Annotated in this window: 49 protein-coding genes and 6 tRNA genes (1 of these 55 running past the window's edge); 12 read left to right on the top strand and 43 right to left on the bottom strand. The window is 52.4% G+C overall.

Annotated features, from left to right (window positions below):
* A protein-coding gene (locus WMO23_RS01210) for a fructose-bisphosphatase class III (protein WP_020310063.1) crosses the window boundary here: on the bottom strand, positions 1-1,290 show its 5' portion. 624 nt of this gene lie to the left of the window's left edge; the window shows 1,290 of its 1,914 coding nt (coding positions 1-1,290); the start codon lies at positions 1,288-1,290; the stop codon falls past the left edge of the window.
* A 453-nt stretch (positions 1,291-1,743) separates the two neighbouring features.
* Between WMO23_RS01210 and gdhA the strand changes: the two genes are divergently transcribed.
* Positions 1,744-3,093 carry an NADP-specific glutamate dehydrogenase gene (gene gdhA / locus WMO23_RS01205; protein WP_020310064.1) on the top strand — a complete coding sequence of 450 codons (1,350 nt, stop codon included), beginning with the start codon at positions 1,744-1,746 and terminating at the stop codon, positions 3,091-3,093.
* Between the two features lie 245 nt (positions 3,094-3,338).
* Here the strand turns inward: gdhA and WMO23_RS01200 are convergent, their stop codons facing one another.
* Genes WMO23_RS01200 through WMO23_RS01190 form a run of 3 tightly spaced genes read right to left on the bottom strand, consistent with a single transcriptional unit; the run spans position 3,339 to position 6,270 of the window.
* A complete protein-coding gene (locus WMO23_RS01200; protein ID WP_020310065.1) occupies positions 3,339-4,508 on the bottom strand; it encodes a M20 family metallopeptidase in 1,170 nt (389 codons plus the stop codon).
* Positions 4,509-4,526: 18 nt separating this feature from the next.
* Complete coding sequence (locus WMO23_RS01195; protein WP_020310066.1) at positions 4,527-5,474, bottom strand: AEC family transporter; 948 nt, start codon at positions 5,472-5,474, stop codon at positions 4,527-4,529.
* A 1-nt stretch (position 5,475) separates the two neighbouring features.
* Complete coding sequence (locus tag WMO23_RS01190) at positions 5,476-6,270, bottom strand: carbon-nitrogen family hydrolase (RefSeq protein WP_020310067.1); 795 nt, start codon at positions 6,268-6,270, stop codon at positions 5,476-5,478.
* Between the two features lie 158 nt (positions 6,271-6,428).
* Between WMO23_RS01190 and WMO23_RS01185 the strand changes: the two genes are divergently transcribed.
* Positions 6,429-7,091: a uracil-DNA glycosylase gene (locus WMO23_RS01185; protein ID WP_349173057.1), complete on the top strand. Its 663-nt coding sequence runs from the start codon at positions 6,429-6,431 to the stop codon at positions 7,089-7,091.
* A 146-nt stretch (positions 7,092-7,237) separates the two neighbouring features.
* On the opposite strand, the gene WMO23_RS01180 is transcribed toward WMO23_RS01185, so the two are convergent.
* Together WMO23_RS01180 and WMO23_RS11540 are read right to left on the bottom strand one after the other, a co-directional pair.
* A complete protein-coding gene (locus tag WMO23_RS01180) occupies positions 7,238-8,467 on the bottom strand; it encodes a [Fe-Fe] hydrogenase large subunit C-terminal domain-containing protein (protein WP_020311845.1) in 1,230 nt (409 codons plus the stop codon).
* 245 nt (positions 8,468-8,712) lie between these two features.
* Entirely contained in the window at positions 8,713-8,898 is a 186-nt protein-coding gene (locus tag WMO23_RS11540) for a hypothetical protein (protein ID WP_020311846.1), read from the bottom strand.
* A gap of 247 nt (positions 8,899-9,145) precedes the next feature.
* Here WMO23_RS11540 and WMO23_RS01170 point away from each other — a divergent pair, with 247 nt between their 5' ends.
* Positions 9,146-10,930 (top strand): APC family permease, encoded by a 1,785-nt coding sequence (locus tag WMO23_RS01170; protein WP_292106799.1) that lies wholly within the window; start codon positions 9,146-9,148, stop codon positions 10,928-10,930.
* Between the two features lie 841 nt (positions 10,931-11,771).
* Positions 11,772-11,845, top strand: a tRNA-Gly gene (locus WMO23_RS01165).
* A 213-nt stretch (positions 11,846-12,058) separates the two neighbouring features.
* On the opposite strand, the gene WMO23_RS01160 is transcribed toward WMO23_RS01165, so the two are convergent.
* From WMO23_RS01160 to WMO23_RS01135, 6 genes are all read right to left on the bottom strand, one after another.
* Positions 12,059-13,390, bottom strand: coding sequence for an anaerobic nitric oxide reductase flavorubredoxin (locus tag WMO23_RS01160; RefSeq protein ID WP_020311847.1), 1,332 nt, complete (start codon positions 13,388-13,390; stop codon positions 12,059-12,061).
* Between the two features lie 39 nt (positions 13,391-13,429).
* A complete protein-coding gene (locus tag WMO23_RS01155) occupies positions 13,430-14,077 on the bottom strand; it encodes a cupin domain-containing protein (RefSeq protein ID WP_074502902.1) in 648 nt (215 codons plus the stop codon).
* Between the two features lie 323 nt (positions 14,078-14,400).
* Positions 14,401-14,829, bottom strand: coding sequence for an Hsp20/alpha crystallin family protein (locus WMO23_RS01150; RefSeq protein ID WP_020311849.1), 429 nt, complete (start codon positions 14,827-14,829; stop codon positions 14,401-14,403).
* Between the two features lie 95 nt (positions 14,830-14,924).
* Entirely contained in the window at positions 14,925-15,365 is a 441-nt protein-coding gene (locus WMO23_RS01145) for an Hsp20/alpha crystallin family protein (protein WP_020311850.1), read from the bottom strand.
* Positions 15,366-15,716: 351 nt separating this feature from the next.
* Positions 15,717-17,039 carry an MFS transporter gene (locus tag WMO23_RS01140; protein ID WP_020311851.1) on the bottom strand — a complete coding sequence of 441 codons (1,323 nt, stop codon included), beginning with the start codon at positions 17,037-17,039 and terminating at the stop codon, positions 15,717-15,719.
* Between the two features lie 494 nt (positions 17,040-17,533).
* Positions 17,534-19,492, bottom strand: coding sequence for a heavy metal translocating P-type ATPase (locus WMO23_RS01135; protein ID WP_020311852.1), 1,959 nt, complete (start codon positions 19,490-19,492; stop codon positions 17,534-17,536).
* A 182-nt stretch (positions 19,493-19,674) separates the two neighbouring features.
* Here WMO23_RS01135 and WMO23_RS01130 point away from each other — a divergent pair, with 182 nt between their 5' ends.
* A complete protein-coding gene (locus WMO23_RS01130) occupies positions 19,675-20,568 on the top strand; it encodes a ketopantoate reductase family protein (RefSeq protein WP_292107251.1) in 894 nt (297 codons plus the stop codon).
* Between the two features lie 297 nt (positions 20,569-20,865).
* On the opposite strand, the gene WMO23_RS01125 is transcribed toward WMO23_RS01130, so the two are convergent.
* The 24 genes from WMO23_RS01125 to WMO23_RS01010 form a co-directional block, all read right to left on the bottom strand.
* Entirely contained in the window at positions 20,866-22,014 is a 1,149-nt protein-coding gene (locus WMO23_RS01125; protein ID WP_020311647.1) for an acyl-CoA dehydrogenase, read from the bottom strand.
* 198 nt (positions 22,015-22,212) lie between these two features.
* A complete protein-coding gene (locus tag WMO23_RS01120) occupies positions 22,213-23,331 on the bottom strand; it encodes a 2-hydroxyacyl-CoA dehydratase subunit D (protein ID WP_014015709.1) in 1,119 nt (372 codons plus the stop codon).
* Positions 23,331-24,617: a 2-hydroxyacyl-CoA dehydratase subunit D gene (locus tag WMO23_RS01115; protein ID WP_020311648.1), complete on the bottom strand. Its 1,287-nt coding sequence runs from the start codon at positions 24,615-24,617 to the stop codon at positions 23,331-23,333. Before WMO23_RS01115 ends, WMO23_RS01120 begins: the two co-directional genes overlap by 1 nt.
* A 21-nt stretch (positions 24,618-24,638) precedes the next feature.
* Positions 24,639-25,415 carry an acyl-CoA dehydratase activase gene (locus tag WMO23_RS01110; protein WP_014015707.1) on the bottom strand — a complete coding sequence of 259 codons (777 nt, stop codon included), beginning with the start codon at positions 25,413-25,415 and terminating at the stop codon, positions 24,639-24,641.
* 25 nt (positions 25,416-25,440) lie between these two features.
* Positions 25,441-26,355, bottom strand: a complete 915-nt coding sequence (locus WMO23_RS01105) for a VOC family protein (protein WP_349173052.1) — start codon at positions 26,353-26,355, stop codon at positions 25,441-25,443.
* The gene (pct, locus tag WMO23_RS01100) at positions 26,352-27,905 is read right to left on the bottom strand and encodes a propanoyl-CoA transferase Pct (RefSeq protein ID WP_020311649.1); all 1,554 of its coding nucleotides are present in this window, start codon (positions 27,903-27,905) and stop codon (positions 26,352-26,354) included. The genes WMO23_RS01105 and pct overlap by 4 nt, the downstream gene beginning before the upstream one ends.
* 815 nt (positions 27,906-28,720) lie before the next feature.
* Positions 28,721-30,241 (bottom strand): L-lactate permease, encoded by a 1,521-nt coding sequence (locus tag WMO23_RS01095; RefSeq protein WP_292298405.1) that lies wholly within the window; start codon positions 30,239-30,241, stop codon positions 28,721-28,723.
* A gap of 313 nt (positions 30,242-30,554) precedes the next feature.
* Positions 30,555-31,451, bottom strand: a complete 897-nt coding sequence (locus tag WMO23_RS01090) for a mechanosensitive ion channel family protein (RefSeq protein ID WP_020311651.1) — start codon at positions 31,449-31,451, stop codon at positions 30,555-30,557.
* Positions 31,452-32,041: 590 nt separating this feature from the next.
* Entirely contained in the window at positions 32,042-33,229 is a 1,188-nt protein-coding gene (gene tuf, locus WMO23_RS01085; RefSeq protein WP_020311652.1) for an elongation factor Tu, read from the bottom strand.
* A 147-nt stretch (positions 33,230-33,376) separates the two neighbouring features.
* Positions 33,377-33,453: transfer RNA gene (locus WMO23_RS01080), tRNA-Met, on the bottom strand.
* A gap of 5 nt (positions 33,454-33,458) precedes the next feature.
* Positions 33,459-33,534 (bottom strand) — tRNA-Thr (locus tag WMO23_RS01075).
* 56 nt (positions 33,535-33,590) lie between these two features.
* Positions 33,591-33,666, bottom strand: a tRNA-Met gene (locus WMO23_RS01070).
* Between the two features lie 5 nt (positions 33,667-33,671).
* Positions 33,672-33,757: transfer RNA gene (locus WMO23_RS01065), tRNA-Tyr, on the bottom strand.
* Positions 33,758-33,763: 6 nt separating this feature from the next.
* Positions 33,764-33,839 (bottom strand) — tRNA-Thr (locus WMO23_RS01060).
* 199 nt (positions 33,840-34,038) lie between these two features.
* Positions 34,039-35,367, bottom strand: coding sequence for a replicative DNA helicase (gene dnaB / locus WMO23_RS01055; protein ID WP_349173049.1), 1,329 nt, complete (start codon positions 35,365-35,367; stop codon positions 34,039-34,041).
* A gap of 1 nt (position 35,368) precedes the next feature.
* Positions 35,369-37,288 (bottom strand): Lon family ATP-dependent protease, encoded by a 1,920-nt coding sequence (gene lonC / locus WMO23_RS01050; protein ID WP_292281683.1) that lies wholly within the window; start codon positions 37,286-37,288, stop codon positions 35,369-35,371.
* Between the two features lie 22 nt (positions 37,289-37,310).
* Positions 37,311-37,757, bottom strand: a complete 447-nt coding sequence (rplI, locus tag WMO23_RS01045; RefSeq protein ID WP_020311654.1) for a 50S ribosomal protein L9 — start codon at positions 37,755-37,757, stop codon at positions 37,311-37,313.
* Complete coding sequence (locus WMO23_RS01040; protein WP_020311655.1) at positions 37,754-39,769, bottom strand: DHH family phosphoesterase; 2,016 nt, start codon at positions 39,767-39,769, stop codon at positions 37,754-37,756. Before WMO23_RS01040 ends, rplI begins: the two co-directional genes overlap by 4 nt.
* An 18-nt stretch (positions 39,770-39,787) precedes the next feature.
* A complete protein-coding gene (locus WMO23_RS01035; protein WP_020311656.1) occupies positions 39,788-40,744 on the bottom strand; it encodes a YybS family protein in 957 nt (318 codons plus the stop codon).
* Between the two features lie 78 nt (positions 40,745-40,822).
* Positions 40,823-42,484, bottom strand: coding sequence for a ribonuclease J (locus tag WMO23_RS01030; RefSeq protein ID WP_020311657.1), 1,662 nt, complete (start codon positions 42,482-42,484; stop codon positions 40,823-40,825).
* A gap of 205 nt (positions 42,485-42,689) precedes the next feature.
* On the bottom strand, positions 42,690-43,535 hold the full coding sequence (locus tag WMO23_RS01025) for a hypothetical protein (RefSeq protein ID WP_020311658.1): 846 nt from the start codon (positions 43,533-43,535) through the stop codon (positions 42,690-42,692).
* The gene (thiD, locus tag WMO23_RS01020; protein WP_020311659.1) at positions 43,532-44,338 is read right to left on the bottom strand and encodes a bifunctional hydroxymethylpyrimidine kinase/phosphomethylpyrimidine kinase; all 807 of its coding nucleotides are present in this window, start codon (positions 44,336-44,338) and stop codon (positions 43,532-43,534) included. Before thiD ends, WMO23_RS01025 begins: the two co-directional genes overlap by 4 nt.
* 16 nt (positions 44,339-44,354) lie before the next feature.
* Positions 44,355-44,837 (bottom strand): SixA phosphatase family protein, encoded by a 483-nt coding sequence (locus WMO23_RS01015; RefSeq protein WP_020311660.1) that lies wholly within the window; start codon positions 44,835-44,837, stop codon positions 44,355-44,357.
* Positions 44,838-44,879: 42 nt separating this feature from the next.
* On the bottom strand, positions 44,880-45,182 hold the full coding sequence (locus tag WMO23_RS01010; RefSeq protein ID WP_020723714.1) for an ArsR/SmtB family transcription factor: 303 nt from the start codon (positions 45,180-45,182) through the stop codon (positions 44,880-44,882).
* 254 nt (positions 45,183-45,436) lie between these two features.
* Between WMO23_RS01010 and WMO23_RS01005 the strand changes: the two genes are divergently transcribed.
* Complete coding sequence (locus WMO23_RS01005) at positions 45,437-45,961, top strand: nitroreductase family protein (protein ID WP_020311662.1); 525 nt, start codon at positions 45,437-45,439, stop codon at positions 45,959-45,961.
* Between the two features lie 297 nt (positions 45,962-46,258).
* Here WMO23_RS01005 and WMO23_RS01000 read toward each other — a convergent pair whose 3' ends face one another.
* Genes WMO23_RS01000 through WMO23_RS00990 form a run of 3 tightly spaced genes read right to left on the bottom strand, consistent with a single transcriptional unit; the run spans position 46,259 to position 48,167 of the window.
* Positions 46,259-46,684, bottom strand: coding sequence for a Fur family transcriptional regulator (locus tag WMO23_RS01000; protein WP_292262527.1), 426 nt, complete (start codon positions 46,682-46,684; stop codon positions 46,259-46,261).
* On the bottom strand, positions 46,681-47,499 hold the full coding sequence (locus WMO23_RS00995; RefSeq protein ID WP_292298400.1) for a metal ABC transporter permease: 819 nt from the start codon (positions 47,497-47,499) through the stop codon (positions 46,681-46,683). The genes WMO23_RS01000 and WMO23_RS00995 overlap by 4 nt, the downstream gene beginning before the upstream one ends.
* Entirely contained in the window at positions 47,499-48,167 is a 669-nt protein-coding gene (locus WMO23_RS00990; protein ID WP_292262524.1) for a metal ABC transporter ATP-binding protein, read from the bottom strand. Before WMO23_RS00990 ends, WMO23_RS00995 begins: the two co-directional genes overlap by 1 nt.
* Before the next feature lie 129 nt (positions 48,168-48,296).
* Here WMO23_RS00990 and WMO23_RS00985 point away from each other — a divergent pair, with 129 nt between their 5' ends.
* Together WMO23_RS00985 and WMO23_RS00980 are read left to right on the top strand one after the other, a co-directional pair.
* Complete coding sequence (locus tag WMO23_RS00985; protein ID WP_020311666.1) at positions 48,297-49,223, top strand: metal ABC transporter substrate-binding protein; 927 nt, start codon at positions 48,297-48,299, stop codon at positions 49,221-49,223.
* 34 nt (positions 49,224-49,257) lie between these two features.
* The gene (locus WMO23_RS00980) at positions 49,258-49,980 is read left to right on the top strand and encodes an HAD family hydrolase (protein WP_036200583.1); all 723 of its coding nucleotides are present in this window, start codon (positions 49,258-49,260) and stop codon (positions 49,978-49,980) included.
* A gap of 11 nt (positions 49,981-49,991) precedes the next feature.
* Here WMO23_RS00980 and WMO23_RS00975 read toward each other — a convergent pair whose 3' ends face one another.
* From WMO23_RS00975 to WMO23_RS00960, 4 genes are read right to left on the bottom strand one after another with little or no spacing between them, the layout of a single operon-like run.
* Positions 49,992-50,831 (bottom strand): MetQ/NlpA family ABC transporter substrate-binding protein, encoded by an 840-nt coding sequence (locus WMO23_RS00975; RefSeq protein ID WP_292281678.1) that lies wholly within the window; start codon positions 50,829-50,831, stop codon positions 49,992-49,994.
* A gap of 48 nt (positions 50,832-50,879) precedes the next feature.
* A complete protein-coding gene (locus WMO23_RS00970; RefSeq protein ID WP_020311669.1) occupies positions 50,880-51,539 on the bottom strand; it encodes a methionine ABC transporter permease in 660 nt (219 codons plus the stop codon).
* The gene (locus WMO23_RS00965) at positions 51,539-52,561 is read right to left on the bottom strand and encodes a methionine ABC transporter ATP-binding protein (protein WP_020311670.1); all 1,023 of its coding nucleotides are present in this window, start codon (positions 52,559-52,561) and stop codon (positions 51,539-51,541) included. The genes WMO23_RS00970 and WMO23_RS00965 overlap by 1 nt, the downstream gene beginning before the upstream one ends.
* Entirely contained in the window at positions 52,558-53,712 is a 1,155-nt protein-coding gene (locus tag WMO23_RS00960) for an amidohydrolase (protein WP_071601857.1), read from the bottom strand. The genes WMO23_RS00965 and WMO23_RS00960 overlap by 4 nt, the downstream gene beginning before the upstream one ends.
* Positions 53,713-54,155: 443 nt before the next feature.
* Here WMO23_RS00960 and WMO23_RS00955 point away from each other — a divergent pair, with 443 nt between their 5' ends.
* From WMO23_RS00955 to WMO23_RS00940, 4 genes are all read left to right on the top strand, one after another.
* Entirely contained in the window at positions 54,156-54,365 is a 210-nt protein-coding gene (locus WMO23_RS00955; RefSeq protein WP_020311672.1) for a hypothetical protein, read from the top strand.
* Positions 54,366-54,400: 35 nt separating this feature from the next.
* A complete protein-coding gene (locus WMO23_RS00950) occupies positions 54,401-55,747 on the top strand; it encodes an MFS transporter (protein ID WP_292108259.1) in 1,347 nt (448 codons plus the stop codon).
* A gap of 16 nt (positions 55,748-55,763) precedes the next feature.
* Positions 55,764-56,192, top strand: coding sequence for a hypothetical protein (locus WMO23_RS00945; protein ID WP_020311674.1), 429 nt, complete (start codon positions 55,764-55,766; stop codon positions 56,190-56,192).
* 66 nt (positions 56,193-56,258) lie between these two features.
* Positions 56,259-57,659 carry an FAD-binding oxidoreductase gene (locus tag WMO23_RS00940; protein ID WP_302512125.1) on the top strand — a complete coding sequence of 467 codons (1,401 nt, stop codon included), beginning with the start codon at positions 56,259-56,261 and terminating at the stop codon, positions 57,657-57,659.
* The last annotated feature ends 12 nt before the right edge of the window (positions 57,660-57,671 follow it).

Here is a 57,671-nt window from a genome sequence, read left to right as displayed (position 1 = left end):
ATCCATGAAGGCTTTGCCCTTATACGGCTTACCGTCGAGGTAGATTTCCTTAAAGCTGCCGTCTTGGTTGAGGGGCAGGCCGCCGTGGAACAGGAGGTTGTTATTCATGCAGCGGTATAACGAGCCGTGGCTGTAGAGGAAGCGGATGTGGCGCTGCAGGCGTTCGCTTTCGGTAAATTCGGCCTGGATGTCGTTCATGAGCTGGTGTTCTTCCGGCGACAGCGTGTACGGGTCCTGGGGATTGACCGTCGGGAAGTCCTTGGTCTTCAATTCATACGTCTTGCCATCGAGAGTGATGACGCCTTTTTCCCAATCAATCTTGTGGAACAGCAGGCGGTCGTCCATATTGTAGTCGGGATGGCGGTAAATGGTCTGACCTTCCAGCTTGGCCACGATGACGTTGATGGCCTTGACCATGGGCTCAATGCCGTCGTCCTCTTTATACGTCTGCAAGGCAAAGAGGGCAAAGGGCCGAAGGCTGATGCCATAGCCGCTTTCTAATATTTCCATATTATGGTAACGGATGTTATTGCGCAGGACATTGGCGATGCAGGCCGCGTTGCCGGCAGCAGCACCCATCCAGAGGACGTCGTGGTTGCCCCACTGGATGTCCAGAGAATGATGATGCATGAGCGTGTCCATGATCTTGTCGGCATGAGCGCCGCGGTCGTAGATATCGCCGATGATGTGCAGGTGGTCGACGGCCAGCCGTTTGATGAGATTGGCCAAAGCGTAAATGAATTGGCGCGTACTTCCCGTTTCCAAGATGGTGTCGAGAATCTTCATGTGATAGACCAGCTGGTTCTGGTCTTCATCGGGCTGGGCGTGCAAGAGTTCATCGATAACGAAGCGGAAGACTTCCGGCATGGCTTTACGGACTTTCGACCGCGTATATTTCGACGACAAGAGCTTGGCCAGGTCGATCATCCGTTCCAGCGTCGTCCGGGCCCAGTCATCGTTGACCTTGCCTTCGCGGTAGAGCATGTTCAGCTTTTCCTTAGGATAATAAATAAGAGTCAGCAAGTCGTCCTGTTCGGCCTTGCTCATCTTGTCAGAAAAAATCATTTCCACTTTTTCGCGGATGACGCCGGAGCAGTTGTTGAGGATGTGATAGAAGGCTTCGTATTCACCGTGCAGGTCACTCATGAAGTGTTCTGTCCCTTTCGGCAGGTTGACGATGGCCTGCAGATTGATGATTTCCGTGAACGTCGCCGCCTGCGTGGGATACTCCTTGGACAGGAGCTCCAAATAGCGCAAATATTCCGGGGAATAGGTATCGTACGTTTCCATGTTGCGTACCTCTCTTTCTTATATAGTATATGTTGTATGGCTTATTTACTTTCTATTGTATATCATCATTGTCAGGGTGACTAGGTTCTTTTTCTGATTTTCGTCACCTTCCTCTCCATTTTGTTTAACCGGTGTATACAATTATTCCTCCAGCAAAAGACAAAGGGCCGTCTTCCCCCTTCTTCCTCAATAAGTATAGTTCTATTTATACCATGATTTTGATTTATATTGCAATTATTTTTAACGAATACCTCCCTTTAACTTACTATAACGTTTATCTTATACCTTAAAAATCCTTGAATTTTGACGTCCTCTTTCACATAGTGGCAATGCAGTGCCATCATGGAAAAATCTTTTCCTCATTGTGGTATTTGCAAGGACGGAAAAACATGCTATTATGTAATTGTAGAAATCAGTTTTAGGTATAATTAATTTTAAATGAGGTGATTACATATGAATAAGTATTTGGAATCTGTCATTGAAAATGTACGCACGAAACACGCAAACGAACCGGAATTCGTCCAGACCGTCGAAGAAGTCTTCAGCTCCCTGGACCCTGTCGTCGAACGCCACCCGGAATATGAAAAGTTCGACCTCCTCAACCGTCTCGTCGAACCGGAACGGCAATTCACATTCCGCGTCGTCTGGCAGGATGATGCAGGCAAATACCACACCAACACGGGCTACCGCTTCCAGTTCAACGGCGCTATCGGGCCCTACAAAGGCGGCCTTCGTTTCCAGAAGAACGTATACTCAGGCATCATCAAATTCCTGGGCTTTGAACAGATTTTCAAGAACGCACTGACCGGCCTGCCTATCGGCGGCGCCAAAGGCGGGGCTGACTTCGACCCGACGAGCAAGTCCGACGCTGAAATCATGCGTTTCTGCCAGAGCTACATGCAGGCTCTCTATCGCTACATCGGTCCCGATGTCGACGTACCGGCTGGGGACATGGGTGTCGGCGGCCGTGAAATCGGCTACCTCTTCGGCGAATACCGCCGCCTGAAAGGCTGCTTCGAAAACGGTGTCCTCACGGGCAAAGGCTTCAGCTTCGGCGGTTCCCGCATCCGTCCGGAAGCTACGGGCTACGGCGCCGTATACTTCCTGGAAAACGTTCTCAAAGACGACGGCCAGGACATCAAAGGCAAGACTATCGCCGCTGCCGGCTTCGGCAACGTAACCTGGGGCATCTGCAAGAAAGCTACGGAACTGGGTGCCAAAGTCGTTACCCTCTCCGGTCCGGACGGCTACATCTATGACCCGGACGGCGTCGCTACGCAGGAAAAGATCGACTACATCGTCGAAATGCGCAACAGCGGCCGCAACCGCGTCCAGGACTATGCCGATAAATTCGGCGTCGAATTCTTCCCGGGCGAAAAACCGTGGGGCCGCAAAGTCGATATCGTCATGCCGTCGGCTATGCAGAACGACGTCCATATGGAACAGGCTAAACAGATTGCTGCCAACAAGATCCGCTACTACATCGAAGTCGCCAATATGCCGACGACCAACGATGCCCTGAAATTCTTACTCGATCAGAAAGACATCATCGTCGCTCCGTCGAAAGCCGTCAACGCCGGCGGTGTCGCTACATCGGCCCTGGAAATGAGCCAGAACAGCGAACGCCTGGTATGGACTGCCAAGGAAGTCGATGACCGTCTCCACGAAATCATGAACACCATTTACCAGAACTGCAAAGACGCAGCTGCCCGCAACGGCCTGGGCCACAACCTCGTAGCCGGTGCCAATATCGCCGGGTTCGAACGCGTCGCCGACGCTATGCTGGCACAAGGTGTCTTCTAAGGTATACCTGAAACTGAATATATAGAGCGTGAAAAAAGGAGCTGTCGCATCGCGACAGCTCCTTTTTTCTGTAGGGGTCGCCACGTGGGCGACCCGTTCACGCAAATCCGTTTTCCAAGTATTTCACATATACCTAACGGGCTCGCCCTCTACAGCGGTCCGTTTCAGCAGCCGTCTTGCCATTCCTTGCAGTCATGACCTGACAGGCTGAAAAGGCATGTGCGAGCCCCTACAAACTACCTCTATCAGGAGAGGCTCTTCGCCGTGAACTCATCTTTCATCTGCTGGCGCAGGGCCGTGTCCTGGGCGAAGAGCAGGGCCAGGCGTGCCATGATTTCGGCGCCTTTGACGATGGTCGGTTCGATGGTCCTGGCCTTGACGGCATTGGCGATGTCCGTCGAGTGTTCCGGCATGGGGACGTCGCCCAAGGCCAGGTGGACGTGGACGGCCGGGCACTGATGGCTGACGTTGCCGACGTCGGAGCTGCCGCAATCCTTTGGTTCTTCGTAAGGGATCCCCATGGCCTGGAGGACCTGTTCCGACGCTTTCGTCGCCGCTTCATTCCAGACCATGTTATCGAATTTGCAGCCCATTTGGGTGACGTCATATGTCGTTTCCGTAGCAATGGCCGCCCCTTTGAAGCAGTTCATGACCTTGGCCACGACGGTATCGAGATATTCCCGTTCGCTGTGGCGGATACAACATTCGACTTCGGCGTAATCGGGGACGACGTTGGAGGCGGCCCCACCGTTTACGATATACGAGCCGATTCGCGTTTCCGGCCGGACGTGCTGGCGCAGCATATCGACGGCGTGCAGGGCCAGCATGGCCCCATTCAGGGCATTGCGGCCGTTCCAGGGTTCACCGGCGGCGTGAGCCGTCTGGCCGTGGAAGGCAATGCGGTAGTCGTCGAGGGCCAGGAAATGGGAATTGGCATTGGTCCGGGTCGGCGACACGTGGACCATGACGGCGAAATCATAGTCCTTGAAGACGCCCTGGTCGCACATGATGACCTTGCCGCCGCGCAGTTCTTCGTCCGGTGTGCCGATGAGGTCGACGTCGACAGGCAGATCCTTCAAATCCTTTAAGGCCGCAGCGGCCAGGAAGCTCATGGCACCATTGGCCGAATGGCCGCAGCCGTGGCCGACGCCGGGCAGGGCATCATATTCCGCCAAAAGGGCCATCTTGAAGACGGGTTTATCGGCCCGATGAGCGATGGCTCGGAAAGCCGTCGGCTGACCGGTGAACTGTTCTTCCACTTCCATGCCCAAAGAACGGCACAAATCGACGTAGTGCCGGCAGGCATGATATTCTTCACCGGACAGCTCCGGGTCGTCAGCAATGGTATAGTTGAGCTGAAAAGCCTGGGCTTCATGGGCTTTCAAAGCTTTCTTCAAATCTTCGAGGGTATTCATTTTCTAAAAAAACTCCTTCTATCCAATGATAAACATATATAAGGGAATGATGACGATGCCCATGACGACGGTGATAAAGCTGACTTCCGTCGAATAACGGACATCGGCGCCGACGGACTTGGCGACGACTGTCATCTGGGTCATGGCCGGCATACTGGCCTGCATAGTAAAGACCTGGGCCGACATGGGCGTGACCGGGATGAAGGGCAGGAGCACCAGGACGCAGGCCGGACAGACCAGGAAGCGGCCGACGAGGGCGCCGATGATGTCCCGGTCCCAGCGGACCGACGCCAGAGAAATACCCGTCATTTCAATGCCGATGACCATGAGCGACAGCGGCGTCGCCATATTGCCAACGTATTGGAACGACGTCAGCAGGAAATCAGGCAGCTTGATATTGGCCATAATCAGGACCAGGCCAGCCAAAAAGCCCAGGAGCGGCGGCGAAAAGACTTTCTTCAGGGTCTGCAGGGAAAACAAGGGCATATTCCCCTTGCCGCCCAGACTGTCGTTGACGATATGGTAGACGCCGAGGGTCCAGAACATGGTCGTGTTGGCCATGTAATAGAGCATGACCGACGGCACGCTCTGCGTCCCGAACAGGGCCAGGTTGACGGGCAGGCCGATGAAGATGGTATTGGCAATGAAAAAACAAGTGATGAAGACGCCCTGCCGGTCCTGGCGGATGTGCAGGACTTTGGCCGCTATGCGGCCGACGGCATAGGCCAAAAGGATTGACGCAAAGGGCAGGAGCAGGTCCGGCGCGATGCGGAGCAGCGAATCATGGGTAAAGTCCTTTTCCAGCTGGCAGAGCATGTATAAGGGCAGGCTTATCTTCATGACCAGTTTGGTAAAGACAGCGCTCATGTCCGGCCCGAACCAGCCTTTCTTGGCCAAGATGAAGCCGATGGAAATGATGAAGAGGACTTCAAAAATACCTTGTAAACCGTGCAATACGCCTTCCACGTTACCGCTTCCCTTCTAAATGATATAACTCAGGCCGCCGGTCGCGAAAGACATTGATGCGGCTGCGGATGTCTTTAATGACGGACAAGTCGATTTCGCCGGTAACGATTTCCTCACCGTCTCCTCCTTGGGCCAGCACTTCGCCCCACGGGTCGATAATCATAGAATGGCCACAGAAGCGGTAGTCACCGCAGGTACCGCAGCTGTTGACGGCGACGACGAAGAACTGGTTCTCAATAGCCCGGGCCCGATTGAGTATCTGCCAATGAGCCAGTCTGGGATGAGGCCAGGCGGCCGGGACAAAGAGGATCTGGGCACCGGCCAGGGCCGCCATGCGGACCCATTCGCCAAAGCGCAGGTCATAACAGGTAATCGACGCCATAGGGATGTCGCCCAGGAAGAAAGTATTCAAGTGATCTCCCGGCGCGAAGACCTTCTCTTCCCCACCAGGCGTGAATAAATGGCATTTGTCATACGATGAGACGCGATTCCCCTCTTCATCGACGATATACGTCGTATTGTACAGGCACCCGTCGTGACGGCGGACAATGGAGCCGCCGATGAGCTGGATATGACAGGACGCAGCCAGGTCCTGCAAAAACGCCTGGGCCTGGCGGCCCTCTTCATCGGCCAGGTCATAAACATCAGGCGGGTAGAACGACAGGTCCCACAATTCAGGCAGCACGGCCATATCCGAACCAGCCCTGGCCGCCTGTTGGACGCGGCGCCGGACCTGGTCGAAATTGGCCAGCCTGTCGCCGGGGACGATAGGAAATTGAATGAGTGAGATTTTCACTGCACTTCCCCCTTTCTTTAATTTTCATGTCAATTTAGCTTTATTATATACCATACTATAGTATGTAAAAAGTATTTTTTAGAATACCGCTGGACGACTTGAAAAGAGGCGGCCGCCTTGTTATAGTAAAATTAATTATCGCATAAAGAAGGGGTATCATGGAAGAAAATGAAAAGATGAAAGATTGGCTGACAGAACTCATGAGCTGTACAGCCTGTCACTTACGGGACGAAGGCAATCGCGGACCGACGCGCTATTCCGGCGATTGTGCGTCGCCGCTGATGTTCGTCGGCGAAGGGCCTGGCGGTGTGGAAGATGAATACGGCGTTCCCCTCGTCGGCCCGTCGGGGCAGCTCCTCGACAAGGCCTTGTGGAGCGTCGGACTCACGCGGGACCACGTCTATGTCACCAACATCGTCAAGTGCCGGCCCAAGAACAACCGCACGCCGACCCTGGAAGAAGGGCGCCACTGCGCGGACATCCATTTGGTCAAAGAAATCGAACTGGTCCAGCCGAAAGTCATCGTCTGCCTAGGCAAAGTCGCCTTCCAGTATTTCTATGGCCGCGCCGCCAGCATCATGCGCAACCGAGGCAAGTGGTTCACGTGGCGCGGCTATGACATCCTGCCGACGTATCACCCGGCCTTTCTCCTGCGCCAGACCGGCCACGAACTGGTCGAATCGAAATGGCAGGTCTACTACGACTTCAAAGCGGCTGTCGAAAAAGCCAAAGCCGCCATGCCCGACTATACCTATCAGAGCCCGGAAAAGCCGGACCTCCTGGCCCAATATGCAGCATTAAAAGAGAGCCGGCATTGGTAAATGGCCCTTGAAGGCTGCAGTTCGCAGGCCGTGTAAAAAAAGGCTGTCGCAGATGCGACAGCCCTTTTTTCTGTAGGGGCGCCACGTGGGGCGCCCCCCTAGAAACTCTGACGAAAAAGGTCACTACATGATGACCATACCCATCATCAGTCAAAAATACGGTCGTACAGGTGGCTCCGTTCGAGGAATTCTTCGACTGTCGGGAAGCCGAGTTTCTTCAATAATTCGATGACGTAGGGATTTTCCATGGGTGTCTTGTAGGCCGCCTGTTTGCCGTAGGCCTGGACGTTGACCTTGCCTTCTTCTTTCTTGATGATGGCCCGGGGACCGCCGACGCATCCGCCCAGACAGCCCATGCCTTCAAAGAAGTTGCCATCGCGGTTGCCGGCCAGGATGTCGTTGATCATGGCCTTGCAGGCCGGGACGCCATCGGCTTTGCGCGTCTTGATGTCGACTTTGCGGTCCGGGTTCAGCTGATGGACCGTTTCCGTGACGGCTTCAGAGACGCCGCCGGCATAGGCGTAGCAGATGCCCGCTTCCGAAGCGTGGGGCACGTTGTCTTCCGGCAGGGATGCCAGGTCGATGTCCGTAACCGTCAGGAAGTCGCGCAGTTCCTGATAGGTCAGGACGTAATCAATAGCGCCTACCAGGTCCGGTTCTTTCCGTTCAGCTTTCTTAGCCAGGCAGGGCCCGATGAAGACAGTCTTGGCATTAGGATGCAGGGCCTTAACTGTACGGCCGCCGGCAATCATAGGCGAGACAGAGCCCGGGACGTTGGGCAGGAGCTGGTGATAGAGCTTCTTGATCATGGCAATCCACATGGGGCAGCAGCAGCTGGTGAGCTGGAACTGGTCTTCATTGTTGATGTTCTTGTCGAATTCCAGGGCTTCTTTCAATGTCAGGATATCGGCAAAGACGGCGACTTCCAGCATACCCGTGAAACCCAGGCGCTTGAAAGCTGTCCGCAGTTTCCCCATGGTAACATCGGGACCGAACTGACCGGATACGGCAGGAGCAACCAAGGCGTAGATAGGGCCGTCGTAGTCGTGCAGTTCCTGGACGACAGGGATAAGGTCTTTCCGCGTCTTCAGGGTATCGAGCTTGCAGGCATCGACGCAGGCCTGGCAGCCGACGCACTGGCTGTCGTCGATGGAGATGCCATCGGGACCGGACGTGATAGCGCCCCAGTCACAGGCTTCCTGGCAGTGATGTGGTTCATCGGGCGGACAGAGACAGGGCTTGACCCGCCAGATCAGGGGATGGTCGTCGGGATGAGCCAGACAATCGATCAATTTCGGGTCACCATCGACACCGACCGGTTTACCGTCAGCAGCCCGTTTAAGCATCTGCTGGTACAATTCATCTAATGTTTTCATGAGGAACCTCCTTTGTGAACATCTGCTAACACAGACTAATACAGCTTTATTGTAGCAGATTTTTCGTTATTACAACAGTTTTATTTTAAAGATGCCCCTTCATTCAGAGCATACGTAGCGGCCATATGACGCAAAGAGTGAACACCAATATGGGGTATTCCTATCTTTTTGCACATTTTTGTCAGCCATGTATTCAGATAACTAGGACTTGCAGGAACTAGATGATCATGTAGTTATCAGGTAAATCATCTATTGCCTTCAGCAATTTCTTCAGCTGTTCTTCCTGAATAATGGGATAGTGATGATAACTCCATCCCTTGGATTTCGCCCCCGATGACAAAGGCTCCTTCGCCGTCGGATTCGGCTCCTACAAGAGCGAACATGCCGCAGCCCTCGGCGCCTCTAAATAACACGATTTCCTCCTTAGACAAAAAGGCATCCTTTGACTTGCAGCAGCGAGGGATGTCTTTTTGCTATTGTTTCTGAAATCTTATGGTCAACAGGAATAACACATGAAAAACCTTTATTGACAGGAGTATGAAAAGGGATTATACTGAGCTGTATTTAGCAAAATGCAGTTTCTTACAATAAAAAAGGGAGGCTATCATGCTATTCAAAACGATTAATCGCCACCTTCTCGGCAAGCCTTTGGAGAATACCAAACTCGAGGGCGAACAGATGCCAAAATGGAAGGCCCTGCCTATTTTCTCATCGGATGCCCTGTCATCCGTCGGGTACGGGCCGGAACAGATTGCCATCGTCCTGGCTTCGGTACCGACCTTAGCGACATACCGTTATTTCGGACCTATCGTCTTAGCTATCATTGCCTTATTATTCATCGTTGCCCTGTCCTATACCCAGGTCGTCCGGGTCAATCCGGGCGGCGGCGGTTCCTATGGCATCGCCATGAAATACCTCGGTGTCTACCCAGCCCTTACGGCAGGGGCGGCGCTTCTGGCCGATTACATCCTGACCGTTGCCGTTTCCATTTCTTCAGGGACGGCGGCGCTGGTCAGTGCCTTTCCGGTCCTCCACCCTTATCACGTCTACCTTGACCTCGGCGTTCTCATCCTGATGATGATCGTCAACCTGCGCGGTACCAGGGAGGCCTCAACCGTCTTCGTCTGGCCGACGTACTTCTTCTTGGCTGCCATGGGGATCACCTTAATCGGCGGCTTCTATCAAATCTGGAACGGCACCCTCACGGCTCATACCGTCGCTGTCGAAACGGTAGCCCCATTGAATCAGACCGCCTTGATGCTCATCGTCCTGCGGGCCTTTGCTAACGGCTGTAGTTCCATGACCGGCATCGAAGCCATTGCCAACGGCGTCACCATGTTCAAGGCGCCTCAGCAAAAAAACGCCATCGAAACGACGGCTATCATGGCCTGTATCCTGGCAATCATGCTCGGCGGCCTCGGTTACCTCATCATTTATCTTCACCTCTTGCCGACACAAGGCTACACCCTATTGTCCCTCCTTGTCGAAGATATCTTCAGCCGGACCTTGATTTACTACGTCATCCAGATTTTGATGATGGTCATCCTCTACATCGCCGCCAATACGGCCTACAACGGCCTGCCGCCGCTTCTTTCTTTCATGGCCGTCGACGGCTACGTCCCCCGCTACTTTGCCAACCGCGGTGAACGCCTGAGCTATTCTAACGGCATCCAAGTCCTAACGCTCATGGCCGGCATCTTGATTGTCCTCTTCCAGGGTAATATTGAGCACCTCATTTCCCTCTATGCCATCGGCGTATTCCTCTCCTTCACCATTGCCCAATCGGCCATGGTCGTCTACTGGAGACAATGCCGGGAACGAAACTGGCGCCTCTTTTCCGTCATCAACGGCTTCGGTGCCCTGGTCACGGCCTGCGTCGTCGTCATCGTCCTCATCACCAAATTCATCTACGGAGCCTGGATCATCGTCCTGCTCATCCCGACCTTGGTCTATATGTTCCTTAAAGTCCATCATCACTATGATGACGTCCGAGAACAGCTGTTGCTGACACCGGAAGAGTATACGAAAGTCATGACCACCGACTTAGGCCGCAATATCATCATCATCCCCATCGCGTCCCCGACTCAAGCCGTAGCCAAGGCCATTCGCTACGCCAAGATCATCAGCGGTTCGAAAGATAAAATCTATGCCGTCCACGTCTACAGCGACGATGAACGGGGTAAAAAAATCAAAACCTTGTGGCGCCAACTGGAACCCGACATCGAGCTCATCATGCTTCAATCGCCTTATCGGCAGTTGACGGACCCGCTCATCACCTTTATCCAAGAGCTGCGGAAAGAGACGGCTCCGAAAGATATGATTACCGTCCTCATTCCGGAATTTGAAACGAAAAAATTATGGCACCGCCTGCTTCACAACCAGAGCGGCTGGCTGCTAAGACTCCGTATCCTGCCTTACTTAGACGTCGTCGTATCGACAGTCCCCCTGCAGTTTACGAAATAGAAATCAAGTAGCATCTACAACAAAGCCCCGTCGAAGGAAATTTCTTCGACGGGGCTTTCTGTTATGGAACTGTCATCGGGAGATGGTCAGTTATTTTTTATAGAGCATGCGGACCGAATTGAGGACACACAGGGCGGATTTGATTTGTTTTCTTTTAAGTTGTTCTAATAATTGGCTGAGGAAGTCACTGATGTAAACTGTCCGGATGGACTTGTCCGTCTTTGGATTAGAGACTTCAGTACAACGAGATGATACATATTTCACAGACCTCTGAATACAGATTTTTTTCGCATCCCAGTCTATATCCGACCATCTTTACGGATTTTGTTGCCGTCCTTATCTTGACCTATATAGACCCGAAGCTCCCAATGACCATTTCCTCGATTGATTACAGTAGCCAACAATTACACCTCCTAAAAAAGAGGCTCACTTAGAGAGCCTCTTTGATATGCTACGATACTATAAATTGTATTTTTATTACCATTTCATTCATAAATCATTGCCCCTTTTTATTTTCCATAAAATCGCTTAACCATGCGGTTTATAGGCCCTTTAAAGCTTGTATTCCATAAATGTAGAGCTTGTATTCAGGGTCAAACTGCACCCCTCCTGCACCCCTTTTGAAGAAAAATCACTAAAAATCAGCGAAAATGTACAGTAAAACAATTACTCAGAAAATCAATAAAAAAGGCGGAAAAAGCTAGATTTTATCTGCTTTTCCGCCTATTGTTAACCATTATAAAAGGCCGTGAGGCCTTATTTTACCAGTATTTCAAGAAAATTCTTCGAAAACCTTTACAAACCGCATGAATACTGGTAAAATGAATAAGTAAAAGTTCATGCGGGTGTAATTCAGTGGTAGAATACGAGCTTCCCAAGCTTGGTACGAGGGTTCGATCCCCTTCATCCGCTCCAGAATAAAAAAAGGGCTGTCGCATGTGCGACAGCCTTTTTTTGTAGGGGCGCCCATGTGGGGCGCCCGCTCACACAAATCCGGTTCGCAAGTATTATCACTTTAAATTTAAAGCAACCTCTCCGGCCTTTCAGGCCACCTCCCCTATAAGGGGAGGCAAGAGCTAGTAGCCAGCTACTAGCCACGAGCCACTAACCACGAGCCACATTCCCTACTTAGCCGGCATAGCCGCGTTTTACGCCTTCACGGGCATCTTTTTCCCAATCTTCGAAATGTTCTTTAGCAGCCTTGCCAATCTGTTCGTCGTTGTTGTAATCGCCGAGTTCGGTCTGGACTTCATCTTCCTTGGCTTCGGAAGCGTTGACGGCTGCTGCGAAATCACGACCGTATTGGCGGCATGTTTCCTGGGTTGCCTGGTCCGGGTTCCACTGGCAGCGCAGGCCGTCGTTGACGACGTCGAAGCCGGCACCCTGGAGGAGAGCTGTAATCTGTTTGACAGCTTCACCGCTCCAGCCATAGCTGCCGAAAGCAGCGGCTTTCTTATTCTTGAATTTCAGGCCGCGGATCATTTCCATGATGCCGCCGATGGAGAAGAGGAAGCCATAGTTGATGGTCGGCGAGCCGACGAGGATGGCTTTCGATTTGAAGACTTCCGTAACGATGTCGTTCTTGTCATCGACAGCGGAGTTAAAAAGTTTCACTGTCAGCGTCGGATCCGTTTCGCGCAGGCCTTCGGCGATGCATTCAGCCATGCGGCGCGTGGAATTCCACATCGTATCATAAATGATGGTGATCTGGTTTTCCTGGTAAGCTTTGGCCCAATCCTGATATTTGGCGACGATTTTCAGGGGATCTTTGCGCCAGATGACACCGTGGCTCGGGCAAATCATGTTGACCGGGACACCCATCTTGAGGATTTCATCGATTTTCCGCGTAACCATGGGGCTGTAGAGGTTGAGGATATTGGCATAGTATTTCATGGCTTCCTGATAGAGTTCTGCCTGGTCTACGCAGTCATTGTACATTCTTTCGCTGGCATAGTGCTGACCGAAACCGTCGTTGCTGAAGAGGATGTTTTCGCCGGTCATATAAGTGAACATCGTATCCGGCCAATGGAGCATAGCGGCTTCGATGAAGACGAGCTGGCTGTCGCCCAGGTCCAGGGTATCGCCGGTCTTGACGTTGACGAAGTTCCAATCCTGGTGATAGAGGCCGCGCAGGATGGCTTCCCCTTTCTTGGTGCAGTAAATCGGCGTATCCGGGATTTCCCGCATCAGTGCCGGCAAAGCGCCGCTGTGGTCGTTTTCATTGTGGTTCATGACGATATAGTCGATGTCTTTGAGGTCGATTTCCTTCTTCAGGTTAGCGACGAATTCGTCGTCAAAGGGTTTCCAGACCGTATCCATGAGGACCGTCTTTTTATCGCGGATCAAGTAGGAGTTGTACGAAGAGCCCTTTTCTGTCGAATATTCATGGCCGTGGAATTCGTTCAATTCCCAGTCGATTTTACCTACCCAAGTCACTTTTTCTGTAATTTTTTTACCCATGATGATCGTCTCCTTTTCAGTTATCTCTATATGATAAAATTATTCTAACGTAAGCAACAATGCCATTTTAAAGGGTCCATCGGCAGTGATGGCATGGCGGCCGTTCTTGGCAAAAGCAAAGTTTTCGCCGGCCTTGATTTCATGATCTTCGCCTTCATAGCGGATGACGGCTTTGCCTTCCAGGGCAAAAATCAAGGCTTCACCGGGAGCAGCGTGTTCCGAAAGACCTGTGCCGGCGCCGAAGCTCATGACAACGAATTTGACTTTAGGCGACTGGATAATGTCGCGGTTGATGATCTTACCATCCTGATAAGGCACGAGGCCTGCCAAAGAGAAAATCTTGCCTGCATCGATGTTCATAAGGAATTCCTCCTCTACTGTAAGTTCCGTATAGACCGCCCCATCGCGGCTCTTCATGCCAACGGGTACGGACGGCGGTGCGATGATGGCCTGACCAGCCACCAGATTATGTTCTTCCCCCGGCCAGTGAACGGTCAGCGTACCGTCAGCGACATAGAGGAGTTTCGCCTGCCTGTAGATTTCCGGACTGATGTCCGTACCGGCAGCCAGGGAAAAGTAAAAGACTTGATACTGGGCTTCATTGACCAGTTCTTTAGAAATCGTACAGCCGGCCACTGGGGCATTATCACGGCTGATAGAAAAGATATGGCCTTTCGTTTCTTTCATTCCACTCACCTCGTTTTTTCTTTCCCTTCGATGTGTTAAGTATACGTTTTTTTCATCATTATGTCTGTTGTAATTACAACAGATAATAGAATTTCTCAATTATAAAAAAAATAGGCGTCGCATTAAGCGATGCCTATTTTTAGCAGCCAGCAGTCAGCGGTTAGCAGATAGCTTTAAATCAACCTCTCAGACCGCCTTCGGCGGCCAGCTCCCCTATTATGGGAGCCTTGAGGACTGCCTCTACGAGCTGCTAGCCACTAACTGCTAGCCACTAGCCACTAAAAAAAGACCTGCCGTGTATGCGGTAGGTCTTTTTTTCATCCTCACTGGATTTCAATGGTGTTGGTCGGTTGTGCCTGTTGGGCATCTTTCGGGAGAGTTACGGTCAGGACGCCATCTTTGAAAGCAGCCTGGATACCTTCTTTCTGAATACCTGTGACAGGGAACTGACGGCAGAAGGACGAACTCGAACGTTCTTTGCAGATGTAGTTGTGCTGTTCGTCTTGCGAATCCTTCTGTTCGTTGTGGCTGGCAGCCAAAGTCAGGACGTTGTTGTCGTAGCTCAGATGGATGTCTTCTTTCTGGACGCCCGGCAGATCAGCGGTCATAACGTATTCGCTGCCTTTGTCTTCAATGTCGACTTTCGGCATCGTGCTGGAGAATTCACTCGGCCACATGAAGCGATTGAAGAAGTTATCAAAAACATCGGGAACGGAAAATTCATTATCAACAACTGGGAATAAGCTATTCATAAGTCATGCCTTCTTTTTACGTAAGTTTGAACACCATATATCAAACATTGAATACAAGGGAGTTTGGCGGGTGCCCCACGTGGGCGCCCCTACAATTATTTGACTTCAATGCGGTGGGCTTCAGCCACTTTCTTCGGGTCTTCTTTCGGCAGGGTTACGGTCAGGACGCCGTCTTTAAAGGCTGCCTGGATGCCATCTTTCTGGATGTTGCGGACCGTGAACTGACGGCAGAACGTATGGCTGCTGCGTTCTTTGCGGATATATTTCTTCTTATCGTCTTTTTCATCTTTCTTTTCTTCGTGTTTAGCCGTCAAAGTCAGGATGTCATCGTTGTAGCTGACGTTGATGTCTTCTTTGGCAATGCCCGGCAGGTCCGTCGTCAGGATGTAGGCCTTATCGGTATCTTCGATATCTACCTGCGGGACGCGGTAGTTGCCTTCTGTCGGATTTTCAAAGCTGTTGAAGAAGTTGTCAAAAATCGTATCAGGGAATACAAAATCACTGTTCGTTACAACTGGAAATAAACCTTTCATCATAATCATTACCCTCTTTCAACACATCGTTCATTGTTGCTATGAGTGAACCTTCTTTTCAGTTCTGTTCTTTTGACCTTTTTGCTTATCTCTCTGTAACCTCTTCCTGATTACAGCTATATCATAGACCCTATTAGCACTCTTGTCAAGTGAGTGCTAATAAAAAATTTCAAAAAAAGTGCTGTCGCGTAAACGACAGCACTTTTTAGTGGTTAGCAGCTAGCCGTTAGGGGCTAGTAAAAGAAACCTCTCCGCCCTTTCAGGCTACCTCCCCTGTTAAGGGAGGCAAAGAACGCGGTCTGCGGTCTGCGAACGGCGGGCCGCCCTTTGGGACGGCCCCTACGAGCCACTAAATTACTTATCCTGCGGGACGAGTTGTTTGCCCGGTTTTACGAAGATCCAGGCTACGATGGCGATGATGCCGAACAGGGACGTTGCCGTGAAGGCGTTGTTCCAGCCGTAGTTGGTGACGAAGAAGGCCGTGACGATAGGAGCCAGGACGCCGCCGATGTTGCCCCAGAGGTTGATCCAGCCGGAAACGGAACCGGTGTATTTACCACCCAGGGAGATGACGGAAGACCAGCTGGCGCTCATAGCAAAGCCCAAGGCACCGAGGGAAACGGACATCCAGAAGATGTTCATGGCCGGGTCAGCCGTATGGGATGCGATGTACAGGCCGAGGGATGTAACGGCGACGCCGGCCATAGCCGTGACGGTGCGCATCTTATACTGCATTTCGCTGTGGCTGCCATTGGCAATCTTGTCGGAAACGAAGCCGGCCAGGAAGACCATAGCCATCAGTGCGATCCAAGGGCAGGAAGCCCAGAAGCCCATGGATTTCAAGGACATGTTGTGAACTTCAGTCAGGTACATGGGCAGCCATGCCAGGAAGACGTACATGATGTAGTCGACGACCATGAACTGGATGCCGACAGCCCAGAACTGAGTCGAGCGGAGGAACTTATGCCAGGGAGCGACGGCTTTCTTCAGGGAGTCAGCCGAACGGCCTTCGTTGATGTATGCAGCTTCTTCAGCATTGACATAGGGACTGTCTGCCGGATTGTCGCAGGCGAAGCGGTGCCATACCCAGGCCAGGGCGACGCCGACGAGACCGAAGATGATGAAGACGGCGTGCCAGCCGAAGAGCCCCATGAGAGCGACCGTTGCGACCGGGCCGACGACGGGGCCGAAGAAGGTCCCTAACAGGATGGACGAGCTGGCCTTGCCTTTTTCGTGTTTATTGAACCATGTAAAGGTAGCGGCCCCTAAGGACGGAAAGACAGGGCCTTCGCCGATGCCGAAAGCCAGGCGGACAGCGGCGAAGCTGATCTTGCCTTTAGCTAAAGCCGTCAAGGCCGTGAAGACGGACCACCAGAGGATGGCCAAAGCCCCGGTCTTGCGCATACCGAACTTTTCAGCCAAAATACCGCCAGGGACCTGCATCAAAGCGTAGCTGGCGAAGAAACAGGTCTGAATGAAGCCCATGTCGATTTTCGTGAAGCCGAATTCCTGCATGATGACCGGCGTCGCGACGGAAAGGTTGACGCGGTCCATGTAAGCGACGAAACTGATTAAGAAGATTAAAAACGCGATTTTCCATCGGAAGTTTGTCATCGTGCCGGCAACAGCCCGCGTTTCAGCTGCAGCGGTCATGATCTTACCCATTGCTTTTTCCATAGCCAATACCTCTTTACATGAATACCAAAATACCCAAGAAATAATTTAATAATGAATACTGTACGAGGCACACTCAGAGGATATAAAAAACCCCTGCTGCTCCAGTGGAGCAACAGGGGCGATGATTCGCGGTACCACCCTGTCATTATACTCAACGTCTTTGACAGACATCCTATAACGCGGGATTGCGTCTGTACCTCAATTCCCTAGAAAAACAGTCAGTACAGAAACTCCCGGGCGAAGTCGGACGATTGCACCTCGCCGGATTCACAGCACCGCCGGCTCTCTGAAGAGGATCAGGATTCGTCTTTTACCCGTTCATCGTCATTATATCCGCACTGCTTTCACAGTGCTCTGTTTGTGTGATGTGCCTATTATCCCTGAAAAGAGGCTGGTTGTCAAGGACTTTTGTTAATATTTTTAAATTTTCTTTCGTTAAACGTTATATTTTCAATTTAGTTAAACGTTTTTATTACCAATTTTCCAGAAAGACTTTATTTTTTGTAAAGCATGCGTACCGAATTGAGGACACAAAGGGCGGCGACGCCGGAATCGGCAAAGACGGCAGCCCACATGGAAGCATAACCGGCAAACCCGGCAATCATGACGACGCCTTTGACGCCTAAGGCAAAGACGACGTTTTCCATGGCAATCTTCATGGTTTCCCGGGACAGGTGGAGTGCTGCCGGTACGGCGCTGACCCGGGACTGCATGAAGACGACGTCAGCCGCTTCGACGGCTGCATCGGCACCACTGCCCATAGCAGCGCCGACATCGGCACCGGCCAGGACAGGTGCATCGTTGATGCCGTCGCCGACGAAGAGGACCGGCCCGTATTGCTTACGCAGGGCATCCATCTGATTGACTTTATCCTGCGGCAGCAGCTTGGCCCGGACGTCGTCGATGCCCGTCTTAGAGGCGATGTAATCTGCGGCTTTCTGAGAATCACCGGTAAGCATGGCCGTCGTGATGCCCATGCGGGAAATAGCCTTGACGGCGTCGACAGCGTCTTCTTTGATGGTGTCCGAAATGACCAAGCGGCCGGCATAGGCCCCATCGATGGCGACGTACAGTTCCGAGCCGTACTCGACGTCGTCCATGGCCGGCAGGACGATGTGGCGGGTATCCATGAGCTGGCGGTTGCCGCAGAGGACGCTATGGCTGCCGACCTGGGCTTTCAGGCCCTGCCCGGCGATTTCTTCCATTTCCGACGGCTCGGTCAGGCTCAGGCCCTGTTCACAGGCCTGGGCGACGACACTGCGGGCAATGGGATGGTTCGACGCCTGTTCTGCCGACGCGCAGAGGCAGAGGACGTCATCGGCACTGCGGTTATCGGCCGGAACGACCTGGTGGACGACGAAGTTACCTTTGGTAATGGTACCGGTCTTATCGAAGACGACGGCGCCGATGTGCTTCATCTGTTCCATGGCAATACCGCCCTTGAAGAGGATGCCCTGTTTCGACGCCGCACCGATACCGGCGAAGAAGCTCAGGGGTACGCTGAGGACCAGGGCGCAGGGGCAGCTGATGACCAGGAAAGTCAAAGCCGTATAAATCCAGTAGTGCCACTGACCGGTCACCAGGGACGGGATGATGGCCGTAGCCGCGGCGATGGCGACGACAGCCGGTGTATAGATGCGGGAAAAGCGCGTAATGAAACGGTCGATTTTCGGCTTGCGCGCCGCTGCCCGTTCGACGGATTCCAAAATCTTCGTGACCATCGATTCTGCCAGGGGCTTGGTCACTTTGACGTGGAGGACGCCAGACGTATTGATGCTGCCCGACAGGACTTCCGAGCCTTCCCGGCAGATGACCGGAACCGGTTCCCCTGTCAGGGCCGACGTATCGATGAGGCTTTCGCCGGCCATGACGACACCGTCCAAGGGGATGCGGTCACCGACGCGGACGACGACGACATCACCGGCAGCAGCGTCCTTGGCCGGGATGGTGACCGTCGAGCCATCGGCCGTTACGCGATGGACGACTTCCGGGCGCATATCGATGGCGGCGGCCACCTGCTTGCGGCTGCGGTTGACGGCCCGGTCTTCCATGGCTTCGCCGATGCGGCTGAAGAGCATGACGGCGACGGCTTCTGGATAGTCACCGATGGCAAAGGCGCCGATGGTAGCCACGGCCATGAGAAAATTTTCATCGAAAGGCTGGCGCTTCATGATGTTTTCTCCAGCTTCCCGCAGAACGCCGTAGCCTAAGAGCAGATAGGCGATGATATAGGCGGGAAGGGAAAAATCATCGGGAATGATGCCGGCCAGGTAGGTGACTAAAAAGAGCACCGTCCCGGCGACGAGGGTCCACAAGGGACTTTCTTCTTCGTCATCATCGTCGTCACCGCAGCAGCCGCAAGTGCCGACAGCATCCATTTTGACGGCTTCGTCTTCGTCGTGATGGCCGTTGCAGCAGGAACAGCCCTGGTCTTTCAAAAATTCTTCTGCCATAGATATGCCTCCTTCAGGGACTCACTTTTTATTCGCCTTCATGATACCATTAAAGTTAAATATGTTCAAGCGTTCATATGTTATCTACACATACTTTTTAGGCATACCCTCCCCTATTTGCCGTTTATCCAGCCCTGTGCGATAATAAGGTGTACTTTATTATCGAAAGAGGGGTTGATACTATGAAAATCATGATTACCGGCATCGGCGGCGTCGGGGGATATATCGCGTCCGTCCTCTGTGCCAATTATGATGACGTAACACTCATTGCCCGGCGGAAGCGCAAAGAATCGCTCCAGACAAAGGGCCTCGTCGTCCACAGTGACTTCTTCGGCGACCACACGGCCCATCCGGCCGTCACGGACGATCCCGCCTCGGCAGGCATCCAGGACGTCATCTTCGTCTGCGTCAAGAATTATTCCCTGGAAGCGGCTCTGACGGCGGTCCTGCCCTGCATCGGCGACGATACGATCGTCGTCCCTGTCCTCAACGGCTTCACCTATCACGATACGGCAGCGGCCCTCATGAAGCGCGGAAAAATCGTCGATTCGGCCATCTACATCACGTCATCTTATAAAGAAGACTACTCCATCCGCCAGGAAGGGCGCTTTGCCCGTATTTACATCGGCTCGGACGACGCCGATGCGACGAAGAAAGTCTACGGCATCCTCAACCATCCAGGCCTGACCTGCTGCATCGCCGAGAACATCACCGTCGAAATCTGGCGCAAATTCATCCTCAACTGCGCTTATAACGTCCTGACGGCGTACTATCGGACATCCATCGGCGGCGCCCTCTCCCAGCTCCATGGCAGGGAAGAATTCCGGGCTCTCCTGCAGGAAGCCTATGACGTCGGCAAGGCCGCCGGCGTCCCCCTGCCCGACGACATCGTCGACGACCAGTACGACCGCATCTTAGGCAGCGACGACATGGATGCCACGAGCTCCCTCGAGCGGGACATCGCCGCCGGCCACCAGAGCGAACTGGATACCTTCAGCGGCGCCCTCATCCGCCTGGCCCGCCAGTACGGCGTGCCCGTGCCCATGTCGGAGAAATGTTACCGGGCGTTGGTGTAGGGGCGCCCATACGGGCGCCGCAGGCCGCAGTGTAAAGCCCCGTTAAGTGGTTAGTGGCTCGTGGCTAGTGGTTAGGGGCTGGCTTACGCATTACTGTAGCAAGACCCCTCAGACCGCCTGGAGCGGCCAGCTCCCCTTCTCAGGGGAGCCACTACAAACTGCAAATTACAAATACGAAAAAGAGAGGCTGTCGCATCGGCGACAGCCTCTCTTTGTAAGCGGTTTTATCTCATACTGTTTTATACTATTTCTATACGTGTTTCAAAAGGAGGAGAGTTCTGTTAGGAAACTCTTTGACTATCTGAGGATGGCGCCAGAGATAACCATCTGCTGTACCTGGTTGGTGCCTTCGTAGATCTGAGTGATCTTAGCATCGCGCATGTAGCGTTCAACCGGATATTCGCGAGTGAAGCCATAGCCGCCGAATACCTGGACAGCATCGGTGGTGACCTGCATAGCTACGTCAGAAGCATATTTCTTAGCGATAGCTGCATCTACGGAGTAGGATTTAACGTCAGGCTGAGCCATTTTCCAAGCTGCTTTGTAGACAGCGAGGCGAGCCGTTTCGATTTTGAGTTTCATGTCAGCGAGCATGAAGCTGATAGCCTGGAATTTAGCGATCGGTTTGCCGAACTGTGTACGTTCTTTAGCATACTGAACAGCTGCATTGTAAGCACCTTCAGCAATGCCGAGAGCCTGTGCGCCAACGCCAACACGGCCGCCGTCGAGGGTCATCATAGCGATCTTGAAGCCTTCGCCTTCTTTGCCGAGGAGGTTTTCAGCCGGAACTTTTACGTTCTGGAATACGAGTTCACGCTGTACGGAAGCGCGGATACCCATTTTAACTTCTTTTTTGCCATAGGTAAAGCCTTCCATGCCTTTTTCGAGGATGAAAGCGCTCATGCCTTTAGCGCCTTTGGATTTGTCCGTGGAAGCGAATACGACAGTAACGTCAGCTTCGCCGCCGTTGGTGTTGAAGACTTTGGAGCCGTTCAAGGTGTAGCTGCCATCTTCGTTTTTCGTAGCGACTGTGGAGCCGTTCAAAGCGTCGGTACCAGCATTCGGTTCGGTGAGGCCGAAAGCGCCGAGTTTTGTGCCTTCTGCGAGGGGTTTGAGGAATTTAGCTTTCTGTTCAGCTGTGCCAAATTTCCAGATCGGCCAGGAGCAGAGCATAGTGTGTACTTCAAAGCTGAGTGCGATGGAGGGGTCAACTTTAGCTACTTCTTCGCAAGCAACTGCGAGGCTGAGGAAGTCAGCACCTACGCCGCCGTTTTCTTCTTCCCAAGGAATACCGAGAAGGCCGAGAGTACCCATTTCGTCGAGGATAGCGCGGTCAAAGACTTCTTTTTCGTCGCGATCTTTGACAGTGGGAGCTAATTTTTTTTCTGCAAAATCTTTTGCGAGATTTGCGATATCTTGCTGTAATTCAGAAAGTTTGAATTCCATGATTGAGTTTCCTCCTAAAAGATTGTATATATGGTTTTTATTTAAAAACGGCAGAGCCGTCTTTAAAGCGTCATGAACAGCCCACAGCCCGCACAACGCGGGCTGCAAGCTGCCATACTGTCTGCCGGAGCAGGCAATTTATCCTGTAGCAGGCACCTTTCGGAGTCCCGCCCAGATGGCTGATGGATCAGGCGATTCTTAGAGAATTTCCGAGAAAGCCTGGATACGGGTGCGGAGCTGTTCGAGCGACGGAGATTCGATGTCGAGGTCGAGGACGGTGTAACGGACACCGGCTGCTTCGAATTCCGGTTTGTAAATCGGATAGTCGAATTCTTCCGGATCGCAGAAGCGCATCATGCAGATGACGACAGCGTCAGCATTGTATTTCTTGGTCATGTCGATGAGCATCTGGCCACGCGGTTTGTCTTCGTTCAAAGCGAGCGGGCAGCCATCGAAGTCCTGCCACTGCTGAGCGAGCTGTTCGAGGGGATCGATGCCGGACGGTACGTCTGTACGGAACTGGCGGGATTCCTGAGCGAGGTCGTCAGCGACGACAGCGATGTTGAATTCGCTGAAGATGTCGAGGAATTCATCCGGTTCTGCCATGATACCGGAGAGGATGACTTTTTTGCCATTCCACGGCTGTACCGGTTCTTTCTTGACAGCGTCGATAAGTTCGCGGACCAAAGCGGTGTGTTCAGCTTTGTCCATGAACCAGCGGGCTTTGATGACGTCATGGCGTTTGACCGGAGTGAAGATCTGCGGGTACTGAGCAGCTACGTCGCAGAATTCACGCATAACCTGACGGTTTTCGTTGTATACTTTGATAGCTTCCTGGATAGCCAGGTCGGAGATTTTTACGTTGAGGATACGTTCCAATTCAGTGCGGACATGTTCGTATTCAGCTTTGAGGAAGTCGACAGCCGGGCGGATCTTACGGTTCTGGGGCTGTGTGAAGACGATGACCGGAGCTTTGCCGTGCCATTTCTGGCTCATGCAGCGGAGGGTATCGCAGGGAACGGAGAAGATGACAGCGTCGAGGCAGTCATACGTGCCGTTGAGCTGGAGTTCCATGTCAGCCTGCATCAAGGAACAAGCGAACGGAGGAAGGTATGTACGAGCTGCGGAGATCTGCGGGTTCTGGGAGCCGAACATGCCTACCGGGAGATAGCCTGCAGCGTATACGATTTCTTCCGGAGCGTAGTAAGGCATCATGCCTACGAGGCCTTTGCCCTGTTTTTTATAATTCAAAACCGTCTTCTGGGGATGGTTGGATACTTCCTGTAATTTGCTGATAAGTTCGTCGATCTGACTCATTAGTGGTTTCCTCCTTCATTGGCTTTTTTGTCTGCCATCATTTCTGCCAAAGCTTCTACGCGGGTATCGAACTGTGCTTCCGAGAAGTTACGAGCATCGGTCTGGTCGCCGTCGAAAATGACATACGGTACGCCGAGGTTCTTCTGGACGCGCTGGCCACCTTCGTTGTTGAGGAGGCTCATGTTCTTGCAGGAACGGTTCTGATGCATGATCAAGCCGTCGCATTTGCCGTCGCGGACAACTTTTTCAAGAACAGCGCCGCGCTGTTCGAGGCAGCAGTTGATATATGTACGGGAATAAGCTTCTGCCATGGATTCGAGGTCGCCCGGTTCGTAGGAAACGTCCCACATGCCAGGATAAGCGGAACCAGTCATGAGAGCGCCCTGACCTTTGAGTTCTTTGAAGGTGTGGCCGAGAGCGATCCAGACAGCGATACCTTCCCAGGTAACACGGGATTTTTCGTTTTCACCGAAAGCCCATTTCTTATTAGCTACTTTTTCGTCCAATTCTTTGAGGAATTTGTTGAACGTGATTTCCGAGTAGTTCAAGGAGCGGGCAGCAACGGCGAGGCCCATGTAGTTGAAGAGGTCGAAGCCGTTGAGCGGCGACGGTTTGTACTGGAAGTACGTAGCGATTTTGTTCCAGGCAGCGATGGAGCGCTGTGTCTGTTTCTGTACTTCGAAGAATTTGTCATAGTCGAAGGGACGGCCGCAGAGGTCTTCGAGCTGTTTGATAGCGTGTTTGAATTCGCCGACGATGTACTGTTTAGCGTGTTTCGTAACAGGGAATTCATGGTTGAACGGTACGTCGATGTTGATGAGAGGTACGTTCAATTCTTTAGCCAAGTTTTCATACCATTTGAGCAAGGTATTGCAGATGTTGTTGCAAGTGAGGACAACATCCGGAAGGGGAATCGGAGAAGCCGGGGAGTTTTTGAGGACTTCCGGCGTTTCGCCTGTCAGAGCCTGCTGTTTGAGGAGTTCCATGTAGCCCATGTTGACGCGGCAGTAGGAACAGATGTCCTGGTTGTAACCTTTGTTTTCAGCAACTTCGAGCATGGCCGGAGCACCGTGACGGGCACCGATACCAGCTGCGTGAGTTTCCGGATAGACGATGGCGATGTCCATAGCCGTGCAGAATTCCGGAGGAGCGACAGAAGCGGACCAGCAAACGAGGCGGCCTTCTTTTTTCGCTTTACGTGCGTCTTCATCGACTTTCGGCAAGAAGTAACCAAGGGCTTCCTTGGAGCTCATGCTTTCAATATCTACTGTTTTTTCTTCACTCATGATTTTGTTCTCTCCTTTGACTTATTTCTTGATTTTATCATAAGCAATCAAAGCAGCTCCGAGAGCACCCACCGCTTGGGGATGCAGAGCGACTCTGACAGGAATACCTAATTCTTTCGATACGGCATCGACGACGCCGGGATCGCGGGAGCCACCGCCGGTCATGGTCAGGTCTTCACCGACACCGACGCGGCGCACGAGAGCGCAGGCTTTGGCGGCGATGGACTGATGGACACCGGCTACGATATCTTCTTTCGGGACATTCTTGGAAAGAAGGGAAATGACTTCCGATTCAGCAAAAACCGTGCAGGTACTGCTGACGGCAGCGGGATGCTTCGATTTGAAGTACCAGTCCCCCATTTCAGACATGGGGATTTCCAGTACCTTCGACATGACGTCGAGGAAACGGCCCGTACCAGCGGCGCATTTGTCGTTCATGGCAAACTGCATGACCAGGCCCTGGCCATTCAATTTGATGGACTTGACGTCCTGACCGCCGATATCGAGGATGGTCGTCGTACCGGGGCATTCAAAGAGGGCCCCTTTGGCATGGCACGTGATTTCGCTGACTTCGCCTTTGGCGCAGTCGACATTGAAACGGCCATAGCCTGTGGCGATGATGTTCGCCATGTCTTCAATTTTTAAGTTGGTATCTTTGAAGACTTCGTCCAAAACGCGTTCCGGACCGGTCGAACCGGTGCCGATTTCAACGACGGCATGGGCGACGATCTTCTTGCCATCTTCCAGGATGACTGCCTTGGAAGAAGAAGAACCAACGTCGATTCCGAGAGTATACACAGTTTTCACCTTTCTTTATAAAAAATCAATCATTAAAAGGGTTGGGATTGCTGCGATTGATGGGAGCTACGGTCTGGACATATTCGACGAGGATGCCGGCGTCCGTGCTGGGACGGCGGAAGTTGACGATGATATCGTCCGTTCCCCGGACGGCTTTCTTTTCGAGCATGCAACCAGGCTTCTGGCTTTCCATAATCTGACGTACCTTTTCGACATCATCCACTTCAAAGGCGATATGAGCGATACCTCCCCTGCCATGATTGAAATCTTTGAGGACCCCTTCACGGGGAATAATGAATTCGATAGGCGTACTGTTTTCACCTTTTTTAGTGAAAATGAGATCCGCATGGTAGGCGTCGACGAAACCGGAATAATCCACTTCCAGACCATTGGTCTTGATGAATTCATGGGCCTTTTCCAAGGTCGGCAAGACGATGCCGATATGGTGCAGGCGCATGGGATGCCATGTTTCGTTGAACTTCCCTTTTTCCGGGCCGAGATTCTTAACGAAAGGATTTTCGCCGCGGCCGGTGATAGGTGCTGTCGTCTGAACATATTCAACGAGGATACCCTGGTTGGTTGTCGGGCGGCGGAAGTTGACGATAATGTCGTCCGTACCCTGGACAGCTTTCTTTTCTAACATGCATCCCGGACAATCTGCTTCCATTTCCTGGCGGACAGCTTCGACATCGTCCACTTCGAAGGCGATGTGGGCAATGCCGCCGCGGCCACCATTGAATTGGGTAAGCACACCGGAGTGCGGGATAATCATTTCAATCGGGCTGGCAAATTCACCAAACTTAGTGAAAATGAGATCAGCCTGGTAAGCATCGACATAGCCGGCATAGTCGATTTCAAGTCCATTATTCTGCATGAATTCATGGGCTTTTTCTAAGGTCGGCAGGACAATGCCTACGTGGTGGAGTCGCATAGGTTTCATTTTTTCAACCCCATCGGGCCGTCCTGGAAGAGGCGGGCATCCATGAGTTTCGGATTATCAATGATCGGCTTGAAGTCCATGTGAGCGAGGATATCTTTTTCAATATCGATGCCCGGTGCGACTTCGATGAGTTTCAAGCCTTCTTTGGTCAGTTCAAATACGCAGCGTTCCGTGATGTAGAGAACGTGTTTGCCGTTGCGGGCTGCATAAGAACCGTTGAAAGTGATCTGGTCGACAGCTTTGATGAACTTCTTGGCTTTGCCTTCCTGGAGGATCTTGACTTTGCCGTCTTCGACAGCGATTTTCAAGCCGCCAGCCGTGAAGGTGCCGCAGAAGTAAACATTCGGTGTCTGCTGGGAAATGTTCGGGAAACCGCCACAGCCGGCAACGTTAGTACCGAACTTGCTGACGTTGATGTTGCCCGAGCCATCGCACTGGGCCAGGCCGAGGTAAGCGATGTCCAGACCGCCGCCATCGTAGAAGTCGAACTGATAGGTGTGGTCGATGATGGCATCGGCATTGCGGGACGAACCGAAGCGGGCACCGCCCTGGGGTACACCACCGATAGCGCCGCCTTCGACGGTCAGGGTAATGGTATCGGCGATACCTTCTTCACCGGCAACGGAAGCAACGTATTCCGGAGCACCGACGCCGAGGTTGACGACAGCGTTTTCGGTCAGTTCCAAAGCGCCGCGGCGGCCGATGATTTTCTTAGCACTCATGGGGAGAGCTGCGTCGGCAGCGCCTTCGGGAGCACGATGTTCGCCGCTGAGGGACGGATCGTATTCGCAGTCATACGTCTGCTGATGGTCTTCCGGAGCTGCTACGACGACGTAGTCGACATAGATGCCAGGGATCTTAACCATGCGCGGGTCGAGGCTGCCGTGAGCGACGACGTCTTTGACCTGGACGACGACTTTACCGCCACAGTTGTGAACGGCCTGGGCGACGGAAGTGCTTTCGAAAGGCCCGATTTCTTCATCCATGGTGATGTTGCCCGATTCATCGGCATAAGTGCCGCGGAGGAAAGCTACGTTGACCGGGAAGGTCGGATAGAAAAGCTGTTCGTGACCGTCGACTTCGATCAATTTGACCAAGTCTTCTTTGGTTACGTCATTGAGCTTGCCGCCGAGCTGACGGGGATCGAGGAAAGTTTCCAAACCGATATCTGTGAAGACGCCGAGTTTGTGGCCTGCCAAAGCGCGGAACCAATGAACCAGCGTGCCCTGCGAGAAGTTGTATGCTTCGATTTTGTTTTCAACAGCCAGTTTACCGATAGCCGGTACTGTCTGCCAGTGACCGATGATGGCGCGTTTCAAAAGACCTGTGTGTGCCAGGTGTTCTGCAGCACGGCCATCGCGTTTACCCTGGGAACCTGCGTAGATGTAAGTCAGGTTCTGCGGCGTGTTCGTATCCAAGAACCGTTTTTCCAAGGCTTTGGTCAGGGCTTCCGGATGGGCACTGCTGACAAAACCAATAGACGTAATCGTGTCGTTGTCTTTTACGAGCTGAGCTGCTTGTTCAGCTGTAATGATTTCTACTTTTCTCATTACCGTAACTTCCTCCTGCTATGTAGAGTGTACCGACGCTGTCGTCGCTACTGTCGTACGCCTTTGTGAAAATTTTCCAAAGGTGAATTACTGACTAGAATGATATCATGGAAAACCCATAACGTCAATGAATAAATCGGGACAAATTAGTCACAAGGAATAGAAAATCTACAAATCTATTCCACTTTAGAATTATAAATTTTGATATTTATAATTATTTATCGAACAACTAATTCCAAGCGAATTACGGCAATAAAATGGCTTATATATTGACATAAATAGATTAATTCATCACGTATGATTTTTAGTTTAATCGATATTATATATTAAAAAGTCGGAAACCCCTGTAAAACAGCCATGACCAAAAGGTACTGTTAAAAACCAAGCATGATAATTCGTTATAGTATGTGAAAAACGGTACTTATTCTTTCCTTCTAGAATAGTTCGTAATAGGAAGTTTAGGGGCTAGGGATTAGTGGTTAGGGGTTCGTGGCTAGTGGTTCGCCTGAATCATCTAAAAAAGCTGCCGCACGAAGCCCAGATGGCTTTATACGGCAGCCTTTTTTTGCGCTGTAGGGGTCGCCACGTGGGCGACCCGTTGGATATTTGGTGGCGCTCTCCCTAAAATGAATAATCACTCATATTCTAAGACAGGCCTATCATGATTGTATAGACATAATAGATTGGAGTATATTGAACGTTTTCACGCATATCATTTGTCATGTATAACGTCTACATCACATTTCAGGCGGGCTTGCCACGTGCAAGCCCCTACAGAAAAAGGGACTGTCGCATGTGCGACAGTCCCTTTTTCCCTACCCTACCAGGACCTGTCCGAAGTAGACGATGGCCCCTAAGAGGATGATATATGGTACATAGACTTTCATGATTGCCTGAAGGATTTCGTTATCCTTGCCGGTCAGGGAGATGGCCCCGACGGCGATGGCGATACTCTGCGGCGAAATCATCTTGCCTGCGCAGGTACCGGCCGCGTTGGCAGCAGCCAGCCAGGCTTTATTGGCGTTGATGGCGGCAGCGGCATCGGTCTGGAGGTTGCCGAAGAGGACGTTACTGGACGTACCGGAACCGGTGATGAACGTGCCGACAGAGCCGATGAGCGGTGCAATGGCCGGATACATCATGCCCGTCGCTTCGACAGCCGTGCGGGCGATATCTGACGTCATGCCGCTGTAGCCCATGACTTTAGCTGTAGCGATGACGGCGATGATGGTGATGATCGTATTGCGCAGGCCTTTGATGGTGTTCAGCAAGACGAAGAACATTTCGCTAAAACGGGCCGACTGGGCCTTACCACTGATGAAGGCTGCCAGGAGGATGAGGATGCCCGGCGTATTGACCCAGATGAAGGTATAAGGTACGCCGCCCTGACCGGTATAGATGAGGACCGACGATTTAATAGCCATGAGCGGTGCATGGATGAAGGGAACGAGTTTCGACGTCAACAATAAGAAGACGAAAATCAAGATGAAGGGCAGGCAAGCCAGCAGACCACCGCGGAGCGGTACGTGAGCCGGATTGATGTCCATGGCATATTCCGGATCGTCGATAGGACGGAAATGGGAATAAACGACGATGAGGGCCATGATGACGATAGAAGCCCCCATGACAGCCAGTTCCGGACCGACGAAGGCCGAGACGATGAGTTCCGGCACAGCCAGGCCCAGGGCCGAGAGCAGGGTAACCATGAAAACGCCTTTGAGGGCCTTCAGCGAGCCGCCGACGATGGCGACGATGATGAACGGGCAAAGGATGTTGAGCGGCAGGAGCTGCAAGCTGATATACGTCGACAGCTGGACCGGATCGAGGCCCGTCAAGTTAGCCAGGGTGCTGGCCGGGATACCGATGGAACCATACGTCGTCGGAACGGAGTTAGCAACCAGGCAGATCAGGATAGCCTTGATGGGGTCGAAACCCAGGGCAACCAGCATCGATGCCGGGATAGCGATAGCCGTACCGAAGCCGGCCATGCCTTCCATGAAGGCGCCGAAACCCCAGCCGATGAGCAGGGCCAGGACGCGGCGGTCCTTGCTGACCGTCGTCAGCATGTGCTTGACGATATCCATGCTCTTGGTGTACAAGGTCAGATTATACGTAAAGATAGCGGCGATGATGACCAGTAAAATAGGCCAGCATGCCAGGGCCACGCCTTCCAGGGCTGCCGTAGCGGCATCCATGCCCGGCATATGATACCAGGCCAGGGCGACGGCAAAAGAAATGATCAAGGCAATGGGACATGCCTTGAAGCTCTGCATCTTCAGGAAGCCCAAAGAAACGATGAGCCACAAAATAGGTGACAATGCCAATAAAAATACCATAATACAAATACCCTCTTTCTTTGTTCACTTTTGAACTTATTATATGCCCAAAAACTATTAATAATTAAATAATTAATTCCCGAACAACATGATACTATTATATAATAGAAAAAGGGCATAAATCAACAGCTTAACAATGCTATTAAAGTATAGTTCAAGCCTTAGTTAGACGAAAAACGCAAGATTATTTTTCGATTTTGGCGAATATTCTTATTTCCCGTCTTTATTCTTTTTTTCACATACTATGGATAGGGTACAAAAAAATCAGCTATTTCCTAAGAAATAGCTAAAAACATGTTCAAAAAGTAACGTTTTATTGTTCATTTTTTTGTATATAAATTACGCGCTGCGGATAAGGTATATCAATACCGTTGGCATCGAAGGTATCCTTTACCTTGGACATAGTGTCGTAATAGACGGGGTAATAATTTTCCTTGGCGACCTTGGGAAAAGCGGCGATGCGCACGGAGCTTTCGGCAAATTCGCGGATGCCGATTTCCATCGTGTCGGCATTGAGGACCCGCCTGTCTTCCCGGAATATCTGCTTCAGCAGGGCAATGGCCTTGTGATGGTCGTTCTGGTAACCGATGTCGAAGAAAAAAGTAATGTACCTTTCCTGCTGGTAAGAGCTGTTGGTCACCTGGGACGAGGTGATACTGGAATTGGGGATGAAAATCGTCTTGTTGTCTTTCGTCGTAATAGCCGTATTCATCATCTGAATCCCTTTGACGCTGCCTTCTACGCCGCCGACGGCGATCCAATCTCCGGCTTTGAAAGGCTTGAAGATCAGGATCAAAAGGCCGGAAGCGAAATTCGACAGATTGCTCTGCAAGGCCAGGCCGACAGCCAGGCCAAAGGCGCCGAACGCGGCCAGGAAGGAATTCGTCGGGATACCGGCCTTATTCAGGGCCGACAACAGGACCAAGGCCATGATGGCATAATAAATCAGCTGGCTGACAAAGGTGATGACCGTATGGTCGTAATTGGCATGGGTCATCATGCGGACAGCCAGGTTCTTGAAAGCCCGGGCCACATAGCGGCCGACGATGAAGATGACGATGGCATAGATGACATCGGGACCGTGGTTAAGCAGAAAATCCTTTAAATGGTCCAGCGTCGTGACGCTCTGCGTGACCTGGTTCTGGACATCGGCCTGGACGACGTTAGCCGCCTGCTGCGCTGTATCGGCCGTATTTTCAGCAATGTTCATATTTCGCACCCTCCTCTTGTGTGTAGTTCTATTATACCCGGGATTTTGGGTAGTGGCTAGTGGCTAGGGGTTAGGGGTTCGTAGGGGCCGACGGCCCGGCTCTCCTGCTAGGAGAGCTGTCAGCGCAGCTGACGGAGAGGTTAACCTCTCCGGCCCTTCGGGCTACCTCTCCTATGAGGAGAGGCTTCCGACGGATGCCTTACGTTACAGTTACCGTCATTCCCTCATTATACTAGAAGCGGGCTCACCACGTGCGAGCCCCTACAATTGCGCAGACAGGCGATAACTAATTCACGGCCTGTAGCCTTGCGCATAAATGTATGCAAAAAAAGGGCTTGTTGCACATGCAACAAGCCCTTTTAAGTTGCTAGTGGTTAGCAGTTAGTGATTAGAAAATTTAAATTCCATTTCTACAGACTACAAACTCCATACTGCAAACTATAAAGAGAAAGGGGCCTCGCATGATGGCAGAAACCTTCGTGCGACAGCCCCTCTTTTAAGTATCAAGTTTGTAGTTTTTAGTTTGCAGTTATTGGCTAAAAATTTAACCTCTTTCTACAAACTCGGCACTACAAACTTTAAACTATCTTTTAGCCTTCGATTTCGGATACGACACCGGCACCTACGGTACGGCCGCCTTCACGGATAGCGAAGCGCAGGCCTGCTTCGATAGCAATCGGTGTGATGAGTTCGACTTCCATCTTGACGTTATCGCCAGGCATGCACATTTCTGTGCCTTCCGGCAGGGTGATGACACCCGTTACGTCAGTCGTGCGGAAGTAGAACTGCGGACGATAGCCGTTGAAGAACGGCGTATGACGGCCGCCTTCATCTTTGGTCAGGACATAGACCTGAGCCTTGAATTTCGTGTGCGGATGAATCGTGCCCGGTTTAGCCAGGACCTGGCCGCGTTCGACGTCTTTGCGGTCGATGCCACGGAGCAGTGCGCCGATGTTGTCGCCTGCTTCTGCGAGGTCCAGGATCTTACGGAACATTTCAACGCCCGTAACGACGGTATCTTTCGGTTTATCAGCGAGGCCGACGATTTCGACAGCGTCACCGACTTTGATCGTACCACGTTCGACACGGCCCGTAGCAACCGTACCACGGCCGGTGATGGTGAATACGTCTTCGACAGGCATCAGGAACGGCTGGTCCGTCGGACGTTTCGGCGTCGGGATGTAGCTGTCGACAGCATCCATCAAGTCGAGGATGGATTTTTCAGCTTCCGGATCGCCTTCGAGGGCTTTCAATGCAGAACCTACGATGATAGGTACTTCATCGCCAGGATAATCATATTCAGTCAGGAGGTCGCGGACTTCCATTTCAACGAGTTCAATCAGTTCCGGATCGTCGACCTGGTCAGCTTTGTTGAGGTATACGACGATAGCCGGTACACCGACCTGGCGGGCCAGGAGGATGTGTTCACGAGTCTGCGGCATCGGGCCGTCAGCTGCGGATACAACGAGGATAGCACCATCCATCTGAGCTGCACCAGTGATCATGTTCTTGACATAGTCAGCATGCCCCGGGCAGTCAACATGTGCATAGTGGCGTTTTTCCGTTTCATATTCGACGTGCGCCGTGTTGATCGTAATACCACGTTCACGTTCTTCCGGAGCCTTGTCAATATCGGAGTAATCTTCGAACTTGGCAAAGCCCTTCTTTGCTAATACTTTCGTAATAGCAGCCGTTAATGTCGTTTTGCCATGGTCGACGTGACCAATCGTACCGATATTAACATGCGGTTTTGTTCTTTCATAATGTTCTTTTGCCATTGTAATCATTTCCTCCTTTAGGAAAAAAACAGCTACCCACTTGTATTCTATCACACATCCATACTCTTTGCTTAAAAAAATAGGAAAATTTAAACAAAAAATATTTTTGCATATAGAAATAACCTCGTATGCACGAGGTTATTAGTGTGGTGGCGGCTCGGAGATTCGAACTCTGGACACTGCGGGTATGAACCGCATGCTCTAGCCAACTGAGCTAAGCCGCCATGTGTGGAGCTATTGACCGGGATTGAACCGGTGACCTTATCCTTACCAAGGATACGCTCTACCGACTGAGCTACAACAGCTTATGAACTGGTCAAAGCCAATTATGAAGTTTTTTTTACCTGACAGTAAAAAAATTTGGTAGCGGGGGCAGGACTTGAACCTACGACCTTCGGGTTATGAGCCCGACGAGCTACCAACTGCTCCACCCCGCGATGATTGGTGGTGGGGGAAGGATTCGAACCTTCGAAGGCAAACGCCGGCAGATTTACAGTCTGCTCCCTTTAGCCACTCGGGAACCCCACCATTTACTGGAGCCAACGATAGGACTTGAACCTACAACCTACTGATTACAAGTCAGTTGCTCTACCAATTGAGCTACGTTGGCTTACTGTTCCGTGGAACGTAGTCTATTATATCAAAGGACTGACGTTCTGTCAAGAACTTTTTTATCAGCTTTTCTTATTTCTTCTGACGAGGCAGAACCCCGTTTCAAAAGGCTCTGTCAGAACCGCTGACTTGATTAGTATACTATACCCCACGGAATAATGCAAGTGCTTTTTACACTTTTTTTAAATTAATTTTATCTACCCTTCATGCTGCGTGTCCAGGTTGAGGAACAGCGTGAACTCGTTCTTGAAGTAGAGCTTGACCGACCCGACAGGGCCGTTGCGGTGTTTGGCCAGGATGACTTCTGTAATGTGCTGGTTCTCCGTTTCCTTATCGTAGTAATCTTCGCGGTACAAGAAGGAAACGATATCCGCATCCTGTTCCAGGGCCCCCGATTCGCGGAGGTCACTGAGCATAGGCCGTTTATCCTGCCGGCTTTCGACACTGCGGCTGAGCTGGGACAAGGCGATGAGCGGTACTTTCAGTTCCCGCGCCAGGGCCTTGAGGGACCGGGAAATCTCGGAGATTTCCTGCTGGCGGCTTTCGGCATTGCGCCCCTGCATGAGCTGCAGGTAGTCGACGATAATCAGGTCCAGGCCGTGTTCCGACTTGAGGCGCCGCGCTTTCGATCGCATTTCGGCGACAGAGATGCCCGGCGTATCGTCGATGTAAATGGGCGACTCATAAAGCTTGTCGCAGGCATCGGTCAGGCGCGTCCACTCTTCATCGCTGTTGAGCTGGCCTGTGCGCAGTTTCTGCGAGTCGATATGGGCGATTTGGCAGAGCAGTCGCTGGACTAGCTGTTCCTGGGACATTTCCAGGGAAAAGAAGGCTACCGTCTTATGCTGACGGACGCCGACGTTCTGGGCGATGTTCAGGGTAAAGGCCGTCTTGCCCATACTCGGACGGGCAGCGACCAGGATCAGGTCCGACGGCTGCAGGCCTGACGTCATGCGGTCCAGGTCGCGGAATCCCGTCGGCAGGCCGGTGAGGCCCGCTTTATTTTCATAGAGCTTGGTGATCTTGTCCAGGGTCACTTCGACGACGGCGCCGACGGAAGCGAAATCGCCGCGGTTCTTTGTATCCGACAGCTGGAGAATGCGCCGTTCGGCATCGTCCAGGAGGGCTTCCGTTTCCTTTTGGCCGTCATAGGCTTCCGTCATCAGTTCGGTACACGTCGAAATGAGGTTGCGCGCCAGGGCCTTCTCGGCGACGATATTGGCGTAATATTCGATATTGGCCGCTGACCCGACCAGGTTCGGCAGGTTCAGGACGTATTCGAGACCGCCTACATCGTCGAGCTTCTTCATGCGTTTCAACTCGTCCGGCAGGGTGATGACGTCGATTTCTTTATTTTCCCGATGGAGGTGTTCCATGGCCTCGAAGATGATGCGATGGACGTCGCGGTAAAAATCCTGGGACTGGAGCTTTTCCATAGCGACGATGACGGCATCATGGGATAAGAGCATCGCCCCCAGGACGGCTTGTTCCGCCTCTACGTTCTGCGGTGGAATCCGCTGTTCCATATTAGGCTCCCTCCTGTTCGACCAACATCAGTTTCAGTACGTCGTCGATGGTGACGGCATAGTGGATATTCAGGCCTAAATGGCGTTCCGGGATATCATGAGCATTTTCTTTCGGGATGATGATTCCTTTCATGCCAGCCTGACGGGCGCCATAAGCCTTTTCAAAGACGCCGCCGACGGGCTTGACCTGGCCCTGGATGGAAATTTCCCCGGTCAGGGCCATGTCCTGGCGGACCGGCTTGCCTGTGATGGCCGAGATGAGGGCCGTCGTAATGGCACAGCCTGCCGACGGGCCGTCGATATTGCCGCCGCCGACGAAGTTGATGTTGACGTCGTAATCGGACAGTTCCTTACCGGTCATGCGGCGGACGACAGCGGCTGCGTTGAACATGGAGTCCTTGGCCATGGAACCGGCCGTATCGTTGAAGCGGTAATACCCCTTCCCCGGCGCCCGCGCCGGAAAGGCGACGGCTTCGATTTCAATGGCCGAGCCGAGGTAACCGGCGACGCCGAGGCCGAAGACCTTGCCGACGACAGGCGTATCGCTGGCCTTTTCCGTCACATAAGGCACGAGGCGGCTGATCTGGGCGACGCGGCGGACGTGGTCGCAGGTGATGCGCACGTGGTCCTTGGAGCCCGATTTAAAGACAGACAGGCCATATGTATCGGCCAGGATGTTGACGGCCTTGCGGCCTTCGATGGTGAACTCACTGATCAATTTGGCCACGCCGTCTTCCAGTTCCGCCCCCAGCTGGGCAGCGGCATTGGTGACAATCTGTTCGATATCCGACGGGATGAGGGGTTCAAAGAAGATTTCAGCGCAGCGCGACCGGATGGCCGGATTGATTTCCGACGGGTCCCGCGTCGTCGCACCGATGAGGATGAAGTCGGCCGGAGCCCCTTCGGCAAAGAGTTTCTTGATATACTTCGGCACATTCGGGTCGTCTTCGTCGTAATAAGCCGATTCAAAACGGACCCGCTTGTCTTCCATGACTTTCAGCAGCTTGTTGAGCAGCATCGGGTCCACTTCCCCGATTTCGTCGATGAAGAGGATGCCGCCATGGGCTTCGGTGACCAGGCCCGGCTTCGGTTCCGGGATCCCCGTATCGGCCAGGTCGCGGCGGGCGCCCTGATAAATCGGGTCGTGGACCGAACCGATGAGGGGGTTGGTCATATCCCGCGAATCCCAGCGCAGTGTCGTCCCGTCCGTTTCGATAAAGGGCGCATCAGGGCCAAACGGTGTAAAGGGCAGCTTCTTGGCTTCGTCGAGGACGATGCGGGCAGCCGTCGTCTTGCCGACGCCAGGCGGTCCGTAGAGGAGCAGGTGCTGCGGATAGACAGACGATAACTTGCTCTGCATGGCTTCCACGGCCCGTTCCTGGCCGACAATAGCCCGGAGCTGTTTCGGCCGTACCCGTTCCATGACCGATTCCGTAAGATGGACGTTTTCCAGGTCGTCCAATTCCTTGAGCTTGCGCTTGGTCTGCGGCGTTTCGACGTCGTGCAGTTCTTCCTTGATGAGTTCCATCTTGATTTCCCGCACGTATTCCTGCTGTTTTTCATCCATGCGCTGGCTGATTTTCTTTTCCAGCCGTTCTTCTACGGCCTGACGGGCCAGCATCTCAGCCAGGACCATTTCCAGTTCATTGAGGACGTTGATGACTTCATCGTCATCGGGTACTTTATCATACGAGACGTCTTCATAGATGAGGCGCTGCAGTCCGACCAGGCGCTGGCGCGGGTCTTCGGAATGGATGTACGACAAGGCAGAGTACTTACTGGCCCGGAGGACCATCTTTTCAGACCCTATAAGACCAGTAAAAGCGCCATAAAGCACGTTAACCTGACGGCGGAGTTCTTCCTCCGCCGTCGGTTCGAGGTACTTATGGCGCTGTAATAATTTGTCCAATAATTCTTTCATTGTATCCCCTTATGGCTTATGATCAGCCTTCTACAACGTGTATTTTGATGACACTGGTAATCGTCGGATGGACGCGGATGGTAACATCGTAATCGCCGAGCGATTTAATCGGATCCTTGATTTCTACTTTTTTCTTGTCCAGGTCGATATCGTACTGGGCCTTGGCCGCTTCGCTGATAGTCTTGCCCGTAATGGCACCGAAGACTTTGCCGCCTTCGCCGACTTTAACGGGAATGGTCAGTTCGACTTTCTTCAGCTGGCTGGCCAGGATGACGGCTTCATCCGAAGCGACCTGGGCCTTATGCTTGGCAGCGGCTTTTTTCTGTTTGGCATCGTTGAGGTTTTCCGATGTGCCGGGAGCGGCTAATTTACGGGGCAGGAGGAAGTTGCGGCCATAGCCTTCCGATACTTCGATGATGTCCCCTTTCTTACCGAGTTTCTTTACATCCTGTAATAAGATTACTTTCATTTTTCATCAATCTCCTTGTCTTTATCTATGATTTCATGGAGGGCTGCCATGACGTCCCCCTGGGCTTCGACCAGGGTCCGGCCACGCAGCTGGGCACCGGCAACGGTACGGTGGCCGCCGCCGCCGAGAGCTTCCATGACTAATTGTACATTGATTTCGCCTTTCGAGCGGGCGCTGACACCGATGCAGTCATCGGCCAGATAATAGAAAGTGAAGCTGGCTTCGACGCTGTCGATGTTGATGAGCATATCCGCTACCTGGGCGGCGATGATGGTGGCATTGCGCTGACCCTTGGGGCAGCTGGCCATGGCGACGCCGTCGCTGATTTGGGCACCGGACAAGATGAGGGCCCGGTCCTTGACGGTATCGAAGTCAGAGCTGAACAGTTCGCGGACGATATCCGGATCCGCTCCGCAGCGGCGCAGATACGACGCGGCGTCGAAAGTGCGCACGCCGGTCTGGACGGCGAAGTTCTTGGTGTCGACGATGATGCCGGCATAGAGGGCCGTCGCTTCGATCTTCGTCAATTCTACATCTTCCTGGAAATATTGCAAGAGCTCCGTCACCAGTTCGCTCGTCGAAGAACTCGACGTTTCCGTATAGGTCAGCAAGGGCTTCTTGATGAAGTCCGAACTGCGGCGGTGATGGTCGATGACGACGCGCCGGTCCGTTTCGTCCAGCAAAGCCGGGGCTACGGTCATGTCCGGGCGGTGCGTATCGACGATGAACAGCAGGGTCTGGCTGTTGCAGATGTTCTCCGCCGTTTCTGCCGAAATGAGCAGGTCCTTGAAATCGGGATTATCCATGATCTGATCTTCCAGGCGCCGGATGGCGTCGGTCTGATTGCTGACGACGACATGTACCGGCTTGCCTGCCAGGCGGGCCATGTGGGCTACGCCGACGGCAGCGCCGATGCTGTCATAGTCTTCCCGTTCATGTCCCATGACCAGGACCATATCGCTCGTATCGATGAGTTCGTGGATGGCCTGGGCGACGACGCGGGCCCGGACGCGGGTATTCTTTTCGACGCAGCGCGTCTTGCCGCCGTAGAAGTGAGGCGATCCGTCCTCTTCATAGACGACGACCTGGTCGCCGCCGCGGCCCAGAGCCAGGTCGAGGCCGGCCCGGGCTTTCGTAGCCAGTTCGTTGAAATTGGCTTTGCCCGCCGCAATGACGTCGCTCGGGAAGAGGGCGATGCCCATGCTGAGCGTCACGGGGATGCGGTTGACCGTATGGATGGAACGGATTTTTTCCAGGAAAGAAAAGTTATCTTCCTTATAATATTCCAGCGTATCCCGGCTCATGCAGGCAATGTACTTCTCATTGCCGTAAGCCCAGATAAAGCAATTATGGCCGGACAGCTCGCCGATAAGGCAGTTGTTGACGTTGGTCACCAGCGTAGCCCGCTGGACAGCCGTCATCCCCTTGGCAACTTCCTCCAGGTTGTCGATCTCGATATCGCAGAAAACGGGGACAGCAGCCAGGGAATTCAGCTTCTGCCGTTCCGTATCGGTAATGTCTTCAAAATAGAGGATGAGGTAATTGTCATCGTCAGCGGCTTCGGTCTGCAGATACTTGTAGACGACGCGGTAATAGCGTTCGCCGATGTGTTCAAAGAAATATCCCGATTTCCCCCAGAACTTATCGACTTTCAAGTTCGGCATGATGTGGTCCAGCTGCTGGTCGTTGTCGATGTCGCCGACCCAGTCTCGGAAGACGCTGTTGGCCCAGCACAAGTTGGACTGCATGTCGATGATGGCAATGCCGATAGGCAGATTCTGCACGGCATACGTCGAAGCCTGGTCGACGCTCTTGGAGATGGCATCGAAGAACTGGCTGATTTCCCGGTTGCGTTCGTTATGGTTCTTGCGGGTCAGGACATAAGCCCCGCCGATGAGGATCAGGGCCAGCAAGGCGATGACCCAATTATATACGGCAATGATGATAAGCAGCAAGACGGTAATCAGGAAGAAAGGTTCTTCCGACCGCCTTGACAGCAACGTTTTAAACATGGTTCCGCCCCCTGCGTACTAAAGCGTACGACCTTTTTTTCTATAATTCGTGAGCATGTCGAAGATGCCGGCTAAAAAGGCAGCATACGAAAAAACAGGCATGACAAAAAATGAGATGAGGATCAGGGCCTGAAGGCCATTCCCTAAACGGAAACGGCTGCTGAGGAGATAAAAGACGAAGGCAATTCCCTGGATACAGATGAAGAAGAAGGCAATCTGATTGAGATTCATGCCGATGATATTGAGCCAGGTAATATCCCGTGTCACTCCCCAGTATTTCATGACCAATGCCAATATATATAAGTATATCATACTACGGGGTATTTCCCAATAACGAATAGGCAAAAACGCCTTGAGCGAAAAGCCGAGACGGCGCAGGATGACCTGGGAAATCTTGATGTTCGCGTAGGCGATGATGGCCGTCCCCAGACAGAGGAACATGGGCAGCAGCGACGGCAGCACCTCCCGGACCTGGTTGAGCTGGGCCCGCGTTTCTGCCAATTTGACGTCAGACATGCCCTGCTGCTGGTACTGGGCCATCATGCTGTCCATGAACTGCGTGAAGAAATCGTTCATCTGGGTAAAGACGTTGACGTCGAGGACAACATAGGACAATAGGGCGATGACGACGAAGACGGCGACCAGGGCCGCTGTAACCGTCCCCAAGAGGCGTACAGCCGACCATTCATAGCGAAAGCCAGCTCCCAGGGCCAGGCCGACGGCACCGAAGCTCAGGAATTGGACCAATGCCGTCACCGGGTCGATGAACAACCCCATGAGGAAGCCTACGGTCACGCCCAGCAGCAAGGTCTGGCGCAGACCGTATTTCATGAAAATGATGACCATGGGAATGGGCATGATGAAATAACCAATAAAAGAAAAAATCGGCACGTATGTACTGAGAAGCGCAAAGACCAGCATAATGGCGGCAAAACAGCCGGCCGTCGTCAGCGGGGTGACACGCCTCTGCTCCATAACAGTTCCCCCTTTCGTCGGGACTGAGAAACAGCGGAGGCACGAGATGCCTCCGCTGTCACAGTAACAAATATCAAATTATACTTCCATGATGATCGGCAGGATCATCGGACGACGCCGTGTCTTTTCATAGAGATAACGGCTCAGCGTATCGCGGACCTGGGACTTGATGACAGCCCATTCGCGGATATTACCGGCTTCGCAGCGTTCGAGGACGGCGGCGACGCGGTCATGAGCTTCGCGGAGCAATTCTTCCGAATCGCGGACATAGACGAAGCCGCGGGAAACGATATCCGGGCCGGCCAGGGGATGGCTCGTCCCTTTGGCCAGGGTCATGACGACGATGACGACACCTTCCATAGCCAGCTGCTGGCGGTCGCGGATGACGATGTTGCCGACATCGCCGACGCCGAGACCGTCGATGAAGACGCGGCCTGCATTGACATGGCCTGTCTTATGGCCGGAACGGTTCGAGAATTCAAAGATCTGGCCGTTGTCGCCGATGAGGACGTGGTCCTTGGCAACGCCCATCATGACGGCCAGGTCGCCGTGCGTCTTGAGCATGCGGTATTCGCCGTGGACAGGGATGAAATACTTCGGTTTGATCAGTTCCAGCATGAGCTTCAGTTCTTCCTGGCTGGCATGGCCGGATACGTGGATTTTCTTATCCCGGCCGGCGATGACATTGGCCCCGAGGCGCATGAGGTTATCAATGGTGCGGCTGACACCGGTTTCATTGCCCGGGATAGGCGTAGCCGAAATGATGACTGTATCGCCAGGCATGATGCTGACGCTGCGATGGTTGTTGGAAGCCATGCGCGACAGGCCGGCCATGGGTTCGCCCTGGCTGCCCGTCGTCAAGATGAGGATCTGGTCATCGGGATAACGGTTCAGTTCATCCGGTTCGATGAGGACACCTTCGGGAACGTCGAGATAGCCCAGTTCAATGGCAATCTGGACGTTGTTGACCATGCTGCGGCCGAGGACGGTGACTTTGCGCTTGAACTGCACTGCCGTATTGATAGCCTGTTGGATACGGGAAATATTCGAGGCGAATGTCGCCAGGATGATACGGCCTTTTGCAGCGCGGAAAGCCTTGCGGAAAGCATGGCCGACAGTCGTTTCCGATTCGGTGTAGCCCGGCCGTTCGGCATTGGTGCTGTCCGACATGAGCAGCAGGACGCCGCGGCGGCCTAATTCAGCAAATTTATGGATGTCCATCTGACGGCCATCGACTGGCGTCAGGTCCATCTTAAAGTCGCCTGTATGGACAATGGTGCCTATGGGAGTCCGGAAATACAGGGCACTGGCATCCGGGATGGAGTGGTTCGTATGGATGAAGCCGACCTTCATACAGCCGATCTGTACTTCATCACCATGATGCACTTCATTCAGTGTATAATTCGTAATGTGATTTTCTTTCAGTTTCCCTTCGATGAGGCCGCATACGAGCTTGGTGGCGTATACGGGCACATTTACTTCATTGAGCAAGTAGGACAAACCGCCGATATGGTCTTCATGACCATGGGTGATGACGACGGCCCGTACTTTGTCCCGGTTTTCAATCAAGTAACTCATGTCCGGGATGACGAGGTCGATGCCGAACATGTCGTCATCCGGGAAGGCCAGGCCGGCGTCGATGACGATAATATCATTCCCGTACTGGATGACCGTCATATTCTTGCCGATTTCACCTAAACCACCTAAGGGAATTACCATGAGTTTTTCTTTTTTAGCCAAAATATACCTCCTAAAAATAAATATAGTTGTATCCGTTCCAACCGGAGCCCGGCAGACCAGGCTGCAGGTCTATCCTATATGTAGATATAACGAACAGTAATGGATTTTCTTCCTTCTATCATATTTTCCGTTATTTCCGGGACTCTGTCAATAATCTATCGTCTCTTTTTGTGAAAACTCTTAACTTTTCATAAAAAATTTACATTTATTTTGCCGATTTGATGACTTTTTCCGGCACGGTCAGCTGTGTTCCCTGGGGCAGGGCCGTGCAATCGATGGTCAGGCTGACTTCGCTCATTTTGATGAACGACTGGGCTACGGCCTTGTCGGCGTCACTGCGGCCATATTCATCGACCAGCGTCAGGGCCAGGCTGCGCAGCTGGTCCGTCAAGGGCAGGGAGATGCGGGAAATGCGCTTCGTCGCCGGGTCGATGGTGACGACCGTCGATAAGTCGCCGCACTGCTGCAAGCCCTGGAGGACTTTGGTCATGACGCGGATCTGTTCGGCCGTCATGCCGTTTTTCTTCCACTGGGCCTGGTCGGCCGGATTATAGATATGGGAAGCGTCGAAGACGACGTTGTAATCATTGCCGCCGGCAGCGGTGACTTTTTTCACGCCAGCCAGGACATTGTAGTCCTGACGCAGGTAATCGGCCAAGGGCTTGCTGTCCTTCAAATCATAGCTCTTCTTTTCCCATTCATCGCCATCTTCCTGGTAATAGACGTCGATTTTTTTCCCGTTCTGGACGGCATAGGCTTTCCCTTCAGGGACTTTCTTCATCGTCGTCGCAGCAAAACCCGTTACCTTAGCCTGGGACTGGATGACGAAAGGCCGTTCCTGGACGTCGATATTGTTGACGACGGCCCCTTCGCCGACAAAGGGCATCTTGAGGCCCAGTTTCAGCGTATAAGAGCCCTGAGGATGGGCCGCCATGTTGCGGGCCGCTTCTTCATATGTTGCCTGCGGTGAAGCAGCCAGTGCCATACCGCCGATCGATGCAGCTGCCATGACCAGGCAGCACATTTTCTTCCAAGAATGTGTCAATCTCATTTTGTCCACCCTGCTTTCTTATATAATTCATAAAAGTGATGAATCGGGCCATGGCCCTTGCCAATGGGTTCAGCATGGGCAATGCCTTCAAAGACGTACTCTTTCGCCGCACCGACTGCGTCTGGCAGACTCAGGCCATTGGCCAGGTTCGAGGCGATGGCGCTCGATAAGGAGCAGCCTGTCCCATGGGTACTCGTGCTTTCCAGGCGTTTCCCCTTATAATAATGAAAATCATGGCCGTCGAAGAGGATATCCGTCGCATCGGCAATGCGATGACCGCCTTTGACCAGGACGGCTTTGGCACCCATGGCGGCAATGGCCTTGGCCGCTTCTTCCATGTCGTGCAGGCTTTCAATGGATTTCCCTGTCAGCACTTCGGCTTCCGGCAGATTCGGCGTCAGGACATCGGCCATGGGAAGGAGGACTTCCTTCAGCGTCTGTTCGGCTTCCGGTACCAGCAGGCGATGGCCGCTGGTAGCAACCATGACCGGATCGATGACGATATACGGCGGCTGGTATTGTTTCAATTTATCGGCGATGACGCGGATCGTTTCAGGTACACTGACCATGCCGATTTTGACGGCGTCGACGTCGATATCTTCAAAGACCGCATCGATCTGCGAAGCAATGAGGTCCGGCGTGATGTCCATATAGCCGCGCACGCCCTGGGTGTTCTGGGAAACGACGGCCGTAATGACATTCAAGGCAAAGCAGCCGTGGGCACAAAAAGTCTTGCAATCCGCAGCGGCACCGGCTCCGCCAGAAGGATCCGTCCCGGCAATGGATAATACATGTTTCATCATGAGTACAACCTCCAATTTATTCTTTGTAAGAAGGTCCCAAAAATTTCAAGGCCTTCGGATGGACATAGAAAAGCAGCGATGCCGAACCGATGCGGCCGCCGTGGACGTCGAAGTCGAACAGGGCCATGCTGCCCGTCTTGAAGTCGACAGCCGTCCCCGTCCAGGCCTGAGCCCAGCGGTCAAGGAACGGCGAATGGCCGATGATGCACACGACATCAGCTGTTTCCCGGCTCAAAATCTCGTTGTATACGGCGACTAAGTCACCAGAAGCGATGGCTTTATGCGTATGGAACTGCTCAATAGGCAGATGCTTTTCTAAATAAGCGGCTGTCTGACACGTCCGCACGTATGGGCTGACCCACAGGGCCGTTTTCCCCGACGGCCACCATGACGAGGCCCATTTCGCCATGGACGAAGCCTGATTACACCCTTTTTCAGTCAGTTCACGCAGTTTATCCGGCTGATGCAGATCAAAAGGCTGGGCCTTTCCGTGACGCATTAAACAAACATACATAAACTACTCCCCTTTTATGTACCCCTTTTATTCGGCAACATGCTCCAGGCCGACGTCGAGCAGCGTAAAGACATGGGCATCGGCCAGCGAATAGTATACGGTCTTGCCGTCCCGGCGGAACTGGACCAGCCGGGCATCGCGCAGGATGCGCAGCTGATGGGACACAGCAGACTGGCCCATACCGAGTTCATCGGCAATATCCCGGACGCAGACTTCCTGATTCATGAGGACGCGCAATATGCGCAGCCGTGTCGGATCGCCGAGGACTTTGAAGACATCGGCCAAAGGCTGGATATATTGTTGTGAAAGTTCCGGTGCTCGTCGTTTCAATGCAATCGCTCCTAATGCTGTTTATCACTGTCTGTCTTAATCGTTTTATTATAGCACACTTTTCACATATACTGCTAGAGGCGTCACAAATAAGGCCCGCACAGGGTACAGACAAGGTAAATGAATTATGAAGGAATTATAAAAAGTCCTAAAAAGGCGTGAAATGTCCTGGCAAAAGCCTTTCCTCTAAATCAAAAATGCCCTATAATGATAACAAAATCGCAACAAAATACTTTTACTTAGGAGTGAATGTCATGAATGAAACCATCCATACCCTCATCACGCGGCGCAGCGTCCGCAAGTACAAAAAGGCCCAGATCAGCGATGAAGACTTGTATCTGATTCTCCAGGCCGGCACCTATGCAGCCAGCGGTCGTGGCCTGCAGCCCTGTACCATCGTCGTCATCCAGGATACGGATACCCTGGCCCGCCTGAGCGCTCTCAACGCCAAAATCATGGGCACGACGAATGACCCCATGTACGGCGCCCCGACGGTCCTCCTGGTCCTGGCCGACATGGAAAAATCCCCCAACGCCTGGTCCGACGGCTGCCTCATCCTGGGCAATCTCATGAATGCCGCCGCTTCCCTGCACCTCGGCTCGTGCTGGATCAACCGGGCCAAAGAAGAATTTGAAACGCCCGAAGGGAAAGCCCTCCTCAAAGAATGGGGCCTGCCGGAACACCTCGTCGGCGTCGGCCACTGCATCGTCGGCTACGGCGACGGCCCGGAACCGGCCGCAGCCCCGCGGAAACCGGATTTCATTAAATTTGTTAAGTAAATAGTGGTTAGTGGCTCGTAGGGGCGCCCCGTGGGGCGCCCGCAGACCGCAGTTCGCAGGCCGCAGTTCGTGGCTCTCCTCATAGGAGAGCTGTCAGCAAAGCTGACTGAGAGGTTGCTTTTTCTTTTTTATAAATTTAATAACAACCACTACTAGAAAAGGGACTATCGTATGAAGGCTTATACCATCATGCGTAGTCCCTTTTCTAGTAAGGCCCGCCACGTGGGCGACCCGTTAGGAATTTGGGTGACGCTCCTAGCAAATGACCACTAACCACTAACCACTAACCACTAGCGATTATCTCCCCTTCTTACATTCCGGGCAATAGCCGTAGAGTTCCAGGTTGTGGCCGACGATGTCGAACTGTGTCTTTTGGGCCACTTCTTTTTCATAGTCGCTGAGCGGACAATGAGCTAGATCCACGACTTTATGGCATTGTAAACAGATGAGCCTGTGTGTATGGCCGGGACGGCGGAGGGAAAAGCCGTATTTCCCTTCATCGGGGAGGAATATCTTTTCTGTCAGTTTACGCTCTGTAAACATTTCCAGGATGCGGTACACTGTGGAAAAATTGACTTTACATCCTTGTTCCAACAGGGCTGCATAGACGGTTTCGACGGTCACGACACTGGTTTCCCGGCTCAGGATATCCAGGACGCCGTTGCGGGCCTTGGTACTCTTCAGGCCATGTTCGCGTAAACAGGCTTTATAATCGTCATTCATGGACGGCGCCTCTTTTCTTGCAGGGAAAAGACACATTCTTTATAGGCAATGACCAGAAGCAGCATGGCAACTGACGTCAAGGCCGTGACGCCGCCAGGCGCAGCATCGATGTAGTACGACAGCAGCAGGCCCGACAGAATGTCGATGAAGCTGAAGACGACGGAGTAAATGAGGGTCCGCCGGAAGCCTTTGCGCAGCTGCAGGGCCGTCGCCACGGGCAGGGCGATGAGGGAGCTGATGACCAGGATGCCGACGATGCGGATAGAAACGGAAATCGTCGCCGCTACCAGGACGGCAAAGATATAGTTGATGAGCTTGCTGCGGACACCGGCAATCTGCGCTCCGTCTTCATCAAAGGTCAGCATGACCAGCTGGGGATAGAGTCTGGCAATGACGGCCAGGGAGATGATGCTGAGGGCGACGACGGAGTAGACATCGCCCGTCGACACGGTGAGGATACTGCCGAACAAGAAGGATTCGACATTCGTGTGGACCAGGCCGGCACTGATGATGGTAATGGCAATGCCCACGGAGAGAGATAAGATGATGACCAGGATGAGCTCGGCATAACGGCGGAAGCGGCGGCGCAGGACTTCGATGAGGATGCCGAAGAAACTGGTCAGGCCAAAGGCGCTGAGAACGGGGTTCCAGTCAAAGAGGAGACCCACAGCCACGCCGGCCAGGGACGCATGGGACAAGGCGTCGCCAATCATGGAATAGCGGCGCAGGACCAGGAACATGCCGATGAGCGGGCAGACGATAGAAATGAGCAGGGCTACGATAAAAGCATTCTGCATAAAGGCATATTCAAACATTACTTATCCCCTCCCATCGTGGCTGATACATATTCATCGAGATATGCCTTGGGCGAGCAGAAATGGCCGCGGCCACCGACGACGTGGAACATCTTCGTCGAATTGCGGACAGCGAATTTCAGATTGTGTTCGACCGTAATGACCGTGACGCCTTTATTTTCATTTAAATCCTTGATAAACGGGTAGAGCTCTTCCTGACTGCGCACATCGATTCCCGTCGACGGTTCATCGAAGATGAGCAGGTCCGGATGGCCCATGAGGGCCCGGGCGATGAGGACCTTCTGGCACTGGCCGCCGGACAGGTTGCCGATGAGCTGGTCCTTCAGGGAATAGACATTCATCTGTTCCAGGCAGTCCCGGATGATTTCTTTATGCTTCAAGTGCAGGACCTGGCGGTAACAGTTGAGGACTTCCCAGACCGTAATCGGGAACTGGCTGTTCAGCGTCTCGAAGCGCTGGGGCACATAGGCCCGATGGCGATAGGTATTGGAAATGGACCCCCGGCTCGGCGACAACAGGCCCAGGATGAGTTTGATGAGCGTACTCTTGCCGCTGCCGTTTTCACCGACGACGGAAATATAGTCGCCGTCGCGGATGGTCATGTTGACATCTTCTAACAGGTACTGACCGTGTTCATAGGCGAAATAAACGTGCTGTAAATCAATCATAGCTTGCCTCCCTTGTCGTAGTCTCGAGCCCTTATTATAGCCCCGTGAAAACGAAAATGCAAGGCATTTGCAAATAATTGACAAAAAAAGGCGCCCGTGATACGATGGACGCCATAGGAGGTCTTATCAATGTTGTTACATACCCTCAACCGCCTGGCCCGTTACGGCATGGTCCTGGCGGCCTGCTTATGCATCATCGGCCTGGCTGGCTGTGGTCCCGCCGCCGATGTCCCCGATGACGGGAAATTAAAAGTCGCTGTCACTTTCGACGCTCTGAAAGAGTTCACTCAAGCCGTAGGCGGTGATAAAGTCGATGTTTACACCCTCATCCCCGATGGGACAGAGCCCCATGAATTCCAACCGACGACGCAGACTATTAAACATCTCGGTAAATCTCAGCTCTTCGTTTACAGCGGCCTGGGCATGGAACCGTGGGCCCCTAAGGTCGTCGAAGCAGCCAAGAATACATCCCTCCATACGGTCAATGCCTCGCAAGGCGTCACGCCCATCGCCCTGACCGATGAGGAAGATGTCAAAGAACACGGCGCCTACGACCCTCACATCTGGCTGAGCCTGGTAAACGCCCAAATCGAAGTATCTAACATCGCCGCCGCCCTGGCTGAAGCCGACCCGGCCAACGCCGACTATTACCGCAACAATGCGGCGAATTACAAAAAACAGCTCCAGGCCCTGCAAGACGAATATGCCCGCAAATTCGCCAGCGTTCCCCGCAAGGATTTCGTCACCGGCCACGCTGCCTTTGCCTACCTCTGCCGCGACTTCGGCCTGACCCAGCACAGCGTCGAATCCGTCTTTTCCAGCGGCGAACCCAGTGCCCGCCAGCTGGCCCGCCTGGCCGACTATTGCCGGGCCAACGACGTGCGGACCATCTTCGTCGAAGACATGGTCAGCCCGAAAACGTCAGAAACCCTGGCCCGTGAAGTCGGTGCCCGCGTCGAAACGATCCATACCATCGAAACGAGTGAAGATGACGAATCCTACCTGGATCGCATGCGCGACAACCTGGAAAAGATTTATGCCAGCAGCCTGCGCTAAAATGGCAAAAAATAAAGTAACCATGGAGAAGAATATGAAACATAAAACATATAAAGCCGCAATTTTTGATATGGACGGTACCGTCCTCAATACCCTGGAAGACCTGACCAGCGCCTTGAACCACGTCTTAGCCGAAACAGGTCACGACCATGCCTATGGGACAGCCCAGGTCCGCCAATTCTTCGGCAGCGGCGTCCAAGTGGCCATTACCCGCGCCTTGGCCATTGAAAAGGGGATTGCCTCTTACGAACAGCTGGAATACGTCGGCCAGGACGGCGATACGATTACACCGCGTGTCGATGCCCAGGAAGTCCGCCGCATCCAGGACATCTTCCGTCCCTACTATGCCGCCCACTGCGCCATCCAGACGGGAGAATACACCGGCATCAGCCAGCTCCTCCGCCAGCTCCGGGCCAATGGCATCCAAACGGCCGTCGTCTCTAATAAACCCGACCCGGCCGTACAGAAACTGACAGCCGACTATTTTCAGGACCTCTTCGATCTCTCCCTGGGCGAACAGCCCCAGATACGGCGAAAGCCTGCGCCGGACATGGTCCTCAAAGCCTTGAAAGACTTAGGACTCACGCCGGAACAGGCTGTTTACATCGGCGATTCTGAAATCGACATCCAGACCGCCAAAAACGCAGGCCTGGACTGCATCAGCGTCACCTGGGGTTTTCGTTCCAAAACTTTTTTGAAAGCCCACGGTGCCCGCTTCCTCGTCGATACGCCGGAAGAAATCGCCAGGTTCTTTTAAAAAACTAGCGATTATTCTCCCTCAGGTACGAACCAAAGGCCATTATTGTTTTTCTTCATATACTCTTTGAATTCGTCGGAATGGTATGCATCGGCAATATCTTTGACCCATTGTGCATCTTTATCTTTATCCTGGACAACGAGCTGTAACAGGAGATGCGGTAAGATATCTTCTTTAGCCAAAGCCGTCTGAGGATCGATTTTAGCATTGTAAATGATAGCGCCAGTGATGACAATGTAACTGAAATCACTGCGTACAGATGGGATAGTTAAAGATTTCATTTCTGTAAATTTCAAGTGATGCGGATTTTCTACGATATCCTGCTGGGTAACTGTCGACAAGTCTTTATTGGGATCCAATTTAATCCAGCCGATTTTCTGGAGCAGGGCATAAGCACGAGCTGTATTAGAAGCATCGTTTGGAACGGCAATCGTATCGCCATCAGCAACCTGGTCCAAAGAAGTCTTAGAACCCGGGAAAATACCGGCCGGAACAGTCGGAATCGGCGTAATAGCCGCTAAATGGCCATTTTGTTTTTGATTAAAGTTTTCCATATAAGCCGTATGCTGTTCAACGTTGAAATCTACTTCACCTTCATTCAAAGCTACATCGGCCTGCAATAAATCAGACATATCCTTACCGGTAACTTTATAGCCTTTCTTTTCCAAAATAGGCTTAATTCCCTTTTCAAAGAGGTCGGAATACGGTCCCTGAGACTTACTGTACGTCAGTTCCTTTTTGTTGGCGCTAGATGCATTATTGCTGTCGCTGCCACAACCGGCAAGAAAAGCAGCGCCCATGATGACGGCCATCGCAATGACACCAAATTTTTTCCATGTTTTCCATTTCATATGAATACCCCCTAAATGAACATCCCTATATATGATAAGTGTGCAACCTTAATGATTGCGCGTCTTATAGGCAAAATGATTGCCAATGGATTGAATGATTTGTACAAAGATAACTAAGATGACGACCGTAAAGAACATGAGCGGCGTATTCAATCGTTCATAGCCATAGGTCAAAGCTAAGTCACCGACGCCACCGGCCCCAATGACACCAGCCATAGCTGTCGCTCCGATAAGGCCGATAGTCCCAGTCGTAATCGATAGAATAAGAGAGCTTTTAGCTTCAGGAAGCAGAAAATACCAAACGATTTCAAAATAAGACGCTCCCATGGACTGCGCCGCTTCCACGATCCCCTTGCTGACTTCCAAAATGGAATTTTCAAAAAGCCGGGTCAAGTAAGGCGCAATGAAAATGACCAGTGGAACTAAAGCCGCTGTCGTCCCAATACGAGTCCCAACAATCATTTTAGTCAATGGCAAAATAAAAACCATCAAGATGATAAACGGGATACTGCGAATAATGTTGATAACTGTATTGAGAACAGTATAGACATATTTATTCTTCAAAATGCCATCATCATTAGTCAGCACCAGGACAACAGACATGATAATTGCCAAAATAGTCCCTAAGAATAACGAAACGAAGACCATATATACAGTCTGTTCTGCCGCCAAAATAATCTGCGACATAGGCACACCTAAATCAATCATTACAAATCAACCTCCTGCCACTGAACCTGCTGTTCATCAATGTATTGAATAACCTTGGCAATCTCTGCATCATTCCCAATAATCTGAAGGATGAAGATACCAAGAATCGTCTTTTGTAATTCATTGACTGATGCAAAGAGGATATTCGTCTGGACGGAAAAGGTTTTGTTGATATGATACATAAGGTGGTCTGTCGCATTATCGCCAAGGAAACGAAGTTTCAAAATTTTATAATTATCTTTTTCTTCATGAATCTTGGCAACGACAGACGGCGGAATCTGGTCGGGAATAACCGTACGGACAAATTTTTTAGTCATATCCTGCTGAGGATTACTGAAGACTTCCAGCACAGATCCTCTTTCTACGACTTTACCATGTTCCATGACGGCCACACGATTGCATAGACGCTGAATAACTTGTATTTCATGCGTAACGATAAGCATGGTAATATTTAACTCTTTATGAATCCGTTCAAGGAGCTGCAAAATCGATTCCGTCGTTTCCGGATCCAGTGCACTTGTCGCTTCATCGCATAAGAGAATAGACGGATCCGTAGCCAGTGCGCGAGCAATGCCAACACGCTGCTTTTGCCCGCCAGAAAGTTGACCCGGATAAGCATCGGCCTTATCCGCCAGATTGACGTATTCCAAAAGTTCCATGACCTTTTTATGCATCTTGTCTTTATCCGCTTTATTAAGCCGTAAAGGAATAGCTACATTGTCAAAAACGGTCCTCGAGTCGAGAAGATTGAATTGCTGAAAGACCATACCAATGGATTTGCGAAGTTTACGCATTTCATTGTGAGAAATTTTACTCAAATCTTGGCCGTTGATTTCTACATGACCTTCGGTCGGCATTTCTAGGCCGTTGACCATGCGCAGCAGCGTCGATTTACCTGCACCGCTGAACCCGATGACGCCAAACATATCTCCGTCATCAATAGTCAGTGATACATGCTGTAATGCTTGTGTCGTAACACCTTTGCTTTTAAAGGTCTTGCTGACATCTTTAAATTGAATCATCCCTTGCTGCTCCCTTCTTGCTGAATCTGTTCTACTGCCTGGCAGGCCAGTTCAGCCATATATTGTGAAGCCGGATATAGTGCGGCTGGATTTACCTTGAATTTAGCATTGTGATTCGGGTAGGAATGGCCAGTCCCGACAAAAACAAAATAACCAGGTACCTTATCGTAATAAAAGGCAAAGTCTTCGCCTCCCAGTGACGGGGCCATCGGTTGTTTATCAAAGCCCTGTTTATCAGCTACCTTACGGGCTAAGATTCCCCAATGAGCATCATTAATCAATGCCGGCGGCCCTGGAATCCAATGGACTTCGGCCTTGGCGCCATAAGCAGCAGCGGTGGAAGAGGCCAAGGATTCGATATGATTGCGAATAGCCTGCCGCCCTTCTTTACTCATACTCCGCGTCGTACCTTCAACAAAAGTTTCATCAGGAATGACATTCCAGTTGTGACCGCCTTCAATATGGGTAACGCTGACCAAAGTAGCGGCGAAGGGATCCATATTCCGGCTGACCACAGTCTGGACAGCACCGACAAAAGCAGACGCTGTTACGATGGGATCGATACCTTTATCCGGATGAGCTGCATGGACGCCCTTGCCATGAAAAGTAATACGAAAAGCATCGACAGCCGCCATGGCCGGACCATCGATGATCCCCATTTGACCGACATCGAGAAGGGGCGTGCAGTGCATTCCAAAAATCGCATCGACATCATCAATAATGCCCGTTTCAATGATTTTCAAGGCTCCGCTCGGACCTTCTTCTCCCGGCTGGAAAATAATACGGATAGTTCCTTGAATATCGGCTTCCCGTGCTTTCAATAAATAAGCTGCCCCCAAAATAGAAGCTGTATGGAAGTCATGTCCGCAAGCATGCATACAATCGGGATGTTCTGACCGATGAGGTACGTCAGCTTTTTCCGTAACCGGCAGGGCATCAATATCGCAGCGGATAGCAACAATAGGATGTTTTCCTGTTCCGACCTCTGCAACGACGCCCGTCTCCAAAGGCAGATTCAAAATATGAAGCCCGCCTTTTTGTAAGTCTTGACGGATCCGTTTGGTCGTCTCTATTTCTTTAAAAGATAGTTCCGGATGACGATGGAACCATTGAAATTCATCATGAATATATTGATTTATGTCCTGTATCATTCATAACCCCTCTTTCTCATTTTCTCTATATCCTTCTGTGGATATACAAACAGGCCACCATCTCCTATGACAGAGACGGTGGCCCGCGGTTCCACTCTGTTTACAGCCAAAACTGTATCTCATAACCGTGTAACGCCGGTCAGACGCAGCTGCATACTAAATTCCGCAGCCATGCAACCAAAGGCATTCCATCCTGTTTCCCAACGATGCAGGCTTTCAGCCCCAGACCTGCACTCTCTGACGCAGTACACAGATGTACTTGTTTTGGTTATCGCATTTCTCAATGTTTACGCCTATGGTACTATTCAAAAGGCTACTTGTCAAGTATAGTTTCATCTTTTTATATATTTTCTAATAAATTAGCAAAAAAATTCACGTTAGCATATCATTATAACAAACATTATTTTGACTCGCTCAGATACTGCTTTTAAAGCGAAAAATCGATGACTTCCTCATTCAGTGGAAAGAGCGTCCTCAGAAAAAGCCGTTTTTCGTCGAAAAGCCCGTCTTATAGTGACATCCGCTTCGGCATCAAGCTCATCGGCGGCAACATCGGCCATGAAAACGATATTTACACCTTTCCTTATTTCTGCACGTTCTTAGTCCGCGATTTTCTCCGCCAGCTCCCACCGGCTCCGGCTCATATGGTATAATAGGAGCAGAATGATTACGTTTGTGAGGTGCGGATATGTCGACGGAAAAACGGATTTTTTACTCGATTTGCCTGATCAGTTTTGTCGGGCCTTTTCTTTCTACGTCTATCAATATCGCCATCCCCGTCATGGCCGGTCAGTTCGGCGTCGCGCCGGACCGCATGAGCTGGGTCGTGACGATTTTCTTGATGACGACGGCTGCTTTTCTCCTGCCTTTGGGAAAGGTCTCCGATGTCCATGGACGGCGGCGGACCTATTCCCTGTCGCTCATCGTCTTTGCCATGGCGACAGCGGCGGCGGCCTTCGCCCAGACCCTGACGATGCTCATCATCTTGCGGGCCATCCAGGGCATCGCCCTGTCCGGCGTCTACGTATCTTACATGCCCCTGCTCCTGGCCACGACGGATGAAGCCCATCAGGGCCATATCCTCGGCCGGGCCGTTGCCCTGACCTATCTTGGCCTGTCCCTGGGTCCGGTCATCGGCGGCGCCCTGACGCAGTTCGTCGGCTGGCGCTGTATCTTCCTCTTGTCTGCCCTGGCCATCATCATTTCGTACGCCTTCATCCGGCCCATCAAAGAAGAATGGTATGCCAACGGCGCTCCCTTCGTCAACCTGGTCAGTACAGCCTTATCGGTCAGCGGCATCCTCTGCGCGCTGTACGGGCTATCATCCTTTGAAGATTACAGTGCTTTTTTCTGGATTGGCCTGGTCTTGCTGGTCATCTTCGTCATCCATGAAGGCAAGTCCTTCCACCCCCTGCTGCCACTCTATCTGTTCCGCAACCTGACTTTTTCCATGTCCAACCTGGCTGCCCTCATCCAGTACAGCTCCACGTATGCCGTGTCCTTCCTGTTATCCCTCTATTTCCAGGTCATCCTCGGCCTGCCGCCGGCTGTATCCGGAGCCATTCTCCTGGTCCAGCCCATCATCATGGCCTTCTTGTCGCCCCGGGCCGGCGACTTGTCGGATAAATACGGCCCACGGGGCATTGCCTCTATCGGCCTCGTCCTGACGGCCCTGGGGCTGACGGCATTCGCCCTGTTCCCGCACATCCCCGTCAGCGGCGCCGCCATATTCCTGGTCTTCATCGGCCTGGGCGCAGCCCTGTTCGGCGCGCCCAACAACAGCGCCATCATAGGGTCGGTCAAAAAGATGCATCACGGCATCGCTTCGAGCATCCTGGCCTTATCGCGCAACCTCGGCCAGGCCCTGAGCATGGCCGTCGTCACCTTCATCATGACGACAGAGACGGCCAAACAGCCGTCTTATGCGGATGGCGTCGTGGCCGCCCTGCACGCTTCGTTCGTCATCTTGGCCGTCCTCTGTTTCCTCGCCGTCACGGCCTCGCTGGCCCGCGGCACAAGTCCCAAAAAAGTGTAAATTAGGAGGTATTTCCATGAAAAAACAACTCATCGCAGCCGTTACGGTTGCATCGCTCCTCGGCTTTGCCGGCGGCACGGCCGTCCAGGCCTTCAACCTCGGCTCTATCCTGAAAGTCGGCGGTATTTCCGTCCTCGTTTCCAAATACGGCGATTCCATCAATGATTTCCTCAACAAACTGCTCATGAAGAACGGCGTCGGCACGGACTACGCGACGAAAGTCGTCCCCATCGTCAGTGTCGGTACGGGTAAATATATCGGCGCCGTCCAGGTCATCGGCCCATCAGCACAGGTCGAAAAGGTCAAGGCCGTGGCTCAGCTGGAAGGCGAATTCAACGGCATCGCCCGGGCCAATGCCCTCATCCCAATGGCGACGACGAATGTCACCAACCTCAGCCGCGTCCAGGGCGTCGGCGTCTCGGCAACAATCGATTTCAAGTTCTGATGCCTTCCCTAAGCAAAGCGGGCGTGGTAAAATAAGACAACCGATTTTTATAAGGAGGCCCTTCGCTTGAAAACTTATCAGCCTATTACGGCAGAAATCATTGAAAAATTAAAGGCCATTACCGGTCCGACTTATGTCAAGACCGATAAAGACCTGCTCTTACAGTATCAGACAGACTATGAAACCAATCCGGCCATGTTCCATCTCCCGGAAGCAGCCGTATCACCGGCCAATGCCCAGGAAATCTCGGACATCGTCAAATTGGCCAATGAATACGACTTCCCCATTACCGTCCGCAGCGGCGGCACCAGCCTGGCCGACGGTGCCATCCCTGTCTGCGGCGGCCTGGTCCTCTGCATGGACCGTCTCAACAAGATCATCGAACTGAATGAAGAAGGCATGTACATGACCGTCGAAGCCGGCGTCCGCACGGTAGACTTGCAGAACGCCGCCAAAAAAGTCGGTCTCATGTATGCCGGCGACCCGTCCAGCGCCGAAAGCTGCCTCATCGGCGGCAACCTGGCCACCAATGCCGGCGGCCTGCGCGCCGTCCGCTACGGCGTCACCCGCGACCAGGTCTACTGCCTGGAAATCGTCACGCCTACAGGGGATATCGTCGAATGCGGCCGCATCCTCAAGAAATGCTCTACCGGCTACGACCTGGAACAGCTCATCATCGGCAGTGAAGGGACGCTGGGCATCATCACCAAAGTCACAGTCAAGCTCATCCCCCTGCCGCCGTACCGCTTCGACGTCCTGGCCATCTACACGAACCCGCGCCAGGCCCTGCACATGGTGCCGAAGCTGATGAAAGCCGGCATCGACCCGACCAGCGTCGAATACATGGACAATTCCTACGTCCGCGGCTGCGCTGACTACTGCCATTACAAGGACATGCCGCACTACGACGACGGCATTTACGTCATCATCACCGTCGAAACGTTCCACGAAGACGAATTGGACACCAAGATGGACGCTGTCTGCACGATCTGTGAAGAATCGGGCGCTGCCGAAGTCCTGGAAGCTGACGACCGCGTCTGGAATATGCGCCGTAACTGCCAGACGTCCGTCGAACTCCAGAGCAAGGTCTTCCTCACGGACGACGTCGTCGTTCCGGTACATAAAATCGCCGGGACCATTGAAAAAATCATGGACATCGGCAAGAACTATCCCTTTGAAGTCAAGATCAACGCCCATATCGGCGACGGCAACCTGCACATCGTCCTCTGCAAGATGGATATGAGCGACGAAGAATGGGAAAAGAACGTCGAAGAATTCCACCAGCAGGTCTACGCCTATGCCTACAGCGTCGGCGGCCGCCTGGCCGGTGAACACGGCATCGGTGCCAAGAAACTGAAATATATGGAACAGTTCACGCCAAAAGGCGAACTGAAAATCATGAAGACCATCAAGCGGGCCATGGACCCGAAAGACATCCTCAACCCGGGGAAAGTGATTGATGCGTAAAAAAAGCGGGGG

This window comes from Megasphaera intestinihominis (assembly GCF_040096415.1).
Taxonomy (GTDB): Bacteria; Bacillota; Negativicutes; order Veillonellales; family Megasphaeraceae; genus Megasphaera; species Megasphaera intestinihominis.
This window is presented reverse-complemented; position numbering and strand designations above follow the sequence as displayed.

What these genes read in the sequence shown, in the direction of transcription:
- gdhA (WP_020310064.1), top strand. Translation starts at nt 1,744, where the DNA reads ATGAATAAGTATTTGGAATCTGTCATTGAAAATGTACGCACGAAACAC.
- WMO23_RS01200 (WP_020310065.1), bottom strand. Translation starts at nt 4,508, where the DNA reads ATGAATACCCTCGAAGATTTGAAGAAAGCTTTGAAAGCCCATGAAGCC.
- WMO23_RS01185 (WP_349173057.1), top strand. Translation starts at nt 6,429, where the DNA reads ATGGAAGAAAATGAAAAGATGAAAGATTGGCTGACAGAACTCATGAGC.
- WMO23_RS01180 (WP_020311845.1), bottom strand. Translation starts at nt 8,467, where the DNA reads ATGAAAACATTAGATGAATTGTACCAGCAGATGCTTAAACGGGCTGCT.
- WMO23_RS01170 (WP_292106799.1), top strand. Translation starts at nt 9,146, where the DNA reads ATGCCAAAATGGAAGGCCCTGCCTATTTTCTCATCGGATGCCCTGTCA.
- WMO23_RS01160 (WP_020311847.1), bottom strand. Translation starts at nt 13,390, where the DNA reads ATGGGTAAAAAAATTACAGAAAAAGTGACTTGGGTAGGTAAAATCGAC.
- WMO23_RS01155 (WP_074502902.1), bottom strand. Translation starts at nt 14,077, where the DNA reads ATGAAAGAAACGAAAGGCCATATCTTTTCTATCAGCCGTGATAATGCC.
- WMO23_RS01150 (WP_020311849.1), bottom strand. Translation starts at nt 14,829, where the DNA reads ATGAATAGCTTATTCCCAGTTGTTGATAATGAATTTTCCGTTCCCGAT.
- WMO23_RS01145 (WP_020311850.1), bottom strand. Translation starts at nt 15,365, where the DNA reads ATGATGAAAGGTTTATTTCCAGTTGTAACGAACAGTGATTTTGTATTC.
- WMO23_RS01140 (WP_020311851.1), bottom strand. Translation starts at nt 17,039, where the DNA reads ATGGAAAAAGCAATGGGTAAGATCATGACCGCTGCAGCTGAAACGCGG.
- WMO23_RS01135 (WP_020311852.1), bottom strand. Translation starts at nt 19,492, where the DNA reads ATGGCAGAAGAATTTTTGAAAGACCAGGGCTGTTCCTGCTGCAACGGC.
- WMO23_RS01130 (WP_292107251.1), top strand. Translation starts at nt 19,675, where the DNA reads ATGAAAATCATGATTACCGGCATCGGCGGCGTCGGGGGATATATCGCG.
- WMO23_RS01125 (WP_020311647.1), bottom strand. Translation starts at nt 22,014, where the DNA reads ATGGAATTCAAACTTTCTGAATTACAGCAAGATATCGCAAATCTCGCA.
- WMO23_RS01120 (WP_014015709.1), bottom strand. Translation starts at nt 23,331, where the DNA reads ATGAGTCAGATCGACGAACTTATCAGCAAATTACAGGAAGTATCCAAC.
- WMO23_RS01115 (WP_020311648.1), bottom strand. Translation starts at nt 24,617, where the DNA reads ATGAGTGAAGAAAAAACAGTAGATATTGAAAGCATGAGCTCCAAGGAA.
- WMO23_RS01105 (WP_349173052.1), bottom strand. Translation starts at nt 26,355, where the DNA reads ATGAAACCTATGCGACTCCACCACGTAGGCATTGTCCTGCCGACCTTA.
- pct (WP_020311649.1), bottom strand. Translation starts at nt 27,905, where the DNA reads ATGAGAAAAGTAGAAATCATTACAGCTGAACAAGCAGCTCAGCTCGTA.
- WMO23_RS01095 (WP_292298405.1), bottom strand. Translation starts at nt 30,241, where the DNA reads ATGGTATTTTTATTGGCATTGTCACCTATTTTGTGGCTCATCGTTTCT.
- WMO23_RS01090 (WP_020311651.1), bottom strand. Translation starts at nt 31,451, where the DNA reads ATGAACATTGCTGAAAATACGGCCGATACAGCGCAGCAGGCGGCTAAC.
- tuf (WP_020311652.1), bottom strand. Translation starts at nt 33,229, where the DNA reads ATGGCAAAAGAACATTATGAAAGAACAAAACCGCATGTTAATATCGGT.
- dnaB (WP_349173049.1), bottom strand. Translation starts at nt 35,367, where the DNA reads ATGGAACAGCGGATTCCACCGCAGAACGTAGAGGCGGAACAAGCCGTC.
- lonC (WP_292281683.1), bottom strand. Translation starts at nt 37,288, where the DNA reads ATGAAAGAATTATTGGACAAATTATTACAGCGCCATAAGTACCTCGAA.
- rplI (WP_020311654.1), bottom strand. Translation starts at nt 37,757, where the DNA reads ATGAAAGTAATCTTATTACAGGATGTAAAGAAACTCGGTAAGAAAGGG.
- WMO23_RS01040 (WP_020311655.1), bottom strand. Translation starts at nt 39,769, where the DNA reads ATGTTTAAAACGTTGCTGTCAAGGCGGTCGGAAGAACCTTTCTTCCTG.
- WMO23_RS01035 (WP_020311656.1), bottom strand. Translation starts at nt 40,744, where the DNA reads ATGGAGCAGAGGCGTGTCACCCCGCTGACGACGGCCGGCTGTTTTGCC.
- WMO23_RS01025 (WP_020311658.1), bottom strand. Translation starts at nt 43,535, where the DNA reads ATGAGATTGACACATTCTTGGAAGAAAATGTGCTGCCTGGTCATGGCA.
- thiD (WP_020311659.1), bottom strand. Translation starts at nt 44,338, where the DNA reads ATGATGAAACATGTATTATCCATTGCCGGGACGGATCCTTCTGGCGGA.
- WMO23_RS01015 (WP_020311660.1), bottom strand. Translation starts at nt 44,837, where the DNA reads ATGCGTCACGGAAAGGCCCAGCCTTTTGATCTGCATCAGCCGGATAAA.
- WMO23_RS01005 (WP_020311662.1), top strand. Translation starts at nt 45,437, where the DNA reads ATGAATGAAACCATCCATACCCTCATCACGCGGCGCAGCGTCCGCAAG.
- WMO23_RS01000 (WP_292262527.1), bottom strand. Translation starts at nt 46,684, where the DNA reads ATGAATGACGATTATAAAGCCTGTTTACGCGAACATGGCCTGAAGAGT.
- WMO23_RS00995 (WP_292298400.1), bottom strand. Translation starts at nt 47,499, where the DNA reads ATGTTTGAATATGCCTTTATGCAGAATGCTTTTATCGTAGCCCTGCTC.
- WMO23_RS00990 (WP_292262524.1), bottom strand. Translation starts at nt 48,167, where the DNA reads ATGATTGATTTACAGCACGTTTATTTCGCCTATGAACACGGTCAGTAC.
- WMO23_RS00985 (WP_020311666.1), top strand. Translation starts at nt 48,297, where the DNA reads ATGTTGTTACATACCCTCAACCGCCTGGCCCGTTACGGCATGGTCCTG.
- WMO23_RS00980 (WP_036200583.1), top strand. Translation starts at nt 49,258, where the DNA reads ATGAAACATAAAACATATAAAGCCGCAATTTTTGATATGGACGGTACC.
- WMO23_RS00975 (WP_292281678.1), bottom strand. Translation starts at nt 50,831, where the DNA reads ATGAAATGGAAAACATGGAAAAAATTTGGTGTCATTGCGATGGCCGTC.
- WMO23_RS00970 (WP_020311669.1), bottom strand. Translation starts at nt 51,539, where the DNA reads ATGATTGATTTAGGTGTGCCTATGTCGCAGATTATTTTGGCGGCAGAA.
- WMO23_RS00965 (WP_020311670.1), bottom strand. Translation starts at nt 52,561, where the DNA reads ATGATTCAATTTAAAGATGTCAGCAAGACCTTTAAAAGCAAAGGTGTT.
- WMO23_RS00960 (WP_071601857.1), bottom strand. Translation starts at nt 53,712, where the DNA reads ATGATACAGGACATAAATCAATATATTCATGATGAATTTCAATGGTTC.
- WMO23_RS00955 (WP_020311672.1), top strand. Translation starts at nt 54,156, where the DNA reads ATGACTTCCTCATTCAGTGGAAAGAGCGTCCTCAGAAAAAGCCGTTTT.
- WMO23_RS00950 (WP_292108259.1), top strand. Translation starts at nt 54,401, where the DNA reads ATGTCGACGGAAAAACGGATTTTTTACTCGATTTGCCTGATCAGTTTT.
- WMO23_RS00945 (WP_020311674.1), top strand. Translation starts at nt 55,764, where the DNA reads ATGAAAAAACAACTCATCGCAGCCGTTACGGTTGCATCGCTCCTCGGC.